General features: G+C 63.6%; 49 protein-coding genes and 1 tRNA gene (2 of these 50 running past the window's edge). 25 read left to right on the forward strand and 25 right to left on the reverse strand.

The window, feature by feature from the left end; all coding sequences use genetic code 11:
* The 5 genes from V1292_RS10685 to V1292_RS10705 form a co-directional block, all read right to left on the reverse strand.
* Positions 1-561: the 5' portion of an alpha/beta hydrolase gene (locus V1292_RS10685; protein ID WP_334372371.1), read on the reverse strand. Its footprint begins 336 nt before the window's first position; 561 of the gene's 897 nt are visible here — the first part of the coding sequence; it begins with the start codon at positions 559-561; the stop codon falls past the left edge of the window.
* A 14-nt stretch (positions 562-575) separates the two neighbouring features.
* Complete coding sequence (locus V1292_RS10690) at positions 576-1,301, reverse strand: ABC transporter ATP-binding protein (protein WP_334372372.1); 726 nt, start codon at positions 1,299-1,301, stop codon at positions 576-578.
* On the reverse strand, positions 1,298-2,431 hold the full coding sequence (locus V1292_RS10695) for an ABC transporter permease (RefSeq protein WP_334372374.1): 1,134 nt from the start codon (positions 2,429-2,431) through the stop codon (positions 1,298-1,300). Before V1292_RS10695 ends, V1292_RS10690 begins: the two co-directional genes overlap by 4 nt.
* Positions 2,432-2,442: 11 nt before the next feature.
* Positions 2,443-3,672, reverse strand: a complete 1,230-nt coding sequence (locus tag V1292_RS10700; RefSeq protein WP_334372376.1) for an acyltransferase family protein — start codon at positions 3,670-3,672, stop codon at positions 2,443-2,445.
* 146 nt (positions 3,673-3,818) lie between these two features.
* Entirely contained in the window at positions 3,819-5,156 is a 1,338-nt protein-coding gene (locus V1292_RS10705; RefSeq protein WP_334372379.1) for a PQQ-dependent sugar dehydrogenase, read from the reverse strand.
* 207 nt (positions 5,157-5,363) lie between these two features.
* On the opposite strand from V1292_RS10705, the gene V1292_RS10710 reads away from it, so the two are divergent.
* Positions 5,364-6,803, forward strand: a complete 1,440-nt coding sequence (locus V1292_RS10710) for an MATE family efflux transporter (protein WP_334372381.1) — start codon at positions 5,364-5,366, stop codon at positions 6,801-6,803.
* Positions 6,804-6,899: 96 nt separating this feature from the next.
* Here V1292_RS10710 and V1292_RS10715 read toward each other — a convergent pair whose 3' ends face one another.
* The 5 genes from V1292_RS10715 to V1292_RS10735 form a co-directional block, all read right to left on the reverse strand.
* Positions 6,900-7,373, reverse strand: a complete 474-nt coding sequence (locus V1292_RS10715; protein ID WP_334372383.1) for a hypothetical protein — start codon at positions 7,371-7,373, stop codon at positions 6,900-6,902.
* Between the two features lie 127 nt (positions 7,374-7,500).
* The gene (locus tag V1292_RS10720; protein ID WP_334372385.1) at positions 7,501-7,902 is read right to left on the reverse strand and encodes an SRPBCC family protein; all 402 of its coding nucleotides are present in this window, start codon (positions 7,900-7,902) and stop codon (positions 7,501-7,503) included.
* A gap of 132 nt (positions 7,903-8,034) precedes the next feature.
* Positions 8,035-8,394: a VOC family protein gene (locus V1292_RS10725; RefSeq protein ID WP_065731906.1), complete on the reverse strand. Its 360-nt coding sequence runs from the start codon at positions 8,392-8,394 to the stop codon at positions 8,035-8,037.
* A gap of 54 nt (positions 8,395-8,448) precedes the next feature.
* Entirely contained in the window at positions 8,449-9,288 is an 840-nt protein-coding gene (locus V1292_RS10730) for a helix-turn-helix transcriptional regulator (RefSeq protein WP_334372387.1), read from the reverse strand.
* 9 nt (positions 9,289-9,297) lie between these two features.
* Entirely contained in the window at positions 9,298-9,876 is a 579-nt protein-coding gene (locus V1292_RS10735; protein ID WP_334376997.1) for a methylated-DNA--[protein]-cysteine S-methyltransferase, read from the reverse strand.
* A 196-nt stretch (positions 9,877-10,072) separates the two neighbouring features.
* On the opposite strand from V1292_RS10735, the gene V1292_RS10740 reads away from it, so the two are divergent.
* Positions 10,073-10,146, forward strand: a tRNA-Gly gene (locus tag V1292_RS10740).
* 246 nt (positions 10,147-10,392) lie between these two features.
* Positions 10,393-12,468 carry a methyl-accepting chemotaxis protein gene (locus V1292_RS10745; protein WP_334372388.1) on the forward strand — a complete coding sequence of 692 codons (2,076 nt, stop codon included), beginning with the start codon at positions 10,393-10,395 and terminating at the stop codon, positions 12,466-12,468.
* Positions 12,469-12,484: 16 nt separating this feature from the next.
* On the opposite strand, the gene V1292_RS10750 is transcribed toward V1292_RS10745, so the two are convergent.
* The 3 genes from V1292_RS10750 to V1292_RS10760 form a co-directional block, all read right to left on the reverse strand.
* The gene (locus V1292_RS10750; RefSeq protein ID WP_334372390.1) at positions 12,485-12,805 is read right to left on the reverse strand and encodes a cupredoxin domain-containing protein; all 321 of its coding nucleotides are present in this window, start codon (positions 12,803-12,805) and stop codon (positions 12,485-12,487) included.
* Positions 12,806-12,814: 9 nt separating this feature from the next.
* Positions 12,815-13,336, reverse strand: coding sequence for a DUF4142 domain-containing protein (locus tag V1292_RS10755; protein WP_213287101.1), 522 nt, complete (start codon positions 13,334-13,336; stop codon positions 12,815-12,817).
* A gap of 240 nt (positions 13,337-13,576) precedes the next feature.
* Complete coding sequence (locus tag V1292_RS10760) at positions 13,577-14,257, reverse strand: RNA polymerase sigma factor (RefSeq protein WP_334372393.1); 681 nt, start codon at positions 14,255-14,257, stop codon at positions 13,577-13,579.
* A 243-nt stretch (positions 14,258-14,500) separates the two neighbouring features.
* Here V1292_RS10760 and V1292_RS10765 point away from each other — a divergent pair, with 243 nt between their 5' ends.
* Positions 14,501-15,067, forward strand: coding sequence for a thiamine pyrophosphate-binding protein (locus V1292_RS10765; protein ID WP_334372394.1), 567 nt, complete (start codon positions 14,501-14,503; stop codon positions 15,065-15,067).
* Entirely contained in the window at positions 15,064-15,663 is a 600-nt protein-coding gene (locus V1292_RS10770) for a thiamine pyrophosphate-dependent enzyme (protein WP_334372396.1), read from the forward strand. Before V1292_RS10765 ends, V1292_RS10770 begins: the two co-directional genes overlap by 4 nt.
* 7 nt (positions 15,664-15,670) lie before the next feature.
* On the opposite strand, the gene V1292_RS10775 is transcribed toward V1292_RS10770, so the two are convergent.
* Positions 15,671-16,594, reverse strand: coding sequence for a LysR family transcriptional regulator (locus V1292_RS10775; protein ID WP_334372397.1), 924 nt, complete (start codon positions 16,592-16,594; stop codon positions 15,671-15,673).
* 59 nt (positions 16,595-16,653) lie between these two features.
* Here V1292_RS10775 and V1292_RS10780 point away from each other — a divergent pair, with 59 nt between their 5' ends.
* The gene (locus V1292_RS10780; protein WP_334372398.1) at positions 16,654-17,886 is read left to right on the forward strand and encodes a rhodanese-like domain-containing protein; all 1,233 of its coding nucleotides are present in this window, start codon (positions 16,654-16,656) and stop codon (positions 17,884-17,886) included.
* A gap of 43 nt (positions 17,887-17,929) precedes the next feature.
* Here V1292_RS10780 and V1292_RS10785 read toward each other — a convergent pair whose 3' ends face one another.
* Positions 17,930-18,646, reverse strand: a complete 717-nt coding sequence (locus tag V1292_RS10785; protein ID WP_334372400.1) for a DNA-3-methyladenine glycosylase I — start codon at positions 18,644-18,646, stop codon at positions 17,930-17,932.
* 305 nt (positions 18,647-18,951) lie between these two features.
* Here V1292_RS10785 and V1292_RS10790 point away from each other — a divergent pair, with 305 nt between their 5' ends.
* The 3 genes from V1292_RS10790 to V1292_RS10800 all read left to right on the forward strand — a co-directional run bounded on the left by V1292_RS10790 (position 18,952) and on the right by V1292_RS10800 (position 22,634).
* On the forward strand, positions 18,952-20,823 hold the full coding sequence (locus tag V1292_RS10790) for a DEAD/DEAH box helicase (RefSeq protein WP_334372402.1): 1,872 nt from the start codon (positions 18,952-18,954) through the stop codon (positions 20,821-20,823).
* A gap of 57 nt (positions 20,824-20,880) precedes the next feature.
* Positions 20,881-21,168 (forward strand): DUF1330 domain-containing protein, encoded by a 288-nt coding sequence (locus tag V1292_RS10795; RefSeq protein WP_334372404.1) that lies wholly within the window; start codon positions 20,881-20,883, stop codon positions 21,166-21,168.
* Positions 21,169-21,377: 209 nt separating this feature from the next.
* Complete coding sequence (locus V1292_RS10800) at positions 21,378-22,634, forward strand: aminopeptidase (protein ID WP_334372406.1); 1,257 nt, start codon at positions 21,378-21,380, stop codon at positions 22,632-22,634.
* Here V1292_RS10800 and V1292_RS10805 read toward each other — a convergent pair whose 3' ends face one another.
* The 4 genes from V1292_RS10805 to V1292_RS10820 all read right to left on the reverse strand — a co-directional run bounded on the left by V1292_RS10805 (position 22,635) and on the right by V1292_RS10820 (position 26,890).
* A complete protein-coding gene (locus V1292_RS10805; protein WP_334372408.1) occupies positions 22,635-23,753 on the reverse strand; it encodes an IS630 family transposase in 1,119 nt (372 codons plus the stop codon). It abuts the gene before it with no gap.
* An 87-nt stretch (positions 23,754-23,840) separates the two neighbouring features.
* Positions 23,841-24,893 carry an amidohydrolase family protein gene (locus V1292_RS10810; RefSeq protein WP_334372410.1) on the reverse strand — a complete coding sequence of 351 codons (1,053 nt, stop codon included), beginning with the start codon at positions 24,891-24,893 and terminating at the stop codon, positions 23,841-23,843.
* Positions 24,894-24,945: 52 nt separating this feature from the next.
* A complete protein-coding gene (locus V1292_RS10815) occupies positions 24,946-25,944 on the reverse strand; it encodes an alpha/beta fold hydrolase (RefSeq protein ID WP_334372412.1) in 999 nt (332 codons plus the stop codon).
* A gap of 127 nt (positions 25,945-26,071) precedes the next feature.
* The gene (locus V1292_RS10820; protein ID WP_334372414.1) at positions 26,072-26,890 is read right to left on the reverse strand and encodes an MBL fold metallo-hydrolase; all 819 of its coding nucleotides are present in this window, start codon (positions 26,888-26,890) and stop codon (positions 26,072-26,074) included.
* 208 nt (positions 26,891-27,098) lie between these two features.
* Between V1292_RS10820 and V1292_RS10825 the strand changes: the two genes are divergently transcribed.
* The gene (locus V1292_RS10825) at positions 27,099-27,980 is read left to right on the forward strand and encodes an alpha/beta fold hydrolase (protein WP_442895608.1); all 882 of its coding nucleotides are present in this window, start codon (positions 27,099-27,101) and stop codon (positions 27,978-27,980) included.
* Between the two features lie 58 nt (positions 27,981-28,038).
* Here V1292_RS10825 and V1292_RS10830 read toward each other — a convergent pair whose 3' ends face one another.
* Entirely contained in the window at positions 28,039-29,562 is a 1,524-nt protein-coding gene (locus tag V1292_RS10830; RefSeq protein ID WP_334372418.1) for a permease, read from the reverse strand.
* A complete protein-coding gene (locus V1292_RS10835) occupies positions 29,559-30,311 on the reverse strand; it encodes an ABC transporter ATP-binding protein (protein ID WP_334376999.1) in 753 nt (250 codons plus the stop codon). Before V1292_RS10835 ends, V1292_RS10830 begins: the two co-directional genes overlap by 4 nt.
* A gap of 288 nt (positions 30,312-30,599) precedes the next feature.
* Here V1292_RS10835 and V1292_RS10840 point away from each other — a divergent pair, with 288 nt between their 5' ends.
* The 6 genes from V1292_RS10840 to V1292_RS10865 all read left to right on the forward strand — a co-directional run bounded on the left by V1292_RS10840 (position 30,600) and on the right by V1292_RS10865 (position 37,461).
* The gene (locus V1292_RS10840; RefSeq protein WP_028351790.1) at positions 30,600-31,475 is read left to right on the forward strand and encodes a branched-chain amino acid ABC transporter permease; all 876 of its coding nucleotides are present in this window, start codon (positions 30,600-30,602) and stop codon (positions 31,473-31,475) included.
* Positions 31,475-32,626, forward strand: a complete 1,152-nt coding sequence (locus tag V1292_RS10845; protein WP_334372420.1) for a branched-chain amino acid ABC transporter permease — start codon at positions 31,475-31,477, stop codon at positions 32,624-32,626. The genes V1292_RS10840 and V1292_RS10845 overlap by 1 nt, the downstream gene beginning before the upstream one ends.
* Complete coding sequence (locus tag V1292_RS10850; protein ID WP_028351788.1) at positions 32,623-33,381, forward strand: ABC transporter ATP-binding protein; 759 nt, start codon at positions 32,623-32,625, stop codon at positions 33,379-33,381. The genes V1292_RS10845 and V1292_RS10850 overlap by 4 nt, the downstream gene beginning before the upstream one ends.
* Before the next feature lie 10 nt (positions 33,382-33,391).
* A complete protein-coding gene (locus V1292_RS10855) occupies positions 33,392-34,171 on the forward strand; it encodes an ABC transporter ATP-binding protein (RefSeq protein WP_028351787.1) in 780 nt (259 codons plus the stop codon).
* Between the two features lie 160 nt (positions 34,172-34,331).
* Positions 34,332-36,170 (forward strand): AMP-dependent synthetase/ligase, encoded by a 1,839-nt coding sequence (locus V1292_RS10860; RefSeq protein WP_334372421.1) that lies wholly within the window; start codon positions 34,332-34,334, stop codon positions 36,168-36,170.
* A gap of 91 nt (positions 36,171-36,261) precedes the next feature.
* Positions 36,262-37,461 (forward strand): ABC transporter substrate-binding protein, encoded by a 1,200-nt coding sequence (locus tag V1292_RS10865; protein ID WP_334372423.1) that lies wholly within the window; start codon positions 36,262-36,264, stop codon positions 37,459-37,461.
* A 119-nt stretch (positions 37,462-37,580) separates the two neighbouring features.
* Here the strand turns inward: V1292_RS10865 and V1292_RS10870 are convergent, their stop codons facing one another.
* From V1292_RS10870 to V1292_RS10880, 3 genes are read right to left on the reverse strand one after another with little or no spacing between them, the layout of a single operon-like run.
* Positions 37,581-39,761: a PQQ-dependent dehydrogenase, methanol/ethanol family gene (locus V1292_RS10870; protein WP_334372425.1), complete on the reverse strand. Its 2,181-nt coding sequence runs from the start codon at positions 39,759-39,761 to the stop codon at positions 37,581-37,583.
* 21 nt (positions 39,762-39,782) lie between these two features.
* Positions 39,783-40,013: a hypothetical protein gene (locus V1292_RS10875; protein ID WP_334377236.1), complete on the reverse strand. Its 231-nt coding sequence runs from the start codon at positions 40,011-40,013 to the stop codon at positions 39,783-39,785.
* Entirely contained in the window at positions 40,010-40,813 is an 804-nt protein-coding gene (locus V1292_RS10880) for a transglutaminase-like cysteine peptidase (protein ID WP_334372426.1), read from the reverse strand. Before V1292_RS10880 ends, V1292_RS10875 begins: the two co-directional genes overlap by 4 nt.
* A gap of 671 nt (positions 40,814-41,484) precedes the next feature.
* Here V1292_RS10880 and V1292_RS10885 point away from each other — a divergent pair.
* Positions 41,485-46,335, forward strand: coding sequence for a VCBS domain-containing protein (locus V1292_RS10885; protein ID WP_334372428.1), 4,851 nt, complete (start codon positions 41,485-41,487; stop codon positions 46,333-46,335).
* 67 nt (positions 46,336-46,402) lie between these two features.
* Positions 46,403-48,631 carry a CHASE2 domain-containing protein gene (locus V1292_RS10890; protein WP_334372430.1) on the forward strand — a complete coding sequence of 743 codons (2,229 nt, stop codon included), beginning with the start codon at positions 46,403-46,405 and terminating at the stop codon, positions 48,629-48,631.
* A gap of 150 nt (positions 48,632-48,781) precedes the next feature.
* Here the strand turns inward: V1292_RS10890 and V1292_RS10895 are convergent, their stop codons facing one another.
* Entirely contained in the window at positions 48,782-50,395 is a 1,614-nt protein-coding gene (locus V1292_RS10895; RefSeq protein WP_334372432.1) for an ABC transporter substrate-binding protein, read from the reverse strand.
* A 203-nt stretch (positions 50,396-50,598) separates the two neighbouring features.
* Between V1292_RS10895 and V1292_RS10900 the strand changes: the two genes are divergently transcribed.
* From V1292_RS10900 to V1292_RS10930, 7 genes are all read left to right on the forward strand, one after another.
* Positions 50,599-52,257 (forward strand): ABC transporter substrate-binding protein, encoded by a 1,659-nt coding sequence (locus V1292_RS10900; protein ID WP_334372434.1) that lies wholly within the window; start codon positions 50,599-50,601, stop codon positions 52,255-52,257.
* 214 nt (positions 52,258-52,471) lie between these two features.
* Complete coding sequence (locus V1292_RS10905; protein ID WP_334372436.1) at positions 52,472-53,425, forward strand: ABC transporter permease; 954 nt, start codon at positions 52,472-52,474, stop codon at positions 53,423-53,425.
* A gap of 101 nt (positions 53,426-53,526) precedes the next feature.
* Positions 53,527-54,405 (forward strand): ABC transporter permease, encoded by an 879-nt coding sequence (locus V1292_RS10910; protein ID WP_442895609.1) that lies wholly within the window; start codon positions 53,527-53,529, stop codon positions 54,403-54,405.
* Positions 54,406-54,409: 4 nt separating this feature from the next.
* Complete coding sequence (locus tag V1292_RS10915; protein ID WP_334372439.1) at positions 54,410-55,501, forward strand: ABC transporter ATP-binding protein; 1,092 nt, start codon at positions 54,410-54,412, stop codon at positions 55,499-55,501.
* Positions 55,498-55,695, forward strand: a complete 198-nt coding sequence (locus V1292_RS10920; RefSeq protein ID WP_028351776.1) for a hypothetical protein — start codon at positions 55,498-55,500, stop codon at positions 55,693-55,695. Before V1292_RS10915 ends, V1292_RS10920 begins: the two co-directional genes overlap by 4 nt.
* On the forward strand, positions 55,692-57,104 hold the full coding sequence (locus V1292_RS10925) for an amidase (protein ID WP_334372442.1): 1,413 nt from the start codon (positions 55,692-55,694) through the stop codon (positions 57,102-57,104). Before V1292_RS10920 ends, V1292_RS10925 begins: the two co-directional genes overlap by 4 nt.
* Positions 57,101-57,515: the start of an ABC transporter ATP-binding protein gene (locus tag V1292_RS10930; RefSeq protein ID WP_334372444.1), read on the forward strand. It continues 569 nt past the right edge of the window; the window shows 415 of its 984 coding nt (coding positions 1-415); it begins with the start codon at positions 57,101-57,103; its stop codon lies off the right edge, out of view. Before V1292_RS10925 ends, V1292_RS10930 begins: the two co-directional genes overlap by 4 nt.

Below are 57,515 nucleotides of genomic sequence, written 5' to 3' on the forward strand. Positions count from 1 at the left end.
CCTCAGGGAGGCGCCGGTCAGGGCCAGGTCGGTCCAGGGCGACAAGGCGACGGCCGCAGCCGGAAGCGGCTTGCCATCGTCACGGAGGTTCAACAGCAGGCCCAGCGCCAGGCCGCCTCCGGCCGAATCTCCCGCTACGAACAACTGGCGGCTGTCGGGCGTGTGATCGACAAGCCAATGATAGCCCTCGACCGCATCCTCAAGCGCCGCCGGAAAGACATGCTCGGGAGCAAGGCGGTATTCAAGCGCCCAGACGCGCGCTTGCAAGGCGTCGGCAATCCGCCAGAGGAAGTGCCGGTAATAGACCGGCGCGCCGGAAACATAGGCGCCGCCGTGGAGATAGAGCACGTTGCGTTCGGGCCGGGATGCCGGCGTGGTAACCCGGTGAAACCGCACCCGACCGGCCTCGATCTCGACTGTTGCGCTCCGGGCGGGCGGATGCGGCACAAACCGCTCCATCGCACGCATATTCCGCCGCCATTGCTCGACATCGAGACTTCCGCCGCGCCGCTTGAGCAACATGCGAATACCGATGCGCAAAAGTTCGGCTCGCAGGCTCATGGCGGCCCTTGCGCTCAGGCCCTGAACGGCACGGCTGTGGGCATGCGCGGCCGGTCGGTAGGCTCCTGCACGATAAGACCGTCCTCGATCTCGACGATGCGATCGGCGTAGGGGACGACGCGCGGATCGTGGGTGACGACCAGCACCGCCCGCTCACGCTCATGGGCGGTCTCGGCGAGAATACGCATGATGCTCTGGCCGCTTTTTCCGTCCAGTGCCCCGGTCGGCTCGTCGGCAAGAACGACGGAAGGGTTTGCGACGAGAGCCCGCGCGATGGCGACCCTCTGCTGCTCGCCGCCGCTGAGCCCGCCCGGCAAACTGTCCACCTTTTGCTCGAGCCCGACCATCGCTAGGGCCTCCCGCGATTTCTGCGCGGCGCGCCTGCCGTGCTCGCCGCGGATATCCAGCGCCAACTGCACGTTCTGGGTCGCGGTCAGCGTCGGGAACAAATGATAGGACTGGAATACGAAACCAATATGCTCGCGCCGAATCCTGGCGAGCGCTTCCTTGTCGGCGTCGGCTATAGGCGTCCCGCATATGGTGACGCTGCCCGAACTCGGCGTCAGCATGCATCCGAGGACCAACAGCAGCGTAGTCTTGCCGCTCCCCGAAGGGCCCATCAGCAACGTCAACTCGCCCCGCCGCAGCGAGAGATCGATGCCACGCAACGCGTGCACCTCGCCGGCGCCGCGACCCAGCGTCTTCTCGACCGACTTGGCTTCGACGACATAGTCATTCATCGCATGAACACCGTAGCTGGATCGATACGAACGACCCGGATGATTGCCCCAATGCCGGATGCTACGCACATCACCACCGTCAGCGCGAACAACGCCGCCATCAGCCATGGCGTGATGACAATCGGCAACGCGCTCTTGGCGGTCATCTGGACGACGATCGAACCGATCCCGGCGGCGATCGCAAATCCGATCACGGCGTTGATGAGTGCCTGATAGATGATCACGGTGTAGATATAGGCGTTCGAGGAACCCATCGCGCGCAGGGTGGCGAATTCGTTCAGATGATCCTTGGTGCTGGAGTAAAGCGTCTGCGCGACGATCACGGTGCCGACGATCACCCCGAGCAATGCTCCGGCAAACAGCGCGGCTCCGGCCCCCGTGCCAAACAGCCAGAACGACCGGCTGCGGCTGCGGAAATCGTCCGACGTGAGAACTTCGGCATCGCCGACCTGCTCGCGAATAGCGCTGAGCGCCTTCTCCCGATCGGCATGGTCTTTCAGCCGAACCAGAACGCTGCTGGCGCGATCGCGCGGGGTTCCGGTGTAGGTGCGCGCGTTTTTCAAGTCCACAAACACGTACGGCGTCGTGGCGAACGAGCGGATGCCGTCGGTGACCGCGACCACGCGCACCTTTCGGCCACGGACTTCTGCCGTCGAGCCGACGCCGCTGACACCGAGCCGGTCAAAATAGGAGCGGTCGACCGCAACATTCGCTCCTTGCGTCAATGCCGGCACGTTGCCCTCCGCCACGTTGAACGGTTGCAGGCTGCCGTCGCGCAGGTCGGCGCTCACAATGAAGACCGGCGTCACTTCGCCGCTCTCCAGGCGCCAGTCCGAGAAGCCGATCACGAGCGGGACGGCCCAACTAACGCCTTCCATGGTTGCGACGCGGTCGCGCAGTTTGACGTCGAGCAGCGAAGGATCCTCGAAGCATTTGGCGCCCTTGGGCAGGATCCACAAATCGGCCGAGGCATGGTCGATCATCGTCGTGACCATTCGGCCGAACCCGAGGAACAGGCCCATCTGGATCATGACGAGGACGACCGAGAAGACGATTCCGACCATGGTCGCGACGAAGCGAAGCCGATCGTGGAACAGGTTGCGGGACGCAAGTGTCAGTACCAGCGACATGTCGGCATCCGTTATCGCGGTTGATTGGCGATGGCTCTCTCGTCTCGTGGCTCGGAAGGACGCGAAACCAGCGCTCTTCCGCCGATCTTCATTCCGGCGCTTGCAGCCAGACTTATGGTGAGCGCCGCGGCAAAAACGATCGTCGCCTTGCCGATCGCGTTGAGATCGACATCAAGCAACGCGTATTGCAGCCACACGACCACGACGTAATGCAGCAGATAGATGCTGTAGGCATTGCCGGAGAGGTTATCGAGCAGGCGGTCGCGCGATTGCAGTAGCCGAAGGCAGATCGCGAGCAGACACAGGGCGGCGGCCGCGGAAGCAACTGGAAACGCCAGCGCCGAGGCCAGGCGAAAGAGCGGCGCGCTCGCCTGCCACTCCGGCAAGGTCAGCGACGTGAGCCCGCCCCATACGGACATGCTGGCGATGGCGGCCGCAAGCCAGGCCAACCAATGACGTGCAAGCGGTCCATCGGGACGCAGCAAGCTGTGCTCGGGGCCGTAGCTGCCAATCGCAAATCCGGCGAAGAAATAGACCGCGTAGTGCAGTGGCCGGCTGAGCTGAAATGAAAATGGGCCGAGAAAAGTCCACTCCCACGGCGTGAAGACCATCGCCAGCGGCACATAGGCCAGCGCAGAGAGCGCCGCCAGCCCAATGAAGAACATTAGCGGGCGATCGGCAACGCGGGCGACGAGCGCGCTCAATGCCCGAAGCCAATGCGGCGCGAACGCGTGGAGGGCGGCCGCAACGGCGCCCAGCAGAAAGATCTGCCACAAAAACCATTGCGGCCCGGCAGGCCACATCGGAAGCGCGCGCCAGTGTTGCCAAAAGGTGCCGAAGGAGGGATCGGCCGCGGTCAGCCGATAGGACGCGAAGTAGGCGAGAGGGCTGAGAACGCCGACGGCAAAAACGAACGGCAGGCCGATCCGCCACGAGCGCTCCAAGGTGTAGGTGCGAGGCCCCTTGCGGCCAAGGCTGGACGGCGTGAACAGACCGGCCAGCAAAAACATCAGCGACATCAGGCTGACATCCTGCCACGCGCAAAACAGGTCGAAGCCGAACCAGCGCTGGCTATCGAGGATTGGGAATGCAATCCAGCGATAGGGCGGTGCGTCGAACGGAAAGGGATCGGCCGGTTGCGATGCGAGGTACGGCAGCACGGAGTGAAACGCGACCACGATGACGATGGTAATCGCGCGCAAGTTGCTGAGGGGCACGTTGACCTGTGGTAACACGGCCATTCGTCCACGCCGCCATCCCACTGATTTGGGAACCGGCAGGGGTTCAACGTGGAGCCGGCGCGCTCGTTCCCGCTAACGTGCGGAACTCCGCCCCTTTCGGGAGTGCGGTCCCGCAGCCGGGTCGGCCTTGGGAGACCATGTTGCTGTTACCGCGATGCCGACCTTGCCGCCGGCGTCACGCGCCAGATCGTGTTGCCGACATCGTCAGCCACCAGCAGCGCGCCCTGCTTGTCGAGCCGCAGCCCGACCGGGCGGCCCTGCGCCTGGCCCTTGTCGTTGAGGAAACCGGTGAGCACGTCCTGCGGCGGTCCGGATGGCCTGCCATCCTTGAAGGGGACAAAGATCACCTTGTAGCCGGAGGGGGGCTTGCGATTCCACGAGCCGTGCTGGCCGATGAAGGCGCCATTGGCCATTTCGGGCGGGAACAGATTGCCAGTGTTGAAGGTGAGCCCGAGCGAGGCGGTATGCGCGCCGAGCGCATAATCCGGGGCCATCGCCTTCTGCACGAGATCGGGCCGCCGCGGCTCGAAGCGGGTGTCGACATGGTCGCCAAAATAGCTGTATGGCCAACCGTAGAACGCGCCGTCCTTCACCGACGTCATGTAATCGGGCACCAGGTCGTTACCGATCTCGTCGCGCTCGTTGACCACGACCCAGAGTTCGCCGGTCACTGGATTCCAGGCCGGGCCATTCGGATTGCGCAGGCCCGAAGCGAACACGCGCCATTGACCGCTTGCGCGATCGACTTCCAGTATCGCCGCGCGATCCTTTTCGGCATCCATGCCGTTTTCACCGACATTGCTGTTGGAGCCGACCGTTGCATAGAGCTTGGTGCCGTCAGGGCTGGCGGTGAGATCCTTGGTCCAGTGATGGTTGAGGGTGCCGGCCGGCAGGTCGGCAAGCTTGGCGCCGGGCCCGCCGATCTTGGTGTCGCCTTCGCGGTAGGGGAATTTCATGATCGCGTCGGTATTGGCGACATAGAGCTCGTCGCCGACCAGCACCATGCCGAAGGGCGAATTCAGCCCGCTGATGAAGGTGCTTCTCAGCTCGGCAACGCCGTCGCCGTCGGCATCGCGGAGTAGCGTGATGCGGTTGGCGCTGGGAACGCCGGCGCCCGCCCAGTTCTGCGCCTGCTTGTAGATGAAGCCCTTGATGCTTATGCCGCCGCCCTGCTTCGGCGGCGCGTTGCTCTCGGCGACCAGCACGTCGCCATTCGGCAGCGTGTAGACGGTACGCGGATGTTCAAGGTCGAGGGCAAAGGCGCTGACCGTCATGCCGTTTGCGGCGGTCGGCGTGGCGCCGTTCGGCCAGCGCTTGACGGTTGCGATGTCCACCGTCGGGATCCAGGAATGTTCCGGTGGCGGCAGGTTGGGCGAAGGACCATAGCTCTGCGCCACGGTCGCGGTCTCCTTGGGGTCGCTGCAGGCGGCCAGTGGCAGCGCCAGCGCGCCGATGCAGATGGCCAGGAGGAGGGGCTTGCGCATGGCAGGGTTCTCCGGGATGTCGCCCGTACAATGCGGTGCCGGCCCGAACGTTCGTGTTCCGGCATGAATTCCCTGTGAAACGGCCGGCCGAAGGCCCGCCACGCAATCCCGCAGGCCCCCATTGCGCCCCGTGCACGTGGATTCAGCCTCCGCCATGCTAGGAAGCAGCGCGCCGCGGCTCCTCAAGTCCGCGCGCGGGGAGCAGAAATGTCCGATCTCGGCGTTGCCGAAATTGCCGTAGACGATGACGAGCATCCGCTTCCGCCACGGGCGGCGCCGGCGAAAAACACGCTGCTCGACGGCCCGATCCTGCGCACGCTGTTGTGGCTGGCCTGGCCGAACGTGATCGCGCTCACCGCGGGCACCTGCGTCGTCATCGCCGAGACCTCCTATATCGGACGGCTCGGCGTGGAGTCGCTCGCCGCGATGGCGCTGGTGTTTCCTACCGTGATCCTGACCATGACGATGTCGGGTGGCGCCATGGGTGGTGGCGTGGCATCCGCGATCGCGCGTGCGCTCGGCGCCGGTGACCTCGACCGCGCCTCCACCCTTGCCGCGCACGCGCTGCTGATCGGCCTCTGTTTCGGGTTGGCCTTCATGCTGGGCATGCTGATCTTCGGCCCCAAACTGCTCGAACTGCTCGGCGGCCGCGGCAACGTGCTGACCCAGGCGATCGCTTACACGCAGATTTTCTTCGGCGGCGCCGTGGTGCCGTGGCTGATGAACACGATGTCGGGCATTCTGCGCGGCACCGGCAACATGAAACTGCCGTCGCTGCTGATGCTGTCGTCGGCGATTTGCCAGATCATTCTCGGCGGCACGCTGGGCTTGGGACTGGGCCCGATCCCGCAATTCGGCATGAGCGGCGTCGCGGCCGGTTCGCTGATCGCTTACCTGATCAGCATCGCCGTGATGTCCTGGTATCTGTTTTCCGGCCGCGCGCGCGTCGTTCCCAAGGTCAGGGGCCTTCGTATTCAGTGGTCGATGTTCATCGACATCCTGAAGGTCGGGGCCATCGCCTGCTTCTCGCCGCTTCAGTCGGTGCTGACGATCAGTATCTTCACCCACATGCTGGCGAGTTTTGGCACCGAAGTCCTCGCCGGCTACGGCATCGGCGCGCGGCTCGAGTTCATGCTGACCTCGATCTCATTTGCGGTCGGCATCGCCTCGGTTCCGATGGTCGGCATGGCCGTCGGCGCGCAGCGCATCGCGCGGGCCCGCAAGATTGCCTGGACGGCGGGGCTCGTCGCATTCGCTTCCGTCGGCACATTCGCGACCTTCATCGCAATCTTCCCCGACATCTGGGTCAACCTCTTCACATCAGATGCGGCCGTGCGTGCCGCGAGCCGTCAATATCTTTCGACGGCGGCGCCGATGTACGCCTTCCTTGGGTTAGCCACGGCGATGTATTTTTCGTCGCAGGGCGCGGCCAAGGTGATTGGCCCCGTCATGGCGCAGACCGCGCGGCTGTTGTTCATCGGCGCCGGTGGCTGGTGGCTGTTGACGCACGACGCCACCGCGCAGAACTTCTTCATGCTGGCGGCAGCCTCCATGGTGCTGCTCGGCGTGCTCTCATGCGCCAGCGTGGTGCTGACGCGCTGGGGGCCGAAGCAGCGGGTGCCCGCGGTTAGTCCGGCGCTGTCGTAACGATCGTCATTGCGAGCGAAGCGAAGCAATCCATCTTTCCGCTAGCGGAGATATGGATTGTTTCGTCGCTTGCGCTCCTCGCAATGACGGTGACGACTACCGCCGCCGGTGACGCCGGCCCGATCGGCCGCCGCCGACATTGGCCATGCGCATCAGTTGCGGGACCATGCTCATCAGTTCGCCGCCGCCAGCGCCACCGAGCATGCCCATCAAATCGCCGCCGCCCGCGCCGCCCAGATTCATGCCGCCAGCGTTCACGCCGTAACCCTCGGGCACGTAGCCGCCGCCAAAGCCGCCGGGGATACCACCGCCCATCATGCCGCCGAGCCCACCGCCGCCTTCCATCATGCGGCTCATCATCGGGCCCATGGTCTGCATCATCATGGCAAAGCGGCGCTTGCCCATCTTCGCCTTCATCATTTCCAGCATCGGCGCCATCTGCGTCATCATGTCTGCGCCGTCACCGCCGCCGCCGAAGCCGGCAAATTGCGCCTTTGCCGGCGTCGACGTCAGGGCGAACAGCAACAGCAGCGTGGCCGCCTGGCACACCACTTTGTCAGCTCCCGTCATGGTTCTGCTCCTCATGCGCCGGCGGCCGCGGGCGCGGCGCCATTCGGACGCACGCGCCGAGGCTAGGAGTGGGCAGGGAGCCAATCTGTGAGAAGGATCACGCCAGCTAGCTAGTGCCGGTAATGCATCATGCCGCGCTTCGTCCGAACGCCTTCTGCATGGCAAGCACGCCTTGGTCCATCTGTGAGGAGACGTAGGGCGCGATCTCGTTCGGCAATACGTCGACGATCCAGACCAATCGGCTGCGCGCGTCGCCATCAGCGAACACCTGGGCGGACGCGCTATAATGCTTCACACGCTCGCTGTTGATCGCATAGACCAGCCGCATTCGCTCGTCGTCGCAATCGACCAGCGTCTCGCGCGCGACGGTGCCGTTGGCGAAGGTGACGATGCGCGCATCGCCGTCGAGCTTGGTGTCGGTGACGAACCCCGGCACCAGCCGGGTATGCAGCGCGCCGAAATCGCGCAATGCGTCCCAGACGTCGATGGGGGAAGCGTCGAGGGCGATGTCTTTGTGGATGGAGGCCATGTTCAAATCCGTTGTTGGGGTGTCGTAGGGTGGGCAAAGGCGCTTGCGCCGTGCCCACCATCTCTCGAAGGCTCGTGCATGCGGTGGTGGGCACGCTTCGCTTTGCCCACCCTACGCACTGCCGATGGCGCGCTACGTACAAACCGCCTCGACATTGTTGCCGTCGGGGTCGATTAAAAACGCAGCGTAATAGGTTGGGCTGTAATCCGCGCGCAGTCCGGCGCCGCCATTGTCGCGGCCGCCGGCCTTCAGGCCCTCGGCGTGGAATTTCTGGATCGCCGCATGATCCTTGGCGCGGAACGCGACATGCGCGGCGGAGCCTGAAGATCCCTTGTGCAGATGCAGCCAGAGCGCGGGCGCGCCCTTCGGGCCGAAGCCTGCGCCGGAATCATCCCGCGAGCACAGCACGAAGCCGAGGGGCGCGAGCGCTGCCGTATAGAAGCGCACGCTGGCGTCGAGATCGCCGACGCGTAATCCGATGTGGTCGTACATGACATTCTCCAGCAAGAAAGTGCCGCGAGCTCGCGCGGCCTGGAGAAAGCCTAATCAGTGGAGGGCCAGCCGTTCTTGGAAAATCTTGCGCATGCCCCGCGAGGCCTGGCGGAATTTCAGCGGCGAGGCGCCGGCGGCGCGATGGAAGGTGCGCACGAAATTGGAGAGGTCGGCAAAACCGACGTCATAGGCGATGTCGGTGATCGGGCTGTCGTCGTAGGCCAAGCGCCGCGCGGCATGGCGCAGTCGCGAGCGCACCAGATATTGGTGCGGCGTGACGCCGAGCGCTTGCGAGAATAGCCGCAGGAAATGGAACGGGCTGATCCCGGCCTCGGCCGCGGCGTCCTCCAGATTGATCTGACGGTGCGAATTGGCATCGATCCACAGCGCGGTTTCCACCGCGCGGCGGCGGTCGCGCGCCGCATCAGGGCCGGATTTGCGGGACTTGCCGGAAACTACCTCGACAAAGCGGCTCGCCAGCACCTGACCGATCTCGTCGAGGCCGATGTCGCTGCTGCCATCTGCTGCCGACTGTGCCAGTTCGCCAAGCACGACGAGCTCCGGTAGCGGCGGCGCGGAGCCGATCTGCCATGGCGACCGGTTGTCGCCGATGGTTTCCACCAGCTCGGGGGCAAAGAAGAACGACAGGCACTCGTCACCGCAGACGTGCTCGTGGGTACAGGTATATTCGTCGCCGGGATGGCCGATCAGCACCGATCCCACCACCAGTTCGCTGCACTTGCCGCGGCTGCGCAGGCCGAAACTGCCTTTGCGCACATAGGAAATCGAATGACCGCCATGCTGCTCCGCGAACGGCTTGTCGCCCGGTCCCGCGGTGCAGCGAAAGTCGAAGACGGATATGGATTTGCGTTCAAGAAGCGTGGTCGCGATCATCCCGCCTACTTAAGGATGCGGGCGCGGCGGTGCAACCGGCAGCAGCACGTCGAACAATGTCTTGCCGGAGGTCTGGCTGGCGCCCTCGATCGAGAGCAGCCGCCGCTTGGAGATCGCCCCGCCAAAGGCTGAGATCTTGTCGGCATAATTGCCGGCTTCAAGCACGCGATGACAGGGCACGATGATCATGAAGGGGTTGCGGCCGATCGCCCGCGCCACCGAATGGACCGCGCCTGAAGCGCGAAGGCTGGCGGCCACTTCCGCATAGGTCCGCGTCTCGCCGCGCGGGATCGCGCGCGTATAGGCATAGACGCGCTGGTTGAAGGCGGGAATGCCGGTCATATCGAGCGCAACGTCGGACAGATCGCGCGCCGCCCCGCGCGACAGCGCGATGATGCCTTCGATGGCGACCTGTACATTTGCCGGCGGGCGAAGCTCGCGGGCATCAGGATAGAGCTGATAAAGCCGCCGCCGCGTGTCGATCTCGCGTACTTCCGGGAGCTGCACGCCGATAATGCCCGCCGGGCTCCATGCGACCCCGCAGCGGCCGATCGCCGTATCAAAAATGCTGTAGCCACGCCCCGTCATACGCCACCAGCCCCAGACGCGAATCATACCACCGGCCGGACGAATCGCATGGAATTTAGGCGAAGTCGACCGCGAGCAAGACGGCCAATGGAACAGCTTGGCGAATGGCGCGCGGTCGGCTAATCATGGCAGCATGATCCGGAAAAGTGGTCGCCGGTTTTCCGACAAGATCATGCTCGATACGAAAGAGCGCCCCGCGGGCGTAGTTCAATGGTAGAACGGCAGCTTCCCAAGCTGCATACGAGGGTTCGATTCCCTTCGCCCGCTCCAATTCCCCGCCCTGTCGGCTACGGATTGCGCTAGGCTGTCGTTATGAACAGCACACGTGCGGCTCGCGATGATCTTGCGGTGGTCCTGAAGCCGTCGTCAATAAAGCAGAGTCCTGATCGTCATCGGGATAGCCGTACCACGACATTTGAGACGCTAACCCCGTAGTACTACCGGCCTCGATTTAAGCCGGCCTTAGTTCGTTCTGCCTACGTTGCCCGCTTCTCCCTGGCAGAGCGGAAACAAAAAATGCGGATCGGTCGGCTATTTGCACTATCGATGCTTTCGGTGACGGTCCTGGCGGTCGTCCTTGGCGCCGGGGTCCTTGTCCCGCAATACCGCACCTTTGCCAGCAAGAGCGAGGCGATCAAGACCGTGGAGGCCTATGGCGCGGTGCTGGCGGTTGGCCAGCAGGTCGCCGGCTATCGGGCGCCCTATGTCGGCCCGCTGTTCAAGGAAACGGCCGCGACACCTGAGCAGATGGAGACCGTCGCGAAAGCGGTGCAGGCGGCCGATGCAGCGTTCGCCAGGGCGCGAACGGTGGTTGGCGCGCTCAACGATGGCGCAGCGATTGTCCAGAGCCTGAACCTGGCGGCGGCCAAGCTTGCCGAAGTTCGCGCGGCGAGCGATCGCGCGCTGAGCCTGCCGATGAGCGGGCGCGACCCGGCGGCGGTCAAGGGCTTTCTGCCGGGCATTGCCGCCGTCGTCGGAATCCTCGAGCCGCTGTTGAACCGGCTGGAAAACCAGGTGGCGATGGCGGATGCGTCGCTGACGGCGCTGTTGAATGTCGCCCGCACCGCGCAGGATCTGCGGATCTCCGCCGGCGGCCGCGCCGCCACCATGTCGCTTGCGATCAGCACGCGTCGCCCGCTCACGGCGGCTGAAATTTCCATCACCGACCGCGCCCAGGGCCGCGTCGATCTCGACCGCGAGCGGATCGAGGCCGGCGTCGATCAGATCGGCAGTCCGCCGCGGCTTGCGAAAGCGATGAACGATGCCATCGAGGGCTATTTCGCCAAGGCCGCGCCCTGGCTTGAAAAGGAGATGGCGGCTGGGCGCGCCGACGGCAACTACGGTATCAATTCGGATCAGCTTGCCAGAACGATCGTGCCTGCGGTGCAGGCCTTCTTCGCGGTGCGCGATGCGGCGCTCGCGGAAGCCGCGGAGCGTGCAGGGGCCGCGCGTGATGGCGCGCTCGCGATGCTGGCGCTTGCGGGTATCGCCGTCGTGGCGTTGCTCGCCGTGCTTGCCGGCGTCACCGTGATGCTGCGGCGGCGCGTGATCGCGCCGCTGGCAAACTTGACCGGCGTGGTCGGCGAACTCGCCGCCGGCCGGCATGACGTCACGATCCCGACCATCGCGCGTGCCGACGAAATCGGCGCCATGGCGGGCTCGCTTCAGGTTTTCAAGGACGCCCTTGTCGCCAAACAGGCCGCCGACGAGGCGGCCGCGGTGGAAGCCGATGTAAAAATCCAGCGCGGCCAGCGCGTCGACCGGATCACCAGCGATTTCGAGGCGATGATCGGCGAGATCATCGAGATCGTGTCGCAGGCGTCGACCGAGCTGGAAGCCTCCGCCGGCACGCTGACGGCAACTGCGGAGCGTTCCGAAGAGCTGACCACCGTGGTTGCGGCGGCATCCGAAGAAGCTTCCACCAACGTGCAATCGGTGGCATCCGCCACCGAAGAGATGGCATCGTCGGTCAACGAAATCAGCCGTCAGGTCCAGGGCTCGGCGCGCATCGCCAGCGAGGCGGTGGAGCAGGCGCAGAAGACCAATGACCGTGTTGCCGAACTCGCCAAGGCTGCCGCCCGCATCGGCGACGTGGTGGAGCTGATCAACACCATCGCGGGCCAGACCAATCTGCTGGCGCTGAATGCCACCATCGAAGCGGCGCGCGCCGGCGAGGCGGGGCGCGGCTTTGCGGTGGTCGCCTCCGAGGTGAAGGCGTTGGCCGAGCAGACCGCGAAAGCGACCGGCGAGATCAGCCAGCAGATATCGGGCATCCAGGCGGCGACGCAGGAATCGGTCGGCGCCATCAAGGAGATCGGCGATACCATCGGACGGATGTCGGAGATTGCCGCCACCATCGCCGCCGCCGTCGAGGAGCAGGGCGCGGCGACCCAGGAAATATCCCGCAACGTGCAGCAGGCCGCGAACGGCACGCAGCAGGTCTCCGCCAACATCACGGACGTGCAGCGCGGTGCCAGCGAGACAGGCTCCGCCTCCGCCCAGGTGCTATCAGCGGCAAGATCGCTGTCCGGCGAAAGCGACCGGCTGAAGCGCGAGGTCGGCAAATTCCTCAGCTCGGTGCGCGCCGCCTGAGCCGCCTCGCCAGCGGCTACGGCGCAATTATCAACACCGCTCTCATGTTCGGATGATAGCGGCAGTAATATTCGATGCTGCCGGCCTTCTTCAGCACCGACGTCACCGTTTTCTTCGGCGGCGTAGCCACGTCAAAATCGCCGTTGCGCGCGGTCGCGGTGTGCGCGAACACGTCCTTGTTGATCCATTCGATGGTGTCGCCGACCTTGGCGGATACCTCGGCTGGCGCGAACACCAGATTGTCGATCGTGATCTGAATCGTCGCCGCATGCGCCGGGACGGCCGCCGCGTCAAGCAGCAGGGCAGCGACGAGGGGCAGATATCGTCCCGGACGCATGGCGGCCTCCTACTTCAGCTTGGCGGCGACTTGTTCGGCGTGCTGCTGGTGGCCTTGAAAAATCTTTAGGCCGGTTTGCAGCAGGCTCTTCAGCTCGGCATTGCTGGCTGACGGAATCAACTGCGTCTCCAGCGCGCTGTTGACGGTCTTGTGGTAGGCGACCTCGTTGGCGAGATAGGCCTTGTCGTATTCCGCGCCTTTCAGCTTGTCGAGCTCGGCGAGTTTCTCGGTGGCCTGCTTCGACAGCGTCTTGCTGGTGTCGTTGTCTTCCGGCGTCACCTTCAGCTTCTTGACCAGGTCGAGCGCCTGCTTGTTCACGGCCTCATGGTCGCGCACCATGTCTTGCGCGAATGCCTTGACGTCCTTGTTGCTGGCTTTTGAGATCGCCTGCTTGGCGGCGTTGATGTCGATGACGCCCGCCGTGTAGGCGATATGCGCGATCTGGGGATCGGTGGGCTTTGCGCCTTGCGCCAGCGCGGCGCTGCCAAGAAGGCTCAATGCGGCGATCGCCGCGCTCAATCGTATAAACATGGTTTGATACTCCTGTGGCGCCCGGCGCGAACGGCCGGCGCATGTTGGTTGCACCGGGGTTGGATGGAGAAGGCGACTGGAGGTTCCGGCAAAATCGGGCCTTGTCGCAGCAGTCGGGCCTGCATGGTTCGAGACGCGCAGCTTTGCCGCGCTCCTCACCATGAGGAGTTAGACCTCATCCTGAGGAGCGCGCTCTTGCGCGCGTCTCGAAGGATTGAGCCCCCCGCTGTCAAACGCGTCTCAGTACCCCAGCCGCTTCAGCACGGCGTCCGTCAGGCGCTCGCAGCGCCGGCCGGCAAAGGGGAACGCCTCCATCACCACGGGGCCGATCTTGTTCTCGACGATATCGCGCAGCATGGTGCGGGCGCGGTGCAGTCGGGTTTTTACGGTCTCCGGCTTCAGCCCAAGAATTTCTGCGGTCTCTTCCACATTCATCCCCTCGATCACGCGGGTGATGAAGACGAGACGAAACGCTTCCGGCAATTCATCGATGGCGTGTTCGACGACATGCTGAATTTCACGCTGGGCCATGGATTTTTCCGGATCGTCGGCGGCAAGAGGAAACTGGATGATCTGGGCCTCCAGCGCGCCCTGCGGCAATGAGTCCAGTTCGACGGCGGGCCGCTGGCGGCGCAGCCGGCCGAGCGCCTCATTCATGGCGATCCGCGACAACCACGTCGACAGGCTGGAATCACCGCGAAAGTTTTCCAGATGGGTGAAGGCACGGACATAGGCCTCCTGCACGACGTCCTCGGCCTCGCCATCGTTGCGCAGAATGCCGCGGGCAAGGCGATAGAGCCTGCGATTATTCGCCTGCATGATCGCGCGCACCGCCGTCTCGTCGCGGGCCCGCGCGCGGCGCACCAACTCGGCGTCGCCGGTATCGAGAGGCGCGATGTCCGGTATGTGGGCCTGGTGCATGATATCTACCAATAACAGGGTATTGGGATTGGATGCTGCAGGAGCCAGCAGGTTCCCGAAATAATTTAGGCTGCATAGGCGGGCCAAACGTCAGCGTGCCAGCCATTCGGCATGACGCATTGGCTCCACCGAGCCTTTCAATTTTGCGATAGAAGCCATGTCCACATTCAAATTCCTCGAACCCTCGCCGCGATCTATTCTGCACGTCAACCAACCCTGGAATCGCGGAGGAAATTGAGCCCGATGGCGGAAGCAGCAAAATCACGCGCCGAGGCCGCACCGGCGCTGCCGACGTGGCCGGACGAGATCTACCGCGTGCTCAAGGACGCCGGCATTCGCCAGGTCGCGATGGTTCCGGACGCCGGCCACAGCCGCCTGATCCGCTCCTTCGAGGCCGATCCCGAGACTCGCGTCGTCACGCTGACGACGGAGGAAGAGGGCGTGGCGATGCTGGCGGGTGCGTGGCTCGGCGGCGAGCGCGGCGTGCTGCTGTTGCAGTCGAGCGGCGTCGGCAATTGCATCAACATGCTGTCGCTGCCGGTCATTTGCCACATGCCGCTATTGATGATCGTCACCATGCGCGGCGATTGGGGCGAGTTCAATCCCTGGCAGATCCCGATGGGGCAGGGCACGCGGCCCTCGCTGGAGGCCATGGGCGTGATCGTGAACAAGGTCGACGAGCCTGATCTCGTCGCCTCCGCCGTGCAGGGCGCGGCGAACCTCGCCTTCAACACCTGGAAGCCGGTGGCGGTCCTGATCGGCCAGCGCGTGCTTGGCGCCAAGAATTTCAAGGAGCTTGCCCGCAAATGAGCAATCCGAACGCGCTTCTGCATCGCCGCGATGTCGTCAACGAATTGTTGCGCGACCGCGCCGATCTTCTCGTCATCGCCGGCCTCGGCGCGCCGAACTGGGACGTCTCCGCAGCCGGCGACCATCCGAACAATTTTCCGCTGTGGGGCGCGATGGGCGGCGCCTCGATGATCGGGCTTGGGCTGGCGCTGGCGCAGCCGAAGCGCAAGGTGCTCGTCGTCACCGGCGACGGCGAGATGCTGATGAATATCGGCTCGCTTGCCACGATCGCGGTGGAGGCGCCGAAGAATCTCACGATCGCCGTCCTCGACAACGAGCGCTTCGGCGAGACCGGCATGCAGAAAACCCCCACCGCGTCGGGAGTCGACCTCGCCGCCATCGCAACCGCTTGCGGCATCCGCACCTCGCGCATTGTTCGCACGATGGCGGAAGTCACCGAACTGCGCGACCTCGCACATGAAGGGCGAGGAACGGTTTTCGCGCAGATCAAGATCAATCCCGAGGCGCTGGTGTTCGTGATGCCGCCTGCCGACGGCGTCATCCTGACGACGCGCTTCCGGCAATCGGTATTGGGAGACGAGGCGCTTTTTAATTGAGGCGCGGTTACGCCGTCATGCTGATCTTCCAGCGTCCTTCCCGGGAGAGCTGTTGAATCTCCGATACGATCAGGGTGGCGATCGTGGTCGTTGCGATCGACGGCGGGTGGGCGATCGGCGAGGCCAGAATCAGTTCGCGCGACACGGCGGGACTGACGGCAGCCATCTCCAGCCGTTTCGCCGCCACCTCGGTGCGGATCGCCGAGGGCGGCAGCAGCGTGTAGCCAAGCCCTTCCTCCATCAGGCTGATCTGGGCGCGGTAGGAATCGACCTCGATCATGGCCTCTATCTTCAGCTTTTCGCGCGCCAGCGCCTTCTCCAGGAGCGCCCGCAGACCGTGCGAGATGCTCGGCAGGATCAGCTTCTGCTTCACCAGCCATTTGAGGTCGACATGCTTGCGCTTGTTCAGCCCCGATCCCGGCGGCCCGACGGCGACGATATCCTCGCGGCCGATCGACTGGACCTGAAGATGGAGATCGACCGCCGGACCGTAGATGATCGCGAGGTCCATCTCGCCGCGATGCAGCCATTCGACCAGGTGCCCGCCATAGCTCTCCACGATGCGTAGCGAGACATCGGGAAACTCGTTGAGGACGCGGCGGGCAAACCGTCCGGACAGGACGGCGCTGACCGTCGGCACCAGCCCGAGAATGACCCGGCCCGACGGATTGCCGTTCGCCGATTTGAGGTCGTCGCTGACCTGCTCGATCTGGCGGATCAGGCCGGTGGTGCGGTCGAGCAGCATCCGGCCCGCGCTGGTCAAGAGCATGCCGCGCCCGTTGCGGACGAACAGCTCGACGCGAAGCTCGTGCTCGAGCAGCTTGATGTGGCGGCTCAGCGCCGGCTGCGCGGCACGCAGCCGGTCCGCGGCCTTGCTCAGGCTTCCAAGTTCGGCTACGGCCCGGAACGTCCGCAATTGTTTGAGATCCATCGGGTGCCCAGAGTGCCTATTGTGCAACCGATCATAGGCCGTTTTCGGAATCTCCGTCCATGACCGTACCCTCGATTACCCCCTCGCAAGTTCGCGCCGCGCTGCTGCTGCGCGAGGAAATCGCGCTGCTCGATGTCAGGCACGAGGCCGTGTTCGCCACCGGCCATCCTCTGTTTGCCGCCAACATGGCAGCCGACCGGATCGCGCTCGAAGCGGCGACGCGGCTGCCGCGAAAGGACGTGCCGATCGTGATCTATGACGCCGGTGAAGGCCTCGTCAGCGCAGCGGCGGACCACCTGAAGGCGTTGGGCTACACCAATGTCCGCCAGCTCGACGGCGGGCTGCAGGGCTGGAAGTTGGCGGGCTATGAGGTGTTCGAGGACGTCAATTCCTATGCCAAGGCGTTCGGCGAACTGGTCGAGTCGCGGCGGCACACGCCTTCGCTCGCCGCCGAGGAAGTCGGCGCCCTGATTGCGCGCGGCGCCAATATCCAAATCCTCGATGTCCGTCGCTTCGATGAATACGCCACCATGAACATCCCGGGTTCCATCAGCGTGCCCGGTGCGGAACTGGTATTGCGCGCCGGGCGCGCCGCACCGGATCCCGAGACCACCATCATCGTCAATTGCGCAGGCCGCACCCGCTCGATCATCGGCACCCAGTCGCTGATCAATGCCGGCGTCGCGAATAAGGTGCGGGCGCTGCGCAACGGCACCATCGGCTGGACGCTGGCCAAACAACATCTCGAACATGGCAGTGACAGGCGCGGCGAGGTCGGTGCTATCAAAGGCGGCGGAGCCAATGCCCGCGACGTCGCCTATCGCGCCGGCGTCCGGCATATCGGATCAGAGGAAATGGCGGCGCTGCAGGCGCAGGCCAACCGTACGCTCTACTGCTTCGACGTCCGCTCGGAGGAGGAATACACGGCTGGCCATATCAGGGGCTTCCGCCATTACGCCGGCGGGCAACTGGTGCAGGAAATCGATATGGCGGCGCCGGTGCGCGGCGCCCGGATCGTGCTGACGGACAATATGAGCGTGCGCGCCGACATGACGGCGTCCTGGCTGGCGCAGATGGGCTGGGAAACTTACGTGCTTGAAGGGGGCTACGACGCCACGCTGGAAATCGGACCGCCGCTGGTCGTCCCAAAGCCGGACCCGTCACACCGCTATCGTCGGCCCTATGAGGGCACCGATGTCAAGGAAAGCGCCATGCAGGCTTATCTCGATTGGGAATACGGCCTCGTCGAGCAGCTCCGCCGCGACGGCACGCACGGATTTTTCGTCATTTAATTCGAAGCGCTTGTCGCGCCGTAGCTCAAAGAGCGAAGGCGGATCACTCATCCGCGCCGAAACTGGCCAGCTTCTCCGCCGAATAATTCTCGCCGATCGACATCGCGCAAATTCGCGAAAGCTGCACATAGGGAAGGCCGGTCTCCTCCGCCCAGGCGTTGAATTGTGCCTGCACCTTGGCGAGATCGCGCTTGGAGGTGACCGTCTCCGCAATGTCGAGCCCGGCATCGCGCAGGCACAGGATCACGTCTCTGGAGGTGACGAATCCGTCCCAGCCGAGGAAACGCAGCATCATCTGCCCGGTATTGCCGCCGAGCCGGCTACCGCGCTTGGCCAGCAGTTCCAGCAATCCGGTCTGGTCTGACGACGGCCAGTTCGCAAGGAACTTGCCGAAGCTGCCGTGCTCCTTCGCAACGTCACGGACGAAACCGGCATTGGCGCGCACCGACATGATCTTGGCGCCGTTGCGCACGATGCCGGTGTCCTTCATCAGGCCGTCCCAGAAATCATCCGGCTGCAGCGTCAGTGGCCCGGGCTTGAAGCCGAGAAACGCCTTCTCAAATCCCGGCCATTTGCTCTCGATCACGCTCCAGGCAAAGCCCGCGCAGAACACCCGCTTGGTCATCTCGGCGAGAATCCGGTCGTCGCTGAGCTTGGCGAGCGCCTTCGGGTCTGGCCTGGCCGGCAGCAGCTTGGCGAGTGCCTTCGGCCCGCCCTTGCGCTTCTCGGCGCGGGCGCGGATAGTCTTGAACGCGGTCACGGTGCATGGCCCCATATGCTTAAGTTGAAAACCACGGCTGAAATACCCGGAAAGCCGCAGTCTAGCGGATCATCCCGAAAATCCCAGCCGGCAGCCTGGAAGGTTAACCGTCGCAGAAGTGATCGGCTGACCTGCAAAGAATGGATGGCGTTCTGGCTGGATTTCGCCTAAAGCATCCCCACCTCATTCAAATCCGTCAGGCCGTGCGGCTGCGCGTCGTCAATGCGCAGCTTTTTAAGTCATTTCGGTTCGAGGCGCCCTTTTCATATTCCCGGCCGACAACGCCAACCAAGGTCTGACATCTCGTGACATTACTGCCCGCAAATGCGCCGCTCGCCCGAGCTTTGGCGGAACGCAACTATGATCGGCTGACGCCGGTGCAGACGGCGGTGCTGGCCGACGATGCTGATGGCCGTGACCTGCTGGTTTCTGCGCAAACCGGTTCCGGCAAAACGGTCGCCTATGGTCTGGCGATTGGAACGAACCTGCTGGATGGCGCCGAACGATTCGAGCGGGCTGCCGCGCCCCTTGCATTGATTGTCGCGCCGACCCGTGAGCTTGCGCTTCAGGTACACCGCGAACTCGGCTGGCTTTATCAACATGCGAACGCCCGCGTTGTTTCCTGCGTCGGCGGCATGGATCCGCGCCGCGAGCAGCGCGAACTGGCCGCGGGCGCCCATATCGTGGTCGGCACGCCAGGGCGACTCTGCGATCACTTGCGGCGCGGCCGGCTTGACGTCAGCGAGTTGAAGGCGATCGTGCTCGACGAGGCTGACGAGATGCTCGACCTCGGCTTCCGTGAGGATATGGAATTCATCCTGCAGGCCACGCCGGACGACCGCCGCACGCTGTTGTTCTCGGCGACCCTGCCGCCCGGCATCGTCGCGCTCGCAAAGGAATATCAGCAGCAGGCCTTCCGCGTCGAAGTCGCCGGCGATGAAGGCGGTCATGCCGATATCGAGTATCGCGCGGTCAGAATCGCCGCCGGCGATGTCGAGCACGCCGTCGTCAACATCCTCCGCTACTTCGAATCGCCGGGCACCCTGGTGTTCTGCAACACGCGCGAGGCCGTGCGGCATCTGCAGGCAACACTGCTGGAGCGCGGCTTCTCCGTGGTGGCGCTGTCGGGCGAGTTGACCCAGAACGAGCGAACGCTGGCGCTGCAGGCCTTGCGCGACGGCCGCGCCCGCGTTTGCGTTGCGACCGACGTTGCCGCGCGCGGCATCGATTTGCCGAACCTCGACCTCGTCATCCACGCCGATCTGCCGAACGATCCGGAAGTCATGCAGCATCGCTCCGGCCGCACCGGGCGAGCTGGTCGCAAGGGCGTCAGTATACTGCTGGTGCCGCCGGCGCGGCGGCGTCGCGCGGATATGTTGCTCAAGCTCGCCGGCATCGACGCGGCCTGGGGCTTGGCGCCGCAGCCGGATGAAATCCGCAAGCTCGATCAGGAGCGGCTGCTGCGCGATGATGTGTTCGCAGGCGAAATAACTGCAGAGGATGAGGCACTCGCGCAAACCTTGCTTGCTGAACGGTCGTCGCAAGAGATCGCTACCGCGCTGGCACGGCTCTATCGCGCGCGATTGCCCTCTCCCGAGGACATCGTCGATCCCGGCGAGGAGCGCGTCAAATCTCGCGCCGAGCGCACCCGCGAGCGGGCCGATCGCGAGGCTGGAAGGGGAGTGAAACCAACGAAATCCTCGACGCGCCACCGCATGGCGGAGGACACCGTGTGGTTCAGCGCCGCGATCGGACGCCGGAAGAACGCGGAAGCGCGTTGGCTGCTGCCGATGTTGTGCCGCCGCGGCAGCATCAAGAAGGAAGATATCGGCACCATCCGTATTCTGGACACCGTCACCGAGTTCGAGATTTCCGCGCGTGTCGCCGGCCGCTTCGCCGCGCGAATCCGCCGTCCCGACAAGGAAGACAGCATTCGCATCGAGGCGATGACGAATGCCCCGCCGCGCGAGGAGGTTCGTGAGCAGGAACGGACACCGAAGCCGCACGGCAAAAATGCAAAGAGCCCTGACCGGGCAGGGTTTGACAAGGAAATGCATTACGATAGGAAGAAACCGCATCGGGACAGGCCGGCTCACGCCGGAAAACCGCGGCATGAACGCGAGGCGCCCGCGGCGCCTGCATTCGCTAAGAAGAAAAAGAAGAAGTTTCGCGGCTGACCGGCATGACCGAGACCTCAACGGCCCCGCCGCGCAATCCGCAAATGAGGAGTCGTCATGAGCGTCTACATCATCGCCCAGTTGAAGTTTACCCGCCGCGAACTCTACGATCGCTATCAGGCGCGCTTCATGGGTGTGTTCAAGAAATTCCGTGGCAAGCTGCTGGTAGCGGACGCAGATCCGGCCGTACTGGAAGGCGAATGGCCGCGCGACAAGGTCGTGATCATGGAATTTCCTGACGACGCCGCGGCAAAGGAATTTCAGAATTCGCCGGAATATCAGGAGATCTCGGTCGATCGTAAAGCCGGCGCCGACGCCATCGTGCTGGCGGTTAGGGGTTTGTAGGATGCCCGCCTTTGCCACGTTGACTTGATCCGAGCCGGGGTTCCCGGCTTGGCATTGTTGCATTCCGGAACATCAACGAGGCCGGCTTTCGCCGGGCCATTCTTGTGCTATTGCTGCTGTCGCGCGCTTCGCTCGCGTTGACATGATTGCGCCATCATGGCCGAATGTTGCGAAGCCCTAAAAATCCTTCAGCATTGGCCGAAAGAATCATGACCGCACCTGAGCGAAACGCTTCCGTCTCGATTGATCCCGTAAAGCTCGACCGCCTCGCCGAAGTCGCGGTCAAGGTCGGCTTGCGGCTACAGCCGGGGCAGGACCTGCTGCTGACCGCGCCCTCGGTCGCGCTGCCGCTGGTGCGCCGGATTGCCGTACATGCCTACCAGGCCGGCGCGGGCTTGGTGACCCCGTTACTGTCGGACGAAGCGATCACGCTGGCGCGCTACCGCTACGGCCACGAAGCCGGTTTCGATCGTGCCGCCAACTGGCTCTACGAGGGCATGGCGAAGGCGTTCGGCGCCAACACCGCGCGCCTGGCCATCGTCGGCGACAATCCGATGCTGCTATCGGGCGAGGACCCGGTGAAGGTGGCGCGCGCCAGCAAGGCCAATTCGATCGCCTATCAGCCGGCGCTGGAGAAGATCGTCAATTTCGATACCAACTGGAACATCATCGCCTATCCGAGTCCGTCCTGGGCCAAACAGGTTTTCCCTGACGTCCCCGAGGACGTCGCGGTGGCAAAACTGGCGGATGCGATTTTTGCGGCGTCTCGCGTCGATCAGGATGGCGCCGTCGCCGCCTGGGAAAAACACAACGCCGTGCTGCGCGAGCGGACCGAATGGCTGAACGGCCAGCGCTTCCACGCGCTGAAATATTCCGGCCCGGGCACCGATCTGACGATCGGTCTTGCCGATGGCCACGAATGGGAAGGCGGCGCCTCGACCGCGAAGAACGGCATTACCTGCAACGCCAACATCCCGACCGAGGAAGTCTTCACCACACCGCATTGCCGGCGCGTCAGCGGCCATGTCGTCTCCTCCAAGCCACTGTCCTATCAGGGCTCGCTGATCGACAACATCGCGGTCAGGTTCGAGGAAGGCCGCATCGTCGAGGCAAGGGCCTCGCGCGGCGAGGAGGTGCTCAAGAAGGTGCTCGACACCGACGAGGGCGCGGCGCGTCTCGGCGAAGTGGCGCTGGTGCCGCATTCCTCGCCGATCTCAAAAAGCGGGCTGTTGTTCTTCAACACGCTGTTCGACGAGAACGCCGCCTCCCATATCGCACTCGGCCAGTGCTACTCGAAATGCTTCGTCGGCGGCGACAAGCTGACGCCGGAACAGATTGCGGCACAGGGCGGCAACAAGAGCCTCATTCACATCGACTGGATGATCGGAACGGCCGAAACCGACATCGACGGTATACACGCCGACGGAAGCCGCGTGCCGGTATTCCGCAAGGGCGAGTGGGCGTAGCTAGTGTCCTGAACCAGAAGTTCGCAACATCTGGGCGTGGTTGGCCGAGACATTGTATCGGCAGAAGCGCTCGATGGAAGCAAGGATGTCATCGGCTGATTTGGTCCATCGGAACGGCTTGGGATCGGCATTGTGTCGGTCGATGAACGAAGTGATGTCAGCCCTGAGGGCGGCGACACTGCGGTAGACGCCGCGCCTAATCTTCTGATCCGTGAGGAGCGCGAAGAAGCGCTCGACCTGATTGAGCCATGACGAACTGGTCGGGGTCAGGTGCACGTGCCAACGCGGCCTTTTGGCCAGCCATCGCCGGATCAGCGGAGTCTTGTGCGTAGCGTAGTTATCCATGACGAGATGGACGTCGAGTTCGCGCGGCACGGCGGCCTCGATCTCATCGAGGAACTTGCGGAACTCGGCGGCACGGTGCCGTCCGTAACACTTGCCGATGACCCGTCCGGTCGCAATGTCGAGGGCGGCGAACAGCGATGTGGTGCCGTGCCTTCTGTAGTCGTGGCTCCTTCGGGCCGGCTGGCCGGGACGCATCGGCAGCATCGGCTGACTGCGGTCCAGCGCCTGGATTTGAGACTTCTCATCCACACACAGGACGATGGCGTGCTCCGGCGGCGAGACGTAAAGGCCCACGACGTCGCGCACCTTGGCCACGAAGTTCGGATCGGTCGAGAGCTTGAACGTCTCCAGCCGGTGCGGCTGGAGCCCGAAGGCCCGCCAGATGCGTTGCACCGTCGACACCGACAGGCCGCTGGCCTTCGCCATGCCGCGAGAACTCCAATGGGTGGCGTTCTCGGGGCAGCTCTCCAGCGTCCGCACGATCACAGCTTCGATGCGGGCATCGTCAATCGTGCGTGGCGCTCCGGAGCGTGGTTCGTCATACAACCCGGCCACACGCTGCTCCACAAAACGCCGCCGCCACTTTCCTACCGTCGCCCGGTCCAGGCCCAGCTTGGTTGCCACTTCCTTGTTCTGGCCGCCTTCCGCACAGGTCAGCACGATCCGGGCTCTCAGAGCCAGCGCCTGCGCCGTCTTCCGCCGCATGGTCAGCGACTTCAGTTCGGCACGCTCATCATCGCTCAATATCAGGGGGACAAGTCGCTGGACCGCCATTGGATGCTCCGTCGCTGTTTGCCCTTCCTTGGCACAGCGACGCGAATCTAACGCGACTCTAAGATTGCGAACTTGTGACTCGGGACACTAGCCCAGCGTCAGCCTGTAGAAGTCGGTCGCTGTCTTCGAAAACAGCGCCGTCTTCTCGGCCTCGCTGTATTGCGCGGCCAGCCGCTTGAAGGCGTTGAAGATCACCTGATAGCTACACTGGCCCTTGTCGGGCGGAAAATTGCTTTCGAACATGCATCGTTTCGGTCCGAACGCCTCGATGCACGTTTCGATATAGGGGCGCCAGGCGGCCGCGACCTCCTCGGAAGACGGCGGCTTCGGCCGCAGATGAAAGTCGTAGCCGAGCAGGCACATCGCGAGCCCGCCGAGCTTCACCACGACGTTCGGGCATCGCGCGATTTCCTGGATCGAGGCCTTCCATTCCGGTAACACCTCCTCGCGCCGGCCGGCAAAGCGGCCGATGCCAACCGGGCCGCCGCAATGATCGAGCACGATTTTGGTGTCGGGGAAAGCGCGGGCGAGATCGGTGAGTTCGCCGATCTGCGGATGAAACAGCCAGGCGTCGAAGCTCAGGCCCAATGGCGCGAGGCAGGCAAAGCCCCTGCGAAACGTGCTGTCGAGTAACAGCCCCTGCGGCCGCGTCGCATACATGCCGGCGACGTTGGGATCGGCATCCCACGCCGAGGAATGCCGGATGCCGCGGAAGCGGCCGTTGCCGGCAGCGATCTCCGCTTCCAGCACGGCTGTTGCGCCTTCGCCGAGCAGCAGGTTGACGTGGCTGACGATGCCGGCGCAGATCGCGGCCTTGCCATAGCCGCCGCTCGCCGCCATCGCCGCAACGCCATTGGCGAACTCGACCTCGCCGACCGGACGAAACGCTTCCGGCCCCTGCGCGCGATACATCGAGCGGCAATCGATATAGACGGTCGCGATAATGCTATGGCCGGAGGCGATGTCGGCGGCCATCTCCTCGATCATGTAGCGCAGGCCGCCGCGGTCCCAGAGATGGTGATGCGGATCGACGATCGGGCGGGCAGGATCGATGATCTCTTCGGTGTGCTGCGCGAGCCAGTCCTCGCGCGGATCGGCGTAGAGCCCGCTTCTGGAGGCGGGTGCAGTGCTGGCGGCCATGAATTTCGCTCCTCGAAATTATTGTTGGTGTGACCTTCCGTTGGCCAAACTGTCAGCTCGGCAGGCCACGGATGAAATCGATGATCGCCGCGCTGACCTCGCTTGGGCGCTCTTGCTGGGTCCAGTGTCCGCAGCCGGGCAGAATTCGCACGTCACGCAGCGTCGTGACGAACTGCCTGAGGTTGGCGATATGCTGGTCCATGCCAGGGGGAGCAGCCATCACCATGTCGTGGTCGCCGGCGATAAAGAGCGCGGGGACCTTCACCGCGACGCCTGCAAACGCCGCCATCAGCTCCCAATTGCGGTCGACGTTGCGGTAATAATTAAGTGGACCGCGGAAGCCGGTGCGCTTGAATTCATTGGCGTAGAAATCGACGTCCGCGTCACTGAGCCACGCAGGCAATGGCGGTGGCGCCGATTCGCGCAACCAACTGCCGTTGCGCGGCACCATGCCGGGAGTTCCTGTTTTTTCCCCGCGGGCTGCGGCCGCGCGAAATGCAGCCGCACCTTCGCCCGACGCACCATAAAGCGAGTTGAGCACGGTGATCCGTGGATCCCGCTCCATCTCGGCTTCGGCCGCGCCGGGCTGCTGGAAATACAGTTGGTAGAACTGCGCGTCCGCGGTCTCCGGCATCACGCTGGTCGGCCGCGCCGGGCCACGCGGCCGAAGCGGTACGCTGAGACTTGCAACGGCGCGGAAGCGGTCCGGGCGCAGGCGCGCCGCCTGCCAGGCAATGTGCGCGCCCTGGTCATGACCGACGACTACGGCGGTCGGCGCCTCGAGGGCATCGAGCAGCCCGATCAGGTCACCGATCAGATGGAAAATCGTGTATTGATCGATTGCCTCCGGCCGGTCGCTCTTGCCGTAGCCGCGCATATCCGGAGCGACGGCGTGGAAGCCGGCGGCGGCCAGCGCCGTGAGCTGATGGCGCCAGGAATACCAGGACTCCGGGAATCCGTGACACAGGATCACCGGCGGCCCCTTGCCCTGCTCGGCGATATTGAGGTGGATACCGTTAGTCTCGATGATCCGCTGCGTCGGTCCGCTCAAGTTTCTCTCCCCTTGCTTATTGTTGTTCGTCATTGCGAGCGCAGCGAAGCAATCCATAGCGTCGCAAAGGAAGAGTGGATTGCTTCGCCTGCGCTCGCAATGACGGTGGTAGGCGGTCCCGCCTTTTTCAAACCCCTTCCAGAATGATCACCGTCGGCGTGCCCGGCAGCGTCTCCCGCGAAATCTTCAGGGTCCGCTCGGTTCGCTGGTCGATCTGGAATTGCTGGCCGATCAGGCGCATGAATTCGTCGAGCGGGGTGGCGAAGCGGTGCATCGGCAGCACGATGGAGGAGCGCAGCCGCTTGGTGATCTCGGAAACGCCATCGAGCGACATCGTATAGGTGCCGTCGATCGGCACCATCACGATGTCGAGCCGGCCGATCGCCGCGAAATGCGTCTCGTCGAGCTTGTGGTGCAGATGTCCGAGATGGCCGATGCAGAGGCCGGCGACCTCGAAGATGAAGATGGAGTTGCCGTCCTTGATCATGCCGCCGCTGGAGCCCTCGCCATAGTAGCGGCGGATGTCGGTCGGCACGTTGCGGATATAGACGTCGCCGACACGCGTAGATATTTGCGCCGCCTGTCCGTTCTCGCCCCAGCCATGCAACACGTGCGCAATCTTCGGGTCGGGGAACAAAGTGTAATGCGTCGAGTGCGCACGGTTCATGGTAACGACATCAGGCAGGCGGCCGGTCCGGTAGGCGCCGTTGAAGTCAGTCCCGATCCGCACGCCGTCGGGCGTGTCGATGTAATAGGTGGAATGTCCGACATAGGTAATCGCGACCTCTTCCACCCTGGCGGCGGTACGGCGCAGGCTGACCGGAACGGCGCGTGGCGGCGCGTTCGCCATCGCGAGGCACTCGCTGCGTAAAGGCTGCTGTTGGGCGGCCGCAGGCTCAATCAGCGAACCGAGGAAGGCGAGGGCGGCAGCAAGGGATCGCAACATGGCATGACCCGTCAGCGGTGAAGGCCGTGGGCGACACTGTATCGCCGAATTCGGGAGACGTCATGGCATTCGCGCACGGCAGCGCGCCGGATTTGCTTCATCGGGGCCGGGCCATGACATATTGTAAGAAACAACCTGGGAGTTCGCCGTGACTGAAGAATCCGCCGCCCCGGCCTCGCGTGCCCCGTCATCGAAGCTGCTGGAGCCGCTGCGGCAGGTCGATGCCGGCCCGCTCAGCATCGCCTATTACGAGGCGGGCCCGGCAGATGGCCCCGCCGTGATGCTGATGCATGGCTTTCCCTATGACATTCATTCCTATGTCGACGTCGCGCCGCAACTGGCTGCCCAGGGCTGCCGTGTTATCGTTCCATATCTGCGCGGCTATGGCCCGACCCGGTTTCGCGATGCCGCAACGCCGCGCTCGGGCGAGCAGGCGGCGGTCGGCGCGGACGTGATGGCGCTGATGGATGCGCTCGGCATAAGCCACGCGGTGTTTGCCGGCTACGACTGGGGTGGCCGCGCGGCCTGCGTCGGCGCCGCCTTATGGCCGGCGCGTTGCCTCGGCCTCGTCTGCGTCAATTCCTATCTGATCCAGGATATTGCCAACGCCATGGTGCCAATGCGCCCCGAACGCGAGGTGGCGCTGTGGTACCAGTATTACTTCCAGCTCGAGCGCGGCCGCGCCGGTCTTGCCGCCAACCGACGCGAGATCGCCCGAATATTGTGGACGCAGTGGTCGCCGAACTGGTCGTTCGACGATGCCTGTTTCGAGCGGACTGCAATGGCCCACGACAATCCCGATTACGTCGATGTGGTGATCCACAGCTATCGCCACCGTTTCGGTCTGGCCGAGGGGGATCCGCAATATGCCGACATCCAGCGCAGGCTGGCGGCACTTCCGCCCATCACCGTGCCGTCAATCACGCTGGACGGCGCGGGCGATGGCGTGGCGCCCGCAACCGATGGCGCCGCCAGCGCGTCGAAATTCACCGGCCGCCGCGTCCATCGCGTGGTGCCGCGCGTCGGGCACAATCTGCCGCAGGAAGCGCCGGAGGCGTTTGCGGCGGCGGTGATGGAGTTGGCTCGCTGATAAGGGAGATCAAACGCTGGGGCGACGTGAGCAGGCGGGGTTGGAGAGGTAGTAGTCTCTAATCCCGCCGTGGGCTGATCTTCCACGTCGCAGCCAGGATCGCCGCGGTCAGCGCGCCGCTGATCACGGCGGCAATCGGGATGGTGACGGCGAGAGCTGACGTCGCGGCCCAGCCGATCGAGCAGAAGGCTTCCGCGAAGGTCGCCAGTCGCGACGAGGTCTGGCGGCGGCGGAACTGGGTGCGTTTGGCCTGCACGCGGAACCAGAGCTGGATCGCGGCGGCGGAGACGGTCGCGATAATGACGCCGAGCGCGGTGACGATCGCCTGCGTCAAGGAGGCAAACGCAAGGGCTGCGATCAGCGGCGTGAAGATGGCGCCGATTGAGATCAGCACCACTTCGACCTTCGCGCGGATCACGCGCGAGGGCGGCAGCGGTGCGGTTGCGACCAGGTCGGCGGCATCTTCTCCTGATATCGTCAGCCATGCGAGGCCGCCGGCAAGCTGGCCCGCCGCCATCACGATCACCGGCGTGATCAGCACGATCGCGTCAGAGCTTTCGGAAAAACTTCGCCACAGCATCAGGGCCGGCGGCACCAGATACAGCAATTGCATCAGGCTTTGCGATAGCAGCCACGGGTCGCGCCGCAGCAGCAGGAACTCCTTGGTGCGTAGCGCCCGTTGCCGCGAGCCGCCGCGAAATGCCGTGGCGCGCGGCCCGCGACGGACAGAGCGCGTGGTTGCGGCGACTCGGACGACGGTATCAGCAAATCGCGGCGAAAAGACCGCCATCACGGCGCCGAGCAGCAGGAGCCCGCCGGCCATGAGCCATGACAGCACCATGCCGTCGCCGATCGCCGCACGCGCCGGCCACCACAGCGGACTGTCGAGATCAGGCGCATAGGCTGAAGCGGCATCGGAGGTCAGCACGGCGAAGCGAGACAACGTACCGTAGGAAAGAATGGCCGCGACCTGGAGCGCGATGACGAAGCCGGCGCCGATGACGGCGGCCACGATCTGTGCGACGAGGCGGGTGCGGCTCGGGCCGATCAGCCTGAACAGCAGCACGGTGATCGCGATCGCTACCGCTGCAGCCGAAAGGCCGATGGCGACGACGACGCCGAACGCCGAGAGCCAGCGCGCGCCGCCGCCGATCACGAGAACGTCGACAAAGGGCGTCGACAATAGCAGTGCCATTCCGATGACGGATAGCGCGATCGCCGCGATCCGCACCGAGAACACGTTGGCGAGGTTGGCTGGTGACGACATCAGGAGGTCAAGATCGGCGCGGGCGTAAAACACCCGCGTCACGGATTCGATCGCCTGCGACAGCATCAAAGCCCAGGCGAGAAAGATGGTCGCGGTGATGACGATCAGTTCCGGCTTGCCGAGCGGTGCCTGCAAATCGGCGAAGCGGCCGATTACGGCATAGGCCGGCAAATGCATGATGGCAGCGAACACGACCAGGGCGATGATGGCGCGCTTTCGTTTTCCCCGGCTACCGGTCATCATGGCCAGCCATTCGCGCCAGGCCAGCCGGATCTCGTGCCGGGCAAACCAGGTGAGCGCCGCGGCCGAACTCATGCGGCGGCCGCGTCGGCGTCGACGAGCGCGATGAACATGTCTTCGAGACTGGTGTCGCCGCGGCCATTCTGCTGGCGCAGCTCGCTGAGCGTACCCTCGGCCACCAGCCGTCCCGCGGCGATGACGCCGATCCGGTCGGCCATCCGCTCGGCGACTTCGAGAATATGCGTCGTCATGATCACCGTGCAGCCGGAGCGGACGCGCTCCTGCAGCAATCCCTTGACGTGACGCGCCGACAGCGCATCTAACCCGGTCAGCGGCTCGTCCAGGATGATCAGCCGGGGATTGTGAACCAGTGCGCCGGCGAGCGCCACCTTCTGCCGCATGCCCTTGGAAAATCCCTCGCAGCGTTCGTGCAGATGCGGCTCGAGTCCGAGCGACGCCAGAAGCTGGTGAGCGGAAGTTTCGGAAGTTGCAGGATCGATGCCCCACAGGCCGGCGACGAATTCGAGATATTCCAGCGGCGTCAGCTTGTCGTAGATCATGGGCTCGTCGGAAACCCAGGCCATGATCTGCTTGGCGGCGACGGGATCGGCAAGCGCATCAATGCCCAATATGGATACAGAGCCTGCGTCGGGCTTGAGCAGACCGGCGACCATGCGCAAGGTCGTGGTCTTGCCGGCGCCGTTCGGGCCGAGCAGGGCGTAGAACTCGCCGGTGCGAACGGTGAGGTCGAGCGCATCGACCGCCGGGCGGTCAAAACGCTTCGTTAACCCTTGCACCTCGAGCGCCGATACATCCGCTTTCATGATTTCGGAACGATCCATTTGTTCGTCGCGGACCATGTACCGAAGAACTTTCGGCGCGGTGAATCTGGTGCACCAAATCGCGCCGACCCCCGCAACTTCCCGGGCTGCGGCATTTCTCCGCAATTGTTAACGGCGCCGCTCGCAGCGCTTTGTTGACAGCGGTCGGCGCTTTGGGCTCAATGCGACGGGACATATGCGGCTGCAGGCGTCGTCGATGCCGGGCAGCGTGTAGACACAAGATGCGAAGGAGGCGATCGACAGAATCGCCCGGCATCGGGGAGGGAAATGATGCTGGACTTCGTTCAGCAGCTCGTGAGTGGCATCGCGCTCGGCTGCGTTTATGGCCTGATCGCGCTCGGTTTCGTGCTCATTTACAAGGCAACCGAGGTCGTCAATTTCGCCCAGGGCGATTTGATGATGCTGGGCGGATTCTTCGCCTTCACATTCATCGGCATGCTTGGTCTCAATTACTGGCTCGGATTCGCCGGTGCCGTCATCGCCATGGCACTGTTCGGCATGCTGGCCGAACGTGTGGTGGTGCGTCCGATCCTCGGCTATCCGCAGTTTTCCATCATCATGGCGACGATCGGGCTCGGTTACTTCCTGCGCTCCGTGGTCGGCATGATCTGGGGCACCGACGATTTCAAGATCGAGACGCCGTTCAGCGACGGTGTGCTGCGAATCGGCTCGCTGGTGCTGGCATACGACAAGCTGTCGGTGATCGCCGCCACCATCATCCTCTGCGCGCTGCTGTACCTGTTCTTCAACCGCACCACGCTCGGCACCGCGATGCGCGCCAGTTCGGAGAACATGCTCGCTGCCTACTACATGGGCATTCCGGTCAAGCGCGTGGTCTCGATCGTGTGGGCGATCGCTGCGGCGGTCGCGACCGCAGCTGGCGTGCTGCTGGCGCCCATCACCTTCATTCACTCCAATGTCGGACTGGTGCTCGGCCTGAAAGCATTTCCCGCCGCCGTGCTCGGCGGTTTCGGCTCGATTCCGGGTGCCGTGGTCGGCGGCGTGCTGATCGGCGTGATCGAGAGCATGGCCGGCTTCTACCTGCCGCAGGGCTGGAAAGACGTCGCGCCCTACATCGTCCTTCTGGTGGTGCTGCTGCTCAAGCCCGAAGGCCTGTTCGGTGTTCACATGCGGAAGAAGGTCTAATGCGTTTTCTCTTCAAGACGGAATACGAAGACGACATCAAGCTTTTTCCGCACAGCGGCTACGTCGTCTCCTACGGTATCCTGCTGGCGTTTCTGCTGATCGCGCCGTTCGTGCTTTCCAGCTATCTCGTCAGCCAACTGGTGTTCGTCTGCATCTATGCGACGGTTGGCGTGGGACTGATGATTCTCACCGGCTTCACCGGGCAGGCCTCGCTCGGACACGCCGCCTTTCTGGCGATCGGCGCCTACACGGCGGCCTATCTGCAGCAGTTCAACGTGCCGTTTCCGGTCTACTTCCTGGCCGGCGGCCTGTTGACCGGCGTGGTCGGTGCGCTGGTCGGATTCCCGGCGCTGCGGCTGACGGGCATTTATCTCGTCATCGCGACGATTTCCTTTGCCTTCATCGTCGAGGAGGTGCTGGCTCGCTGGGAAAGCGTAACCCACGGCAACGAGGGCATGCGGGTCAAGACGCTGAGCCTGTTCGGGCAGGCGGTGCCGCAAAACGGCCCGACCTTCTACTATCTCTGTCTTGCTGTACTGATCCTCACCATCGTCGGCGCGCTCAATCTGCTGCGCTCGCCGACAGGACGCGCCTTCGTCGCGATCCGCGACAGCGAAACCGCGGCGCGCAGCATGGGCGTCAACGTGTCGCTCTACAAGGTGAAGTCGTTTGCGATCAGCGCGGCGATCACAGGCCTCGCCGGCGTGCTGTTCGCGCACAAGCTCTCCTTCATTTCGCCGGAAATGTTCACGCTGCAGCTCTCGATTGAGTTCATCATCGTGATCCTGATCGGCGGCGCCTTCAGCCTGCACGGCGCGGTGTTAGGTGCAATCTTTCTGGTCATGATCGATCCGTTCCTGACGTACCTGAAGGACGACCTGCCCGGCATCATCGCCGGCATCGCAGCGACCTTCGGCGCTGACAGCATTACGGCCGCGAAAATTCACGGCAACGTCGCCGCCATTGCGTCCGCCAACGGCCTGAAGGGCGCCATCTACGGGGTAATCATCGTGCTGTTCGTGCTGTTCGAGCCGCTCGGTCTCTACGGCCGCTGGCTGAAGATAAAACTCTTCTTCCAGCTCTTCCCGCTCTACAAGCGCGCCACCTTCAAACGCCAGAAGATCTACGTGAAATCGGAGCGGAACCGATGAGCTATTTCCGTGCGGAAAATCTCTCTCTGCACTTCGGCGGCCTCAAAGCTGTCGATTCCGTCAGCTTCGCTGTGGAAAAGGGCGAGATACTCTCGATCATCGGCCCGAACGGCGCCGGCAAGAGTTCAATCTTCAACCTGATCTCGCGGATTTATCCGCCGACCTCGGGCAGGATCTTCTTCGAGGACCAGGATATTACCAATCAGCCGGCCTACGATATCGCAGGCCTCGGCATCGCCCGCACCTTCCAGAACATCGAATTGTTCGAGAATGCGACCATGCTGAGCAATCTCCTGGTCGGCCGGCACCGCCACTCCACCACGCGGCTCTGGCAGGAATTGCTGTTCCTGCCGAGCGTGCGCGCCGGCGAAAAGATGCATCGCCGCCGTGTCGAGCAGGTAATCGAATTTCTCGATCTCGAAGCCTATCGCGACAAGCTGATCTCGGGACTGCCTTACGGCGTCCGCAAGGTGATCGAGCTGGCGCGCGCGCTGTGCTCCGAGCCGAAGCTGATCCTGCTGGACGAGCCGTCCTCCGGCCTCAATGTCGAGGAGACCGAGGACATGTCGTTCTGGATCCGCGACATGAAGACCGAGCTTGGCATCACCGTCTTGATGGTCGAGCACGACATGACGCTGGTCAATCGCGTCTCCGACCGCGTGATTGCGCTTAACTATGGCCGCGTGCTCGCGATGGGCTCGCCGTCCGAGGTGCAGCGCCATCCCGATGTCGTCGCCGCCTATCTCGGCGCATGAGGATGATGCCATGAGCGCTTCCGACATCATCCTCAAGCTTAGCAATATCGAGAGCTATTACGGGCCGATCATGGCCATCCGCGGCATCAGCCTGGAGGTGCCGCGCGGCCGCATCGTCACCCTGCTCGGCGCCAACGGCGCCGGCAAGACCACCGTGCTCAAGACCATCTCCGGCATTCTCGATCCGCAAAAAGGCTCGATCGAATTCTTGGGCAAACCGATCCAGCGCATGGAAGCCGACAAGATCGTCCGGCTGGGCTTGAGCCACGTGCCGGAGGGACGCGAGGTGTTTCCGTTCCTCTCGGTACGCGAAAATCTGATGATGGGTGCCTATCCGCGCAAGGATCGGGCCGGCGTCGCCGAGGATCTCGATCGCGTCTACGGCTATTTCCCGCGGCTGAAGGAACGCATCAATCAGCCGGCCGGGCAGCTTTCCGGCGGCGAGCAGCAGATGCTGGCGATCGGGCGGGCGCTGATGAACCGGCCGACCCTACTACTTTTGGACGAGCCCTCACTCGGCCTGTCGCCGATCCTGGTGAAAGAGATCTTCGCCATCATCAAGCGCGTCAACGAGGAGCAGGGCATGTCGATCCTCCTCGTCGAGCAGAACGCCAAGGTAGCGCTGGAGACCGCGCATTACGGCTATGTGCTGGAAATCGGCCGGGTCGTGATGAACGACACCTGCGAGCGGCTGATGAATTCAAAGGACATCCAGGAATTCTATCTCGGCGCCAAGGAGGAGGGCGCCCGCGGCGAACGGCGCTGGAAGAAAAAGAAGACCTGGCGTTAGAAGACTTAGAAGATTTGGCGTCAGAAGATCTGGCGTTAACCGTCGCAGTCAAAAGCATGGCGTTAAGAGCGAGTTAGAGCTAAATTCGAGCCCTGCTTCGAACACCAAGACCGGTTCAAACACCGGCACCGGAGGCGGGCGACAGAGGGAGGAGATGCGCATGGCCAGACCGGCAGTGCTGACGGTCGCCGACACGATCGCGAAGAGCTTCTTGCTGTCCGTGGAAACACGCGGCGACCGGCCGGCGATCCGCGAGAAGAAATTCGGCATCTGGCAGCCGACCAGTTGGCGCGAGTGGCTGCAGATATCCAAGGACGTGGCCTATGGCCTGCATGCCAGCGGGTTCCGCCCCGGGGACGTCGCCTCGATCATCGCCAACGCCGTGCCGGAATGGGTCTATGCCGACATGGGCATCCTCTGCGCCGGCGGCGTTTCGTCCGGCATCTACCCGACCGACTCCTCGTCGCAGGTCGAATATCTCATCAACGATTCCTCGACCAAAGTAATCTTCGCCGAGGACGAGGAACAGCTCGACAAGATACTCGCCTGCCGTTCGCGTTGCCCGACGCTGCAGAAGATCGTCGTGTTCGACATGGAAGGCCTGACCGGCTTTACCGACCCGATGGTGCTGTCGCTCGCCGAATTCATGGCGCTTGGCCGCAACCACGCGCTGGGTAACGAGGCGCTGTGGGACGAGATGATCGGGAGCCGCAGCGCAGGCGATCTCGCCATCCTCGTCTACACCTCGGGCACTACCGGCCCGCCCAAGGGCGCCATGCACTCCAACCGCAGCGTGACGCACCAGATGCGCCATGCCAATGACCTGTTTCCGTCGACCGACAACGAGGAACGGTTGGTGTTCCTGCCGCTCTGCCACGTCGCCGAGCGGATCGGCGGTTATTACATCTCGCTGGCGCTGGGATCGGTGATGAACTTCGCCGAAAGCCCGGAGACGGTGCCGGACAATCTGCGCGAGGTGCAGCCGACCGCCTTCCTCGCGGTGCCGAGAATCTGGGAAAAGTTCTATTCCGGAATCACGATCGCGCTGAAGGACGCAACCACGTTCCAGAACTGGATGTACCGCAACGCGCTCGCTATCGGCAATCGGATGACCGAGTACAAGCTGCAGGGCGATACGCCGCCACTGTCCTTGCGGGTGGCCAACCGCGCCGCCTACTGGCTGGTGTTCCGCAACATCCGCCGCATGCTCGGGCTCGATCGGTGCCGGCTGGCCTTTACCGGCGCAGCCCCGATCGCCCCGGACCTGATCCGCTGGTATCTCGCGCTCGGCCTCGACATGCGCGAAGTCTACGGCCAGACCGAGAATTGCGGCGTCGCGACCATCATGCCGCCCGACCGCATCAAGCTCGGGTCGGTCGGCAAGGCCGCGCCGTGGGGCGAGGTTGCGATCTCGCCGCAGGGCGAAATCCTGATCCGCGGCGATTTCCTGTTCATGGGCTATCTGAACCAGCCGGAGAAGACCGCCGAGACCATCGACGCCAAGGGATGGCTGCACACCGGCGATGTCGGCTCGATCGACAATGAAGGCTTCGTCAAGATCACTGACCGCATGAAGGACATCATCATCACCTCGGGCGGCAAGAACATCACGCCGTCTGAAATCGAGAACCAGCTAAAATTCTCGCCTTACGTTTCGGACGCCGTGGTGATCGGCGACAAGCGTCCGTATTTGACCTGCCTCGTGATGATCGACCAGGAGAACGTCGAGAAATACGCGCAGGACCACGATATTCCGTTTACCAATTATGCCAGCCTGTGCCGTGCGCAGGAGATCCAGGACTTGATCCAGCGCGAGATCGAGGCGGTCAACGCCAACTTCGCGCGTGTCGAGACCATCAAGAAGTTCTACCTGATCGAACGTCAGCTCACGCCCGAGGACGAGGAGCTGACGCCGACCATGAAGCTGAAGCGCAGCTTCGTGAACAAGCGCTATGCGGCCGAGATCGAAGCGATGTATCGCGAGAAGGCGGTGGCGTAGGCGACATTTGGAACCAAGCTATTTGAAAACGGCGAAGGACTGAGAAGGCCCCACCCTTCGCGCAACACGGGCCAAGGAAGAGGAGACTGCAATGTCGAAATCGTTCAAGGCGCTGGGCCTTGCGGTGAGCGCCCTTGCGCTGACCCAATTGCCGGCCGCAGCCCAAACCAAGGTTACCGATCAAGGCATCTCGGCCAATGAGATCGTCATCGGTACCCATCAGGATCTGTCCGGTCCGATCAAGGTCTGGGGCGTGCCGGTATCCAACGGCATGAAGATGGCAGCCGAAGAGATCAATACCGCAGGCGGCATCCACGGTCGCAAGGTCAAGCTGATCATCGAGGACAGCGGCTACGATCCGAAGCGCGCCGTGCTGGCCTCGCAGAAGATGGTCGAGCGCGACAAGGTCTTTGCCATGGTCGGCCCGATGGGGTCGCCCACTGTGCTCGCCGCGCAGGACATCCTGTTCGACGCCGGTGTCATGCAGCTCTTCCCGCTGACGGCGGCCGAATTCACCTTCAAATTCGATCCGGCGAAGCCGCAGGAGAGGCTGAAGTTCAACAACCTGTTGCCTTACGTCGAGAGCACCCGCGCCGCCGTCAAGTACATGCTGGAGACCAAGGGCTTCAAGAAGCCCTGCATCCTGCATCAGGACGACGAGTACGGAAAGAACGTGCTTGACGGCTTCACGCAGCAGGTCAAGGCGATGAAGCTGGAGCCGGCCTCGGTGACGAGCTACAAGCGCGGCGCTTCCGACTTCAGCGCGCAGATCGCCAAGATGAAGTCCGACGGCTGCGACGTCGTCGTGCTCGGCACGGTGATCCGCGAGACCATCGGCGCGATGGGCGAGGCCAAGAAGCTTGGTTGGGACGTCACCTTCCTCGGCGCCACGCCGACCAACGTTCTGGAAGTGCCGGCGCTCGGCAAGGACGCGGTGGAAGGCCTCTACGCGGCCTCCGGCTTCGAAATCCCGTACGAAGACACCGCGAAGGGCAAGGTCAAGGACTGGCTAGCCAACTACAAGAAGATGTTTGGCTCGGACGCCAACACGCAGGCCATCATCGGCTACAACGCCATGATGACCTTTGCATTCTACGCCGAGAAGGCTGGCAAGGATCTGACCGGCCAGAAGATGATGAGCGCGCTGGAGTCAGGCGAGCAGTTCCGCGACATCTTCAACTCGCCGCCGACCAAGTTCTCCAAGACCGACCATCTGGCCAACACCATCACTCAGGTCCAGCAGATCAAGAACGGCCGCTGGGTGCTGGTCAAGGAAGGCCTGATGTTCTGAGGGGCGCTTCGCTCTAACGACAGGGCTTCAACGAGAAGGGCTGCGCGATCATCTCGCGCAGCCCTCTTTATTTGCGCATCTGAGGTCTGGTGCTTGCGCACCATCCCGGGATGACTTCGTCACTTCGGCCTTATCGCGTCCGCGGTGCCCTGGATAAAGGCCTGGATCTTCACCACGTCGGCTTCGGTCAGCTTGCCGGTGAAGTCGGGCATGCCCTGATCGTGGAACGGGCCCTTGAACACGAAGTTCTTCAAGTTCTCGATGGTCTCCTTGGAGACATAGCCGAGATTCCTGACATTGCCGCCCTTGTCGACGCCGGGCACGCCATGGCACTGGGCGCAGGCGGTGACGTAGAGCGCAGTGCCTTCGGGAACGTCCTTCGGATCGTACTTGACGCCGGCGAGCAGGCCTTCGGTCTGGTACTTCACGAAGGCCGGCGGTGGCGCTTTGCCATCGATCGCGAAGGTATAGACCGTGCCAGGGCTCTGCAGTTCGGTGGCGCGCGCGGCAATCCCGAACACGCCGCCCCAACCGACCGCGATCGAGACATACTGCTTGCCGTCGATCAGATAGGTCGAGGCGGCCGCAACCACGCCGCTACCGACCGGCGTCTCCCAGAGCTTTTCGCCCGTCGTGGCGTTGTAGGCGATGAAGCGGCCGTCCGCAGTGCCCTGGAAAACGAGGTTGCCCGCGGTGGTGAGCGTGCCGCCGTTCCACGGCGCAACATATTCCGCGCGCCAGGCTTCCTTCTGCTTCACCGGGTCCCACGCGAGCAGGCGGCCGAACGGCGCGCTCTTCGGCGGCGTCGCGTTCAGCATGAAGCCGACGTTCCAGCCCGCCGCGGAAGCGAATTTGCCGGGCTCCTGTGCGTTGTGCTTGACCGCCTTTTCCGGCGTGAGGTTCACCGGAATGTTCTGCGCCGGCAGATAGACGAGGCCGGTCTGAGGATTGAACGACATCGGATGCCAGTTATGGGCGCCGTACGGGCCCGGGATGCTGTCATACTGTTCCCTCCCGCGCGCCTCCTTCACCTCGATCGGCCGGCCGTTGGCGTCGTAGCCGGTCGCCCAGTTCACATCGACGAAGTTCTTGGCCGAGATGAACTTGCCGTTGGTGCGGTCGACGACGAAGAAGAAGCCATTCTTCGGCGCGTGCAGGATCACCTTGCGTGGCGTTCCATCGATGGTGAGATCGGCGAGGATCATCGGCTGGGTGGAGGTGTAGTCCCAGTGATCGCCGGGCGTCTCCTGATAGTGCCAGACATATTTTCCGGTGTCGGCGTTCAGCGCGACCAGCGAGGCCAGATAGAGGTTGTCGCCGCCGGACGGGCTGCGCACATCCCGATTCCACGGTGAGCCGTTGCCGGTGCCGATATAGACGAGGTTGAGGTCTGGATCGAAGGTGATGGTGTCCCACGCCGTTCCGCCGCCGCCGTTGATCCAGTATTTGCCGGCGGGGTCCCAGGTCTTGGCGGCGGCCGCCATTGATTCATCTTCGAACGGTTTTGACGGATCGCCCGGCACCGTGAACCAGCGCCAGGCCTGATTGCCGGTTTCGGCGTCGTAAGCGGTGACGTAGCCGCGGGCGCCGTACTCCGCACCGCCATTGCCGATCACGACCTTGCCGTTGAACACGCGCGGCGCGCCGGTGATGGTGTAGGAATGCTCCTTGTCGATCAGCGTGTCCTTTTCCCAGACCACTTTGCCGGTGACGGCGTCGAGCGCGATCAGCCGCCCGTCATAGACGCCGACGAACACCTTGCCTTTCCAGAGCGCAACGCCGCGATTGACCACGTCGCAGCAGCCTTTGTAGCCCTTTGTGCGATCGACCTTCGGATCGTACGTCCAGAGCCGCCTGCCGGTGCGGGCATCGATGGCATGCACCACGCTCCAGGACGCGGTCTGATACATGACGCCGTCGACAACGACCGGCGTCGCCTCGACGCCGCGAGAGGATTCCAGCGGATAGCTCCACACCAGTCCGAGCTTCTTCACGTTGTCGGCGTTGATCTGGTTGAGCTTGGAAAAGCGCGTCTCGGCATAGTCGAGGCCGATGGTCGGCCAGTCGCTCGAGGTCGCGGTGTTGGCCTTGATCGATGCGCCGTCGACCGCCGAAGTAACCGCCTTGATGTGCTCGGGCGATCCCTTGACGGGTGTCTGCGCAAGGGCTGTGCTGCAGCCCAGCGTCAGGCCCAGCCCGATTGCGATCACGGCCTGCGCAAGGCGCGCCGGCCGACGGGAAGTGACGGCAATTTCAGGAAATAAAAGGCAAGCGGAATCAACGCGCGGCAAACGTGTCATCTCATTCCCTCCCAGTGATCTCTAGCGGATCTGGTGGAATGCTATGCCGGTGAGAAGGATCGCGTCAATCAACGCGATGCGCGAAATGAAAAAGAGAAAATTTGTCTCGCATGTTTTGCGCGAGCGCTTTCGCCGAACGAATGCAAGCTGGCATGCCGGCTGCAGCGCACCATTGGCCGTGAGACAGGGAAGATCAGGTAAGGAAAGCAGATTGCTGCCTGCCGTCGCCGCGCAACAATTGCGCGCCGTCATTCAGTTGGCACGTTCGAATGACGGGTCGGCGGAGCGGCCAGAGAACTCAAGACAAGCGGAGCCGCAAGCGTACTGCCCGAGGCGTCGGCGAGCAGCGGGGCATCGGCATATCGCATCACGCCGTGCGGGCCGATGACGAATGTCGGCCGAAAGTTTCTGACGTCGACGTCCTCGACCATCGCCATGCGGCGGTTATCGAGCGTCAGCCAGCGCCCCTCCAGCCGCGCGGCAGCCACCGCATGGTCCTCGCCGCGGATGGTATCGTGCAGGACCACAATCCTGAGATCGTCGGGCGCGAGGCCGGCGCGGCGCAAGGCTATGAATTTCGCAATTGCATAATCCTCGCAGTCGCCACCGCCGCGCGCGAGCGTCGCGAGCGGCGGCGTCCAGACGTCGATCTGGCCGTGCTGGGCGAGGTCGCTCATCGGCCGGATGGCGAGATTGACGGCGCGGTTGATTTCGCCGAGCCGCGCGCGGCCTTCGCGCAAGCGCGCGGCGTCGACAATGTCGAGGAATTTCAGTGCGGCCGGAGACACGCAGCCGTCACGGTCGCCTTCGCAGAGCGCAAGTTGCACCATTTCGTCGTCGAGCCGGCGCTGCACGCCAAGCCATTTGTCCCGCAGCCCGCCGCCGGCGAGGGAAGAAGCGGTAAGCCCGAACGGCTCGGCCGACCGCTGGACCAGCTCCGCCGGCGCGGATGGCTCGCCCGTCTCCGCGCGCAGGTCGGCCGGCCCGAACCAGGCCAGGCCGCACGCGACGATGCCCGCACGCCATGCGCGTGCATAGACTGACAACCCCATCTGACACCCCTTGTCCGGGCATCGGCGGGCTTGCTCTGCCTGCTCGTGCCCAGATCATTTCAGAACGGGCAGGATGGGCAACGGCGCTTTTGATCCGTTTAAAACGAGGGGAGACCTATCGGAAGTTTGCGAAGCAGCGTGAACGCGGCCTTGCCGGTTTGCAGAGGATTTTATCGATCCACTCAGATCGGCGCTCATCGGGGCCGCTTGGCCATCCGGGACAGGAGGCGGACACGGCGCAAAAGTTTACGGTTGCGGAAGGGTTACAGGTCACCGAATTAACCTTACCCACGGGATCGCTCGGTGCGCGATTGCAACCTGTCCCGGACGCCTTGAAGGCGATGACGGCTTCGAATGGATCCGCGAGGTGATCAGTCTTAAGGCGACTAGGAAGCGGCATTCGCTGCGCTGCGGCAGAGATAAATTATTATGACTGCTTATCTTTATGCCGTGGGAGGCCGTGCCCATTTTTCGATCAGCCCGAGTAAGTGCCGGCCTTTTCCTTGCCACACTTTCGCCGGACACTTTTTTCGGACCTTTTCGGTCCTGTTGCAGACATACCCCATATCGAGGGTATTCGCGGCATGCCTGCTTTTGTGTTCCTTACCTGCGTGGTATGAAAATCCCGCAGGGAAATTTCATAATTCTTAACCATTTAAATCGGTGCCCCATTGAATTATGCCGGCAAATTCGGATCGGGAGACCTCGACCCTTTTTCCGGCGCGGATGTCGGCCTTGGACCCCTGCTGTCATCGCACGGCCATCTTCCGTCTTCCGGCAAGTTCAATGTCGACAAAGTTTCGACACATGCGCCGTCCGACGCCATAATCATTTCTGATGCTGATCTGCTCTTCAGCGGCGACTTCAAGCGATCGGGCGTCGACCTGATCCTCAGTAGCGGCGACCGCGAGGTCGTGCTGCGCGACTACTTCAGGGGCGAGAAGCGCGCTGCGCTGGCCTCGCCCGATGGCGCCCATCTCACCGGCGACATCGTCAACGCGCTGAGCGGGCACACCCAGTTCGCGCAAGCGGACGGCAGTCCGAGCGTCGCGCCGCCTGTGATCGGGCACGTCACCAAGCTGACGGGGAATGCGACCGCGATCCGCAACGGCGTCTCGATCATCCTGAACCAGGGCGAAACCGTCCATAAAGGCGACGTCGTCCAGTCCGGCTCCGATTCGACGCTCGGCATCACCTTCATCGACGGCACCGTGTTCGGTCTCGCATCGAATGCCAGGATGGTGCTGAACGAGATGGTCTACGACCCCAACGGGTCGGACAACAGGTCGCTGCTTAGCCTGGTGCAGGGCACGATCTCGTTCGTCGCCGGCGCCACCGCCAAGAAAGGCGACATGAAGGTCGACACCCCGGTCGCGACCATGGGCATCCGCGGCACCGCGGTGCTGGTCGAGATCGACTTCGAAGTGCCGGGCCAAGGCGGTGCGCCGCCGGCGAAATTCCAGGTGCTGGTCGAGCCCGACGGCACCACCGGCTCCTACATCCTGTTCGACAAGACTACGCTGACACCGATTGCGACCGTCAACCGGGCCGGAACGCAGACGATCGTCAGCGGCCAGGGCACGGTCAGCTTTCAATCGTCGGTGCAGCTATCGCCCGACGCGCAGAAGATCATCAGCGACGTGTTCTCGCTGAAGTTCACCGACCTGAACAACCCGAACACCAAGCTCACCAACAATTTTACCGATTCGATCGTTCCGGAAACGTTGTTCGTCAAGCTGGCCGGCGGGGAGTTCATTCCCGTGACGCTTCAGCTACTCAACATCCCCGGCGGGGCTACTCCCCCCGTGGATCCGGGGCCGCCCCCCAGGCTTGTGCATATTCCGGGGCCGCCGCTGGCAGCGGCGCACGGCGGCGCCGTTACCGAACGGATCGATGTGACCGCGAGCTCCGCGCTCGATAGCATATCGAGTGTCGTCAACTATATCGATGTCAACGTCGGCGACACTCCGACCGTCAGTACGCAGTTTTCTTCCTTCATTTATCAGAACGCGCAGGGCGCCGACGTCACCGCTACGCTGACGGCGCAGCAACTGGCCGCGATCAAAGCGGTCGAAGTGCCGCTGTCCGTGGTGCAGGATCCCAACGGCAAGAACATCGGTACGGCGACCTGGACGTACAACATTGCCGACGGCGCGTTCGACTTCCTCGCCGCCGGCGAGACGCTGAAGCTGACCTACATGGCGCGGGTCGACAACAACTACGCGCCGAGCAACGAGACGACGTTCGTGCCGTTTACGATCGTCATCACGGGCACCAATGACAAGCCGACGATCTCTGCGACCGGCGGCGAGATCACGGAGCGGATCGGCACCGGCAATACGGTGATCGATACCGTGTCCGGCACCGTTACCTTCGGCGATGTCGACCTGACCGACCGTCCCGTCGTCAGCGCGGCGATCTCCACCACCGATCCGTTCCGCTATTACGATGCGCAGGGCGCCGACATCACCGCGACGCTGACGCCGGAACAGTTGGCGGCGATCCTGGCTGTCGAGGTGCCGCTGACGGTGGTGCCGGCTCCCGGAAACAGCAACAACGGCACGGCAACCTGGACCTACAGCATCGAGGACAGCAAGTTCGACTTTATCGCCAAGGGCGAGACGCTGACCCTCAATTACGTCGCGCAAGTCGATGACGGCCATGGCGGTGTCATCTCCACGCCGATCACGGTTTCGATCCAGGGCGCCGACGTCGTCGTCGTCGGTACCAACGACGTTCCGACCATCGCGGCAACGAGCGCTGCGTTCCCCGAGCTGGTGAATCCCAGCCAGCCGAATCCGACCGGATCCACGGCGCTTCATACGGTATCGGGCACGATCAGTTTCACCGACGTCGACCTGACCGATCGCCCGGTGGCGAGCGCGGCGTTCACGTCTTTCACCTACAAGAATGCCGCCCTCACCGATATCACCTCATCGCTCACTGCAGCCCAGCTCGCCGCGATCGCGGCTGTTGATGTGCCGCTGACGGTGGTGCAGGCTAACGGCAATACCAACAACGGTTCGGCAAGCTGGAGGTACAGCGCAGCCGACGGAGCGTTCGATTTCCTCGCCGACGGCGAAATCCTGACGCTGACCTATACGGCCACGGTCGATGATCGCCATGGCGGTGTGGTGACCAAGCCGTTTACCGTTACCGTCACCGGCAGCAACGATACGGCTGATATCACCAGCGACCCGCAGACCGCGACCATCGCCGAACGTGCCGACGCCCACAATTCAGCGACGCCGGATACCGCCAGCGGCGCGATCACGTTCACCGATGCCGATCTGACCGACACGCACGACGTCAAGATCACCGGCGTCAGCGCCTCCGGCGTGATGACCGGCCTCGCCAACGGAACGGTCCAGCTAGGCTGGCTGTCGCTGGGGCCATTGACCGATTCCACCGATGGCGTGCAGGGCTTGCAGAGCTGGTCGTTCTCGGCGCCGGATAGTTATTTCGACTACCTCGCCGATGGCGAGACGGTCACGCTGACCTACACGGTGGAGGTCGACGACCACCATAGCGGCATCACGTGGCAGGATGTCGTCGTCACGATCAAGGGCAGCAACGACGCGCCTGAAATCGCTGATATCGCACAGCAGGGCCTCACCGAGCCAACCGACACCGCGGCGCTGACGACGACGATCCCGGTCACTTTCACTGATCGCGACCTGTCCGACATCGGACACACCGCAGCTATCACCGGCGTGCTGGCATCCGGCACGACCACGGGCCTTTCGCTCAACGCGACGGCGCTGATCGCACTGGTCACGCCGGGCACGGTGACCAAGGCTGCCGGTACGTCCTCCGGATCGGTCAATCTGTCATTCTCGGCGGCCTCGACCGCGTTCGATTATCTGGCGAAGGGCGAGGTCCTGACGCTGACCTACACGGTTGCGATCAACGATGGCGATGGCGGCGTGACGCCGAAGACCTTTGTCGTCACGGTTACCGGCACCGACGACGCGCCTGAAATCGCCAACATCGCGCAGAAGAATCTGACCGAGCAGACCGATGCCTCGGCGCTGACGGCGACGATCCCGGTCACCTTCACCGACGCCGATCTGGCCGATGTCGGTCACGCCGCCAGCATCACCGGCGTGGCGGTGTCGGGCACCACCACCGGCCTTGCGCTCGATGACGCCGCGCTGATCGCGCTGGTGAAGCCGGGCGCTGTGGCCAAGAATTCCGGCTCCTCCACCGGCTCGGTCGATCTCAGCTTCTCGGCCGCATCGTCTGCTTTCGACTATCTCGCGGCCGGCGAGCAACTGACGCTCACCTACACGGTTTCGATCGACGATGGCGATGGCGGGGTAGCCGCGCAGACCTTCGTCGTCACCGTCACCGGCACCAACGATGCGCCGGTGTTCACCGGCGCCAATCTCGCGCCGACCTATCAGGCGGGCGACGCGGCGGTCGCTCTGGCCGGCAGTGTCTCGGCCAGCGACGTCGATAGCAGCAGCTACGCCGGCGGATCGTTCACCGCGACAGTGACGGCTGGCGGAAACCAGGGTGACACGCTTGCCATTGCAAACGGCGGCCTCATCTCGCTCAGCGGCACCAACATCATGTACGACGCGGACGGCGCCGCCGGCCCAGGCAGCGCCAAGATTGTCGGAACGCTCTCGGATTACGACACCAACAGCCTGACGGTGACGCTGAACGGAAATGCCGACGATGCGGCCGTCGCGGCGCTGGCGCAGGCGATCGAGTTTTCGAACTCCAAGTCCGCGCCCGTCGCCGGCGAGCGCACCGTGACGTTCACACTCAGGGATGGCGGCGGCACCGCCAATGGCGCGACCGACAACGCGTTCTTCACCACCAAAGTCATGGTCGCGCCGGTCATCCAGACCGACCAGCTCAGCATCACCGACCACCGCGAGGGAACGACCACCCTTTTCGGCCTGTACGTTGCCCATCCCGACGCGGGAGACACATTGTCGGTCACCGTCGTGCCCGCAAGCGATGCCGGCAGTGTTGAGCTGTCGGAGGTCTCCGGCACGCTGGCGCAGGTCAACGATGCGCTGAGCGGCGTTAACTATCATGACGGCCAGGGAACCCAAGAAACCGACATTGTGACGGTTACGGTTTCGGATGGCTCCGCCACCGATACCGTCAATTTCATTTTCAATGTGGCCGGAACGAACGGTCTCGACACCACGACGCTCGCGACCTCCGGCAAGGACGTGATCTTCTCGACCGAGCAGGCCGATATCCTGAAGGGCGGCGACGGCGCCGACCAGTTCGTGTTCGCGGAAGAGATGGGCAAGGACACGGTCACCGATTTCCAGCCTGGGCAGGACAAGATTGACCTTCTTGCCTACGTTCCATTTACTTCAGGTGATTCCGGTTCCTTCGATCTATGGCTCAAGAGGGGCGCGGTCGAGCCGGTGGGCTCCGAGGACTCCGATACCCTGATTCAGTTCGATGCTGTCAACAGCATCAAGCTGTCGAACGTTGCCAAGGCAAGCCTGCAGATGAGCGACTTCATCCTTCACCCCGGCGGGTATAGCTGATCCCTCCGGTATGGCCCCGCGAGGCTGCAGGCATGCCTGACGTTTCGATGCGTGATATCCAGACGGCATGAAACAACTGCGGGTACTACGGCGATGGTTTGCGCGGCGCATCGGCTACGCCCGGTTGCTGTGCCTTGCGCTGCTGATCGGGTTTGCCGCGCTTCGCGTTGCCGATCCGGCCCCCGTCGAGGAGATCCGCGTCCGGACCTTTGATGCCTTCCAGCGCATCGATCCTCGCAAGAAGACCGCGCGGCCGGTAACCATCGTCGACATCGACGAGAAGAGCCAGGCAAAGCTCGGGCAGTGGCCGTGGCCGCGCACCCGGCTTGCTGACCTCATCACCGAACTGACCCGGCTCGGCGCGGTCGTGATCGCGTTCGACGCGGTGTTTCCGGAGCCCGACCGTCTCAATCCCGCCTTGGCGGCGGACACCTTCCGCAATCTCGACGAGGAAACCCGCGCCAGGCTGCGCGCGCTGCCGAGCAACGATCAGATCTTCGCCGACGCCATCCGGCAGTCGCGGGTCGTGCTCGGCGAATCCGGCCTGCCGGAGGAAATCGCGGCCCTCGACAAGACGCTGCCGGCCACCGGGCTCGCGATGCTCGGCGAGGAGCCGCAGCGCTTCATGTTCGATTTTCCCGGCCTTTTGCGCAACGTGCCGGTGCTGGAGCACGCCGCCGCCGGACGCGGCCTGTTCACCATCAAACCCGAGCGCGATGGTATCGTGCGGCGGGTGCCGATGATCATGCTGGCGCAGGGCCAGACCATGCCCTCGCTGACATTCGAGATGCTGCGGGTCGCTAGCGGATCGGGGACCATCCTGATCAAGGCCGAAAAGGCCGGCATCAAGAGCCTCCGCGTCAAGGATTTCCAGATCCCGACCGACCATAACGGCCAGCTCTGGGTTCACTATGCCCGCAACGATGCCTCAATCTACGTCCCCGCGATCAACGTGCTGGAGAAAAACGTCGCCCCCGACATGATCGCGGGCAAGCTGGTGCTGATCGGCACCTCTGCGGTCGGCCTCACCGACATCAAGACCACGCCGGTGTCGCCCGCCATGCCCGGGGTCGAAATCCATGCCCAGGTGCTCGAAAGCGCGCTGACCGGCGCGGTCATCTCGCAGCCGAACTATGGCATCGGCGTTGAATTGGCAGCAGCGATGTTGCTCGGGCTTCTCGTGATTGTGTTTGCGCCCCTGTTCGGTCCGGTCTCGCTTGTGATCGTCGGGGGCGCGTTTGCATCCGTGCTGGTCGGAACGTCGGCGTATTTCTACGCCCAGCACCGCCTGCTGATCGATTTCACCTATCCGTTGATGTCGACCACGTCGATTTACCTCACGCTGATCTTCTCCGCCTTCGTGCGCGAGCAGGCGCAGCGCCGCCAAATCCGCTCCGCCTTCGGCCAGTATCTGTCGCCGGCCTTGGTCGAACAGCTCGCGCAGTCGCCGGAAAAGCTGGTGCTCGGCGGCGAGGAGCGCGAGATGACCATCATGTTCTCCGACATGCGCGGCTTCACCTCGATCTCGGAGACCTACAAGAACGACCCGCAGGGCCTGACGGCGCTGATGAACCGTTTCCTGACGCCGCTGACCAACGCCATCCTCGACCGCAAGGGCACCATCGACAAATATATGGGCGACGCCATCATGGCGTTCTGGAATGCGCCGCTCGACGACAAGGACCACGAGCTCAATGCCTGCGAAGCAGCGCTCGACATGCTGGATCGCGTCGATGAGCTCAACCAGGCGCGCGAGCAGGAGGCCAAGCAAGAGGGACGTCCGTTCATTCCGCTCAATGCCGGCATCGGGCTCAATACCGGCACCTGCGTGGTCGGCAACATGGGTTCCGACCAGCGCTTCGACTATTCGGTGTTCGGCGACAGCGTCAATCTCGCCTCGCGCCTCGAAGGGCAGTCGAAAGAATATGGTTTTCCGATCATTGTCGGCTCCAAGACCGCGCTCGCGGTCAAGGACAAGTTCGCCATTCTCGAGCTCGACTTCATCATGGTGAAAGGCAAGAAGGAGCCGGAGGTGATCTACGCCATCGCCGGCCGCGAGGACACTGCGCAGTCCGGCCGCTTCCAGCGCCTGCGCAACCTGACGATCGAGATGCTCGCCTGTTACCGCAACCGCGACTGGGACGGCGCGCTCGCAGCCATCGCGCGTGGCCGCAAGACCGACGAGGCAAATTCGCTGGAGCTGCTCTACAACCTCTACGAAGCACGCATCCGCGGCTATCTCGAAGACCCGCCGCCGGAAGACTGGAACGGCGCCTTCGCGCTGCTGACGAAGTAGCTTTCGTAGGGTGGGCAAAGCGAAGCGTGCCCACCATTCCTTGCGGAGGGCTGATGGTGGGCACGGCGCTGCGCGCCTTTGCCCACCCTACAATTCCTGCCCTAACCCGATCTGCGTCAGATATTGCGTTCGCAGGGACGACAGCGAGAGCTACTCCAGCCCGATCTGCGTCAGATCCTGGAACCAGTGCTGCGCCTGCACGAACTTCTTCACCTTCGGCGACAGCGCATGCGGGTTGGTGTCGTGTACAACCCATACCAGCGTGGCGTCGTCGACGATCTGCGCGTGCGCCTGCGCCAGTAGCTCGTCCTGCTTGGCCACATCAAAAGTCTGCTTGGCCTCATCGATCAGCGCGTCGACCTTCGCACTTCTGTAGCCGCCCCAGTTGACGCCGACAGGCGCAATCTGGCCCGAGTGGAAGAAGCGGACGATGGCGTAGAGCGGGTCTGAGGTGACATAGGCGATGTTGTTGGAGGTGATGCCGGCGTTTATCTCGTCGGCCGCGCCCTTGCGCCAGGCCGTGTATAACGTCTCGAGCTCGACCACCTTGAAGTCGATCTCGATGCCGATCTCCTTGAAACTCTGCTGCAGGAATTCGTTCATCGGCAGCGACAGCATCTGTCCGGTGCCGCCCTGCGCGATGACGAAGGTGGTCTTCAGCGGCTTCTCCTTCGAATAGCCCGCCTCCTGCACCAGCTTCTTCGCCGCCGCGACATCATATTTCAGCTCGAAGGACGGTTTGCCAAACCACGGGCTCGACGGGTCGACCTGGCCCTTGGCGGGTTTCGCCAGACCGTTCATCAGCCCGACCACCGCCTCGCGGTCGATCGCGAGGTTGAGCGCCTTGCGCAGGCGGATGTCGGTCCAGGGCGAGCCGGGCAACACGCTCAAATGATAATTCCAGACATGCGGCGTGACGTTGTCGACGATCTTCATGCCGGCGGATTTGAGCTGCGGCACCGCATCCGGCGCCGGGGTCTCGATCAGGTCGACCTGGCCGGCCAATAGCGCGTTGGTGCGCGTCAGCGCTTCCGGCATCGGGATCAGCACGATCTTGTCGGCCTTCGGAAGCCGCTTCTTGTCCCAATAGTCGGCATTCCTGGTCAGCTCGGCGAGTTCGCGCGGCACGAGTTTTGTCAGTTTGAACGGCCCGGTGCCGGAGGGCTGGCTCGCGAACTTGTCCCAATCCTTGCCGAGCTTTTCATATTGCGCCGGGCTGGAAACCAGAAACCACAGCATCTGGTACGGAAAGAAGGAGTCGACCGTCTTGGTCGTGATCTCGATGGTGTCGTCGTCGATCTTGGCGTAGCTCGCGACCGACGGCAGGCGGGTCTTCACCTGCGCGCTCTGCCGCTTGTCGAACTGCGGTGCCTTGTCGTTGAGCACCTTGTCGAGATTCCAGATCACCGCGTCGGCATTGAATTCGCTACCGTCGTGAAACCTGACGCCCTTGCGGAGCGAAAAGCGCCATTTCTTCTTGTCTTGCTCGTCCACCTTCCATTCGGTCGCGAGCCCCGGCACCAGCTTGCCGGGCCGGTCGGCCACGTCCATCTCCCAGGCGACCAGCGGATCGTAGATCGTATAGGCAGAAAACTGGTAGGCGCCGGCGCCGCGGTCGGGCTGACCTGTGGTCAGCGGGATGTCCGCCATCGAAATGCCGTAGCGCACAACGGTCTCGGCCTGCGCTGAAATCGCGGAGATGCCAAGAGCCAAACCTGCGGCTAGAGTTGCGGCAGGAAGAAGCATCGAATTTCGGGTGCGCATGAATTAGGCTCCATCGGGCAGGTTTGGAGCTAAAAATGCAAGCTTGGTGCCAGCTTAGGCATCCGACATGACTTGCATGCGCGCTTCACAAGGAGTTGTGCAGTCAAACGCATAGCCCGGAGGGAAGCTTGCCGTTTGGCACAGGCGTTGCATACGGTTGCATAAGAATTAGTCACCAGGCGTTGAAAAGGGGATTGCTGCAAATGCGTAACGACAAATCGAAGAAGACGGCCACCGCGTGGCTGCTGGCAACGGCGCTGGTGGTCGGGTTGCCGCAACTCGCAAGCGCCGAAACCGTGCTGCGGATCGGCATGACGGCTGCGGATATTCCACGCACCCTTGGCCAGCCCGATCAGGGTTTCGAGGGCAACCGCTTCACCGGGTTGACCATGTATGACGGCCTGACGATGTGGGACCTCTCGTCCCGCGACAAGGCGAGCGTCATGATTCCGGGCCTCGCGACCGAGTGGAAGGTGGACGAGGCCGACAAGAAGAAGTGGACCTTCAAGCTGCGCCCGGGCGTCAAATTCCATGACGGCTCGCCATTCAACGCCGACGCCGTGGTCTGGAATGTCGAGAAGGTGCTGAAGCAGGATGCGCCGCATTTTGACGCCAGCCAGGTCGGCGTCACCGCCTCGCGCATGCCGACGCTGGCCTCCGCACGCAAGATAGACGACATGACGGTGGAATTGACCACCAAGGAGCCGGACAGCTTTCTGCCGATCAACCTGACCAACCTTTTCATGGCGAGCCCTGCCAAGTGGCAGGCGTTCTATGACAAGGCGGAAGGCGCCGACGCCAAGGCGAAATCGCAGGCCGCCTGGGCCGCGTTCGCCAGGGACGCCTCGGGCACCGGCCCGTGGAAGATGTCGAAGTTCACGCCGCGCGAGCGGCTCGAGCTCGTGAAGAACGAAGGCTATTGGGACAAGGGCCGCGTGCCCAAGGTCGATCGGATGGTGCTGCTGCCGATGCCGGAGGCCAATGCCCGCACCGCGGCCTTGCTGTCCGGCCAGGTCGACTGGGTCGAGGCGCCCGCGCCCGACGCGGTCAGGGAGATCAAGCAGCGGGGCTTCCAGCTCCAGGCCAATGAATCGCCGCACGTCTGGCCATGGCAGTTTTCGCGTATTGAAGGCTCGCCCTGGAACGACATCCGCGTCCGCAAGGCCGCCAATCTCTGCGTCGACCGCGAAGGGCTCAAGGAGGGGCTGCTCGCCGGCCTGATGGTGCCGGCCACCGGCACGTTCGAGCCCGGCCATCCCTGGCGCGGAAAGCCGACCTTCGAGATCAAGTATGACCTGAAGGCCGCTCAGAAGCTGATGCAGGAGGCGGGCTACGGCCCGAACAAGAAGCTGACGGTGAAGACACAGACTTCGGCGTCGGGATCGGGCCAGATGCAGCCGCTGCCGATGAACGAATATCTGCAGCAGGCACTGGCGGAATGCTATTTCGACGTTCAGCTCGACGTCATCGAGTGGAACACGCTGTTCACCAACTGGCGCCGCGGCGCCAAGGATCCGACCGCCAACGGCGCCAACGCCACCAACGTCACCTACGCGGCGATGGATCCGTTCTTCGCACTGGTGCGCTTCCTGCAATCGTCGATGGCGCCTCCCGTCTCGAACAATTGGGGCTACATCAACAATCCCAAGTTCGACGAGCTGGTGACCAAGGCGCGCCAGACCTTCGATCCGGCCGCACGTGACGCGGCCCTGGCCGAACTGCACGCGGCCTCGGTGGACGATGCGGCATTCCTCTACGTCGCCCACGACGTCTCTCCGCGCGCCATGAGCCCGAAGGTGAAAGGCTTCGTGCAGCCGAAGAGCTGGTTCGTCGACTTCTCGCCGGTGTCGATGGCGCCGTGAGTCCAGGAGCGTAACGCTTGCTGACCCTCTCCCCTTGTGGGAGAGGGTGGATCGAATGAGCGGAGCTCATTCGAGACGGGTGAGGGGTTCTTTCCGCGGATGTGCCTCCCTCATCTGAATTGATCATGTCCGCGGATAGAACCCCTCATCCGGCGCGGACCAAAGTCCGCGCCACCTTCTCCCACAAGGGGAGAAGGGAAGAAGAGAGTCGCTCGTGTTCGCTTACATTGCCCGGCGTATCGTCTACGTCGTTCCGATCGTGATCAGCGTCGCGCTGGTGTGCTTCCTGCTGGTGCACATCACGCCCGGCGATCCCCTGGTCGCGGTGCTGCCGGCGGATGCGTCGCAGGAACTTGCGGCGCAACTGCGCACCGCTTACGGCTTCGACCGGCCGCTGCCGGTGCAATTCGGCCTGTGGCTATGGCGCGCGCTCCATGGCGATCTCGGCAGCTCGATCGCGACCGGCCGCCCGGTGCTGTCGGAAGTCCTGCGCGCTGTCGGCAACACCGTCACGCTTGCGGTTGCCGCCGCGCTGATCGGCTTCACGCTCGGGCTGATGTTCGGCCTGATCGCCGGCTATTTCCGCGACACCTGGATCGACAAGGTCGCGACCTCCATCGCGATCGCCGGCGTCTCGGTGCCGCATTACTGGCTCGGCATGGTGATGGTCATCATCTTCTCGGTGCAGCTCAACTGGCTGCCTGCGGTCGGCGCCGGTCCCGGCGGCTCCGGTTCGTGGGGCTGGGACTGGGAGCACATGAAATACCTGATCCTGCCGGCGATCACGACCGCGGTGATCCCGATGGGCATCATCACCCGCACCGTCCGCGCGCTGACCGGCGACATCCTGAGCCAGGATTTTGTCGAAGCGTTGCGCGCCAAAGGGATGCGCGAATTGGACGTGTTCCGCCACGTCATCAAGAACGCCGCGCCCACTGCGCTTGCGGTGATGGGCCTGCAATTGGGTTACATGCTCGGCGGCTCGATCCTGATCGAGACCGTGTTCTCGTGGCCTGGCTCGGGCTTGCTGCTCAATTCCGCGATCTTCCAGCGCGACCTGCCGCTGCTGCAGGGCACGATCCTGGTGCTGGCGCTGTTCTTCGTCACGCTCAATCTGCTGGTCGATATCGCGCAGGCCGCGATCGACCCGCGCATCAAGCGGGGTTAGAGCATGATCCGGAAAAGTGGACACCGGTTTTCCCTCGCGACAAACGCGGAACGCGTTTGCGCGGAGATCATGCTCCAGCAAAGAGTCTTTGCATGACCGTGATGTCTGATACCGCCCTGCAAGCCGCGCCCGCGACCAAGGCGCGTGGCTATTGGGCCACCGTCGGCCGCCGCATCGCGCGCGACAAGGTCAGCATGGTCTGCGCCTTCGTGCTGGTGCTGATCTTCGCCTCCGCACTTCTTGCGCCGTGGCTCGGCCTTGCCGATCCCTATCAGGGCTCGATGATCCGCCGGCTTCGCCACATCGGCACGCCGAACTATCCGCTCGGCACCGACGAGCTCGGCCGCGACATGCTGGCGCGGCTGATCTATGGCGGAAGGCTGTCGCTGATCATCGGCATCCTGCCGGTGATTTTCGCCTTCGTGATCGGCACCTCGCTTGGTCTCGTCGCCGGCTATGTCGGCGGCCGGCTCAACACCGCGATCATGCGCACCATCGACGTGTTTTATGCCTTCCCCTCGGTGCTGCTGGCAATCGCGATCTCGGGTGCGCTGGGCGCGGGTATCGTCAATTCCATCGTCTCGCTGACCATCGTGTTCGTGCCGCAGATCACCCGCGTCGCCGAAAGCGTCACCACCGGCGTGCGCAACATGGATTTCGTCGAAGCCGCGCGCGCCTCCGGCGCCGGGCCCTTCACCATCATGCGCGTTCATATGCTGGGCAATGTGCTCGGCCCGATCTTTGTCTACGCCACCGGCCTGATCTCGGTCTCGATGATCCTCGCCGCTGGACTGTCATTCCTCGGCCTCGGCACAAAACCGCCGGAACCGGAATGGGGCTTGATGCTGAACACGCTGCGCACCGCGATCTATATCAATCCCTGGGTGGCGGCGCTGCCGGGCGTCATGATCTTTGCGGTGTCGATCTGCTTCAATCTTTTGAGCGACGGCATGCGCAGCGCCATGGATATCAGGAACTGACGCAATGAGTGAGACGAGCCCGTCAGTTGGACATCTGGAACAGGTCGAAGACGTCGGCGGCGCGGCGCAACCGCTGCTGCAGGTCACCGGCCTGACAAAGCATTTCCCGGTGCGCGGCGATCTGTTCAGCCCTCGTAAAACGGTGCGCGCTGTCGATGATGTGTCGTTCTCGATCGCCAAGGGCGAAACGGTCGGCATCGTCGGTGAATCCGGCTGCGGCAAGTCGACCACGGCGCGGCTGTTGATGCATCTGATGAAGCGCGACGCCGGCGACATCGTCTATGACGGCATGCAGGTCGGCCGCGCGCTGTCCCTGCGTGAATTGCGTCGCGGCATGCAGATGGTGTTCCAGGACAGCTATGCCTCGCTCAATCCGCGCCTGACCATCGAGGAATCGATCGCCTTCGGTCCCAAGGTGCACGGCATGGCCGACGCAGCCGCGCGCACGCTGGCGCGCGAGCTGCTCGGCAAGGTGGGTTTGCGGCCCGAAACTTTCGCCAACCGCTACCCGCACGAAATTTCCGGCGGCCAGCGCCAGCGCGTCAACATCGCGCGTGCGCTGGCGTTGTCGCCGCGGCTGGTGATCCTCGATGAAGCGGTGTCTGCGCTCGATAAATCGGTCGAAGCCCAGGTGCTCAATCTGCTCGCCGACCTCAAGCGCGAATTCGGCCTGACTTATCTCTTCATCAGCCACGATCTCAACGTGGTTCGCTACATCTCGGACCGCGTGCTGGTGATGTATCTCGGCGAAGTGGTCGAACTCGGCCCGGTCGACAGGGTCTGGGATGCGCCGGCACATCCCTACACGCGGGCGCTCTTGGCGGCCATGCCGTCGTCCGACCCTGATAACCGCACCGAGACGCCGCCGATCTCCGGCGATCCGCCCAATCCGATCGACCCGCCGTCGGGGTGCCGGTTTCACACCCGTTGTCCGTTTGCGGAGCCGCTCTGCGCAAATGCGACGCCAAAACTCAGCGATGTCGATACAATGGGCCATCAGGCGGCGTGCTACATGGCCATACCCGGCTCCGGGCACAGCCGCGCATCGGCCAAAGAAAATACCAAGAAAAGTGACATGGGAGTTACTGCTGCATGACAAGACCCGATCCCAAGCAGGTCAAGGTAATGACCGACGTCGCCGGCGTGCCGCAGGATGCGGAAGTTTCCGCGCGCATCGCCAACTCCATCGGCCCGGCCTTTGACGGCTTTGCGCCCGTTGCCGGCACGCTGCCGATGGATCTTGAGCCGGCGAGCTTCCTGCTGGTGCAGAACGCGAAGGTGTCGAAATGAGCGGCGAACCGGCCTTGATGTCAGCGGTCGCGGTCGCCAAGGCGATCGCCGGCAAGAAGTTGTCCTCGCGCGAAGTGACGCAATCCTGCCTCGACCGCATCGCGCAATGGCAACCACGCGTCAACGCCTTCATGACGATCGAGGCGGAGGAGGCACTTGCCGCGGCTGATGCCGCCGACGCCGCGCTCGCCAAAGGCAAGAATTTTGGCCCGCTGCATGGCGTCCCGATGGCGCACAAGGACATGTATTACGAGGCCGGCAAGGTCGTCACCTGCGGCTCCAAAATCCGGCGCGATTTCGTCGCGACGACGACCTCGACCGCGCTGCAGCGCCTGAAGGACGCCGGCTCCGTCAGGCTTGGCTCGCTGCAGATGGTCGAGTTCGCCTACGGGCCGACCGGCCACAACGTGCATTACGGCGCGGTGCGCAACCCCTGGAATGTCGATCACATCACCGGCGGCTCGTCGTCCGGCTCGGGCTCCGCGGTCGCGGCGCGGCTGACCTTTGCTGCACTGGGCTCCGATACCGGCGGCTCGATCCGGATGCCCGCGCATTTCTGTGGCGTCACCGGTTTCAAAACCACCGTCGGCCTGATCAGCCGCGCCGGCGCGATGCCGCTGTCGCAATCGCTCGACACCGTCGGGCCGCTGGCGCAGACGGTCGAGGACTGCGCGCTGCTCGTAGGGCTGATGGCGGGCGCCGATCCCGAAGACCCGACCACGTCCACGCGGCCGGTGCCGAACTACATGGCAGCCACGAACGGCTCACTCAGGGGCCTCAAGATCGGCGTACCGACCGCTTTCTATGTCGACGATCTCGATTCCGAAGTGGCGCGCGTGCTCGACGAGACCATCGCCACGCTCCAGGGCGAGGGCGCCGAAATCGTCAAGGTCGAACTGCCGGACCAGCGCCAGCTCACGGCTGCCTGCCAGATCGTGCTCGCCACCGAGGCGGCTGCCTTCCACAAGCGCTGGATGATCGAGCGTCCCCAGGATTACGGCGGTCAGGTGTTGATGCGGCTGCAGAACGGGCTCGCCATTCCGGCCGTGACCTATCTCGAAGCGATGCGCTGGCGCGGTCCGGCGCTGGCCGCCTACCTCGCGGCGGTCGAAGGCGCCGACGCCGTGATCGCGCCGGTGGCCCCGATGCCCGCCGCGACCATTGCCGAGAGCGATGTCGGCAACAGCCTGGAGGCGGAAGCCGTGATCCAGCGCATCACGCGCTTCACCCGCCCGATCAATTATCTCGGCCTACCGTCGCTTTCGATTCCCGCGGGCTTCACCAAGAAGGGGCTGCCGGTCGGCATGCAGTTGATCGGCCGCCCCTTCGACGAGGCCGGGCTGGTGCGGATCGGCGCGGCGTTCCAGCGCGTCACCGACTATCACCAGCAGGTACCCGAACTGGCATGAGCAACCTCGTCGATATCCGCGACCTCAACATCCGCTTCACCGGCGAACGTACGGTTCATGCCGTCAACGACATTTCGCTCTCGCTCGGTGAGGGCGAGGTGCTCGGCCTGCTCGGCGAATCCGGCTCGGGAAAAAGCGTGACGCTGCGCGCGCTGATGCGGTTGTTGCCGAAGAAGCGGACGCAGATTTCGGGCACCGTGAAGGTGTTGGGACGCGACGTGCTCGCAATGAACGACGAGGAGCTGTCGGCGTTTCGCGGCCAGACCGTCTCGATGATCTTTCAGGAGCCCGCGCTGGCGCTCGACCCCGTCTACACGATCGGCCGCCAGATCGCGGAAACCGTGATCCGCCACGAAGGCAAGAGCGAAAAGGAGGGATTCGCGCGCGCGCTGGAAATGCTGGAGGTGGTGC

The organism is Bradyrhizobium sp. AZCC 1719, from assembly GCF_036924525.1.
GTDB lineage: Bacteria > Pseudomonadota > Alphaproteobacteria > Rhizobiales > Xanthobacteraceae > Bradyrhizobium.

What these genes read in the sequence shown, in the direction of transcription:
- V1292_RS10690 (WP_334372372.1), bottom strand. Translation starts at nt 1,301, where the DNA reads ATGAATGACTATGTCGTCGAAGCCAAGTCGGTCGAGAAGACGCTGGGT.
- V1292_RS10695 (WP_334372374.1), bottom strand. Translation starts at nt 2,431, where the DNA reads ATGTCGCTGGTACTGACACTTGCGTCCCGCAACCTGTTCCACGATCGG.
- V1292_RS10700 (WP_334372376.1), bottom strand. Translation starts at nt 3,672, where the DNA reads ATGGCCGTGTTACCACAGGTCAACGTGCCCCTCAGCAACTTGCGCGCG.
- V1292_RS10705 (WP_334372379.1), bottom strand. Translation starts at nt 5,156, where the DNA reads ATGCGCAAGCCCCTCCTCCTGGCCATCTGCATCGGCGCGCTGGCGCTG.
- V1292_RS10710 (WP_334372381.1), top strand. Translation starts at nt 5,364, where the DNA reads ATGTCCGATCTCGGCGTTGCCGAAATTGCCGTAGACGATGACGAGCAT.
- V1292_RS10715 (WP_334372383.1), bottom strand. Translation starts at nt 7,373, where the DNA reads ATGACGGGAGCTGACAAAGTGGTGTGCCAGGCGGCCACGCTGCTGTTG.
- V1292_RS10720 (WP_334372385.1), bottom strand. Translation starts at nt 7,902, where the DNA reads ATGGCCTCCATCCACAAAGACATCGCCCTCGACGCTTCCCCCATCGAC.
- V1292_RS10725 (WP_065731906.1), bottom strand. Translation starts at nt 8,394, where the DNA reads ATGTACGACCACATCGGATTACGCGTCGGCGATCTCGACGCCAGCGTG.
- V1292_RS10730 (WP_334372387.1), bottom strand. Translation starts at nt 9,288, where the DNA reads ATGATCGCGACCACGCTTCTTGAACGCAAATCCATATCCGTCTTCGAC.
- V1292_RS10735 (WP_334376997.1), bottom strand. Translation starts at nt 9,876, where the DNA reads ATGACGGGGCGTGGCTACAGCATTTTTGATACGGCGATCGGCCGCTGC.
- V1292_RS10745 (WP_334372388.1), top strand. Translation starts at nt 10,393, where the DNA reads ATGCGGATCGGTCGGCTATTTGCACTATCGATGCTTTCGGTGACGGTC.
- V1292_RS10750 (WP_334372390.1), bottom strand. Translation starts at nt 12,805, where the DNA reads ATGCGTCCGGGACGATATCTGCCCCTCGTCGCTGCCCTGCTGCTTGAC.
- V1292_RS10755 (WP_213287101.1), bottom strand. Translation starts at nt 13,336, where the DNA reads ATGTTTATACGATTGAGCGCGGCGATCGCCGCATTGAGCCTTCTTGGC.
- V1292_RS10760 (WP_334372393.1), bottom strand. Translation starts at nt 14,257, where the DNA reads ATGCACCAGGCCCACATACCGGACATCGCGCCTCTCGATACCGGCGAC.
- V1292_RS10765 (WP_334372394.1), top strand. Translation starts at nt 14,501, where the DNA reads ATGGCGGAAGCAGCAAAATCACGCGCCGAGGCCGCACCGGCGCTGCCG.
- V1292_RS10770 (WP_334372396.1), top strand. Translation starts at nt 15,064, where the DNA reads ATGAGCAATCCGAACGCGCTTCTGCATCGCCGCGATGTCGTCAACGAA.
- V1292_RS10775 (WP_334372397.1), bottom strand. Translation starts at nt 16,594, where the DNA reads ATGGATCTCAAACAATTGCGGACGTTCCGGGCCGTAGCCGAACTTGGA.
- V1292_RS10780 (WP_334372398.1), top strand. Translation starts at nt 16,654, where the DNA reads ATGACCGTACCCTCGATTACCCCCTCGCAAGTTCGCGCCGCGCTGCTG.
- V1292_RS10795 (WP_334372404.1), top strand. Translation starts at nt 20,881, where the DNA reads ATGAGCGTCTACATCATCGCCCAGTTGAAGTTTACCCGCCGCGAACTC.
- V1292_RS10800 (WP_334372406.1), top strand. Translation starts at nt 21,378, where the DNA reads ATGACCGCACCTGAGCGAAACGCTTCCGTCTCGATTGATCCCGTAAAG.
- V1292_RS10805 (WP_334372408.1), bottom strand. Translation starts at nt 23,753, where the DNA reads ATGGCGGTCCAGCGACTTGTCCCCCTGATATTGAGCGATGATGAGCGT.
- V1292_RS10810 (WP_334372410.1), bottom strand. Translation starts at nt 24,893, where the DNA reads ATGGCCGCCAGCACTGCACCCGCCTCCAGAAGCGGGCTCTACGCCGAT.
- V1292_RS10820 (WP_334372414.1), bottom strand. Translation starts at nt 26,890, where the DNA reads ATGTTGCGATCCCTTGCTGCCGCCCTCGCCTTCCTCGGTTCGCTGATT.
- V1292_RS10830 (WP_334372418.1), bottom strand. Translation starts at nt 29,562, where the DNA reads ATGAGTTCGGCCGCGGCGCTCACCTGGTTTGCCCGGCACGAGATCCGG.
- V1292_RS10835 (WP_334376999.1), bottom strand. Translation starts at nt 30,311, where the DNA reads ATGAAAGCGGATGTATCGGCGCTCGAGGTGCAAGGGTTAACGAAGCGT.
- V1292_RS10840 (WP_028351790.1), top strand. Translation starts at nt 30,600, where the DNA reads ATGCTGGACTTCGTTCAGCAGCTCGTGAGTGGCATCGCGCTCGGCTGC.
- V1292_RS10845 (WP_334372420.1), top strand. Translation starts at nt 31,475, where the DNA reads ATGCGTTTTCTCTTCAAGACGGAATACGAAGACGACATCAAGCTTTTT.
- V1292_RS10850 (WP_028351788.1), top strand. Translation starts at nt 32,623, where the DNA reads ATGAGCTATTTCCGTGCGGAAAATCTCTCTCTGCACTTCGGCGGCCTC.
- V1292_RS10855 (WP_028351787.1), top strand. Translation starts at nt 33,392, where the DNA reads ATGAGCGCTTCCGACATCATCCTCAAGCTTAGCAATATCGAGAGCTAT.
- V1292_RS10860 (WP_334372421.1), top strand. Translation starts at nt 34,332, where the DNA reads ATGGCCAGACCGGCAGTGCTGACGGTCGCCGACACGATCGCGAAGAGC.
- V1292_RS10865 (WP_334372423.1), top strand. Translation starts at nt 36,262, where the DNA reads ATGTCGAAATCGTTCAAGGCGCTGGGCCTTGCGGTGAGCGCCCTTGCG.
- V1292_RS10870 (WP_334372425.1), bottom strand. Translation starts at nt 39,761, where the DNA reads ATGACACGTTTGCCGCGCGTTGATTCCGCTTGCCTTTTATTTCCTGAA.
- V1292_RS10875 (WP_334377236.1), bottom strand. Translation starts at nt 40,013, where the DNA reads ATGACGGCGCGCAATTGTTGCGCGGCGACGGCAGGCAGCAATCTGCTT.
- V1292_RS10880 (WP_334372426.1), bottom strand. Translation starts at nt 40,813, where the DNA reads ATGGGGTTGTCAGTCTATGCACGCGCATGGCGTGCGGGCATCGTCGCG.
- V1292_RS10890 (WP_334372430.1), top strand. Translation starts at nt 46,403, where the DNA reads ATGAAACAACTGCGGGTACTACGGCGATGGTTTGCGCGGCGCATCGGC.
- V1292_RS10895 (WP_334372432.1), bottom strand. Translation starts at nt 50,395, where the DNA reads ATGCGCACCCGAAATTCGATGCTTCTTCCTGCCGCAACTCTAGCCGCA.
- V1292_RS10900 (WP_334372434.1), top strand. Translation starts at nt 50,599, where the DNA reads ATGCGTAACGACAAATCGAAGAAGACGGCCACCGCGTGGCTGCTGGCA.
- V1292_RS10910 (WP_442895609.1), top strand. Translation starts at nt 53,527, where the DNA reads ATGTCTGATACCGCCCTGCAAGCCGCGCCCGCGACCAAGGCGCGTGGC.
- V1292_RS10915 (WP_334372439.1), top strand. Translation starts at nt 54,410, where the DNA reads ATGAGTGAGACGAGCCCGTCAGTTGGACATCTGGAACAGGTCGAAGAC.
- V1292_RS10920 (WP_028351776.1), top strand. Translation starts at nt 55,498, where the DNA reads ATGACAAGACCCGATCCCAAGCAGGTCAAGGTAATGACCGACGTCGCC.
- V1292_RS10925 (WP_334372442.1), top strand. Translation starts at nt 55,692, where the DNA reads ATGAGCGGCGAACCGGCCTTGATGTCAGCGGTCGCGGTCGCCAAGGCG.